Source organism: Virgisporangium aliadipatigenens, from assembly GCF_016863615.1.
GTDB lineage: Bacteria > Actinomycetota > Actinomycetes > Mycobacteriales > Micromonosporaceae > Virgisporangium > Virgisporangium aliadipatigenens.
Map to the genome: position 1 here is coordinate 230687 of NZ_BOPF01000014.1, position 45124 is coordinate 275810.

A 45124-nucleotide genomic window follows, 5' to 3' on the forward strand; every position below is an offset into this window, starting at 1 on the left:
CGACGCGGCTGGCGTTGTCCTTCACCAACGGCAGCCACCGGCCACGGCCGCTGCCGTCGAACTTCGCGACATACAGGTCGCCAGACTCCAGCAGCGTGAGGTTGTGCTGGCGGGCCGACGGCGAGCGGCCGTCGCGCATCTTCTTGTGCGACACGAACTTGTACAGGTAGTCGAAGCGCTCGTCGTCGCCGGTGTACGCGACCACCCGCTTGTCCTTGGCCAGGATGACGTTCGCGCCCTCGTGCTTGAGGCGGCCCAGCGCGGTGTGCTTGCGCGGCGCCGCCTTCGGGTCGAACGGGTCCAGCTCGACGATCCAGCCGAAGCGGTTCGCCTCGTTGGGGTTCTTGGTGAGGTCGAAGCGCTCGTCGGCGGTGTCCCAGTTGGCGGCGCCCCGGTTGGCGATGTCGAACCCGTACCGCTTGAGCCCCGGCTTGGCCGCCTCGGGCGCGCCGTTGGCGCCGACGAAGACGCCGTTGAAGTTCTCCTCGCCGGAGAGCACGGTGCCCCAGGGCGTGACGCCGCCGGCGCAGTTCGCGAACGTGCCGATGACGCTCTTGCCCGTCCTGTCGGCGGCGGTCTTCAGCCACTCGTGCCCGGCGGCCGGCCCGGTGAGGGTGAACCGGGTGTCGGAGGCGGTGACGCGCCGGTTGTACGGCCGGCGCCCGTTGCGAACGAGCTGCCACTCACCGGTGCGCCCGACGCGCTCGATCTCGACGACGGCCATGCCGACGGCGGCCTGGATGATCTTCCACTGCTCGACGGTCAGCGCCGCGGTGGAGGTGAACCCGGGGAACATCAGCTCGGGGTTGGCGTACTCGTGGTTGCACACCAGCAGCGCGCGGTCCCGCCCGTGCAGCGGCAGGACGGCGACGAAGTCGTTGTTGTAGCCGAACTGCTTCTTCTGCTTCTCGGCCGACTGCTGGTACACGTCGAACTTCGGCGCACCGGGCAGGACCTCGTCGCCCCACCGCACGATCACCGAGTGGTCGTACCCGTTGGGCACGATGAACGAGTCCAGCCGGTTCGGCGGGATGGCCTTGAAGCCCAGCGCGGCGGGGGCGCCGCTCTTGCCCAGCTCGGCGGCGTCGGGAACGTCGCGCGCGGCGTCGGCGTCGGGATCCGCGGGTGCGGCGACGGCCGGCGACGCGGCCGCGAGCCCGCCGAGCACCACGGCACCGATCGCGCCGCCGCGCATGACACCGCGCCGGGAGACCTCCGCCTGCACCAGGTCGCCGAAGTACTGGTTGTCGGACTCGTTGGGCTCCGGGTGGTCGCACGCGTTGCCGCACCGGTACCGGCACGTCGAGGCGCTACGCCCGAAGTGTCCCCGTAGTGCCGCGCCGACGATCGGTAACAGCCGCCGGGGTTGGGTCATGTGAAGTCTCCTCGTGTCGCGAACGGTTGGGCCGTCAGGGCCGACTCGTTAGGCTCAGGCTGATCGCTGACGCCCGATCGAATACGTCGACGCAGACCGGTCCAGAGCGGCACGTTATGGGCAGTCAATGGATCGAGAGAGGCACTACCGTGAACCGCGCGTGAACCATCTCGGGCTGAGCTGCGTGAACTAAGACGTAAGGGGTTGTAGGAGAGTGGGCGACGACGACGCCGAGTTGCTACGGGCGCTCCATACCGAGCACGGCGACGCACTGTTCGCCCATGCTCTGCGGCTCACCGGGGGAGACCGTCAGCGCGCGGAGGATCTCGTGCAGGAAACGATGCTGCGAGCCTGGCAGCATCCCGAGGCGCTTGACCCGGCGAGAGGGTCGGTGCGCGCGTGGTTGTTCACGACCACGCGCAATCTGGCCATCGACGCCTGGCGACGGCGGAGTGTGCGGGCGGGTGAGGTGATCACGGACACTCCACCGGAGCGGCCGGGGGCTGACGAGAGCGAGCGTGTCGTCGAGTCATGGGTGATCGCGGAGGCGTTGGCAAGACTGTCCGCCCCGCATCGGGAGGTGCTGGTGGAGTGCTACTACGCCGGCCGTTCGGTGGCTGAGGCGGCGGAGAAGCTCGGCGTGCCTCCGGGCACCGTGAAGTCGCGTTCTTACTACGCGTTGCGGCAGCTGAAGATCGTATTAGAGGAGTTGGGGGTGACACAGTGAAATGCCCACAGGCCATTGACGTCGGCGTCTACGTGCTGGGCGCGCTGTCGCCCGCCGACACCGAGGAGTTCGAGCGGCACCTGGGTCAGTGCGAGTTCTGCCAGGAGGAGGTCGCCGATCTGGCCGGCCTGCCGAGCCTGCTGGGGCAGCTCGACTTCGCCACCGCCGAGGCGATCGCCCGCGAGGGGGCGGTGCCGGCGGACCTGCGACAGCCGTCGCGCGAGGCCGCCTGGGCCGGGCCGACGTCCGTTCCGGTGGTGACGCCGGCCGATCCGGAGGGCGGTCGGGTGGTGTCGTTGCTCGACGCCGCCAAGCACCGCCGGGCGCGGGAGCGTCGTCGGGGACGGGTTTTCGCCGTCGCCGCGACCCTGGCCGCGGCCTGTCTCGCGGTGGTCGTCGGTCTGGGCGTTCCCGCGATATTGAACTCCGGAAGCGAAGCGCCCGACCTGGTCGCGATGACCGCCACGTCGGCCAACGTCCCCATCACGGCCGAGGTCGGGATGGTCCGGGACGGCGACCGCACGAAGGTCGTCATGCACTGCGTCTACAGCGGCGGGTCCAGCACGGACAACCGGTGGATGCTGCGGCTGCGGGCGGTGCCGAAGGGCGGCGGCCAGCCGGTCGAGGTGACCAACTGGAGCGCCGGGCACGGCGACGAGTTCGAGCTGACCGGCTACACCACGCTCAAGCCCGACCAGATGGAACGCATCGAGATGGTCAAGGGGGACGGGACCGTCCTGCTGACCTACGTGCCGTAAGAACCTAGGCCGCGGCCGTCGCGAGGCGGCTGCGGCGGGTGGCGCGGATGCCGTCCCAGCTGAACACGGCGAGCGCGAGCCAGACGAGTGCGAAGCCGGCGAGCCGTGCGGCCGGCATCGGTTCGTGGAAGGCCAGCACGCCGATGGCCAGGTGCAGGATCGGCGCCAGGTACTGCAGCACGCCCAGGATCGTCAGCGGGATCCGGTTGGCCGCGCCGGCGAACAGGAGCAGCGGGATCGCGGTGACCGGTCCGGCGACCACCAGCAGCGCGGTGAGCGTCCAGTTCCCGTGCCCGAACGCCTGGCCGTCCTGCACCGCGAGATACACCAGCGCGACGGGCGCCAGCACCGAGGACTCCACCAGCAGCCCTTCCGCCGCCGGCAGCGCCAGCCGCTTCTTGACCAGCCCGTACAGGCCGAAGCTGACCGCGAGCAACAGCGCGATCCAGGGCAGCCGGCCGTAGTCGACGGTCAGCACGACGACGGCGAGGGTGCTGATCCCGACGGCCACCCACTGCGTGGCACGCAGGCGCTCCTTCAGGGCCACGACGCCCAGCCCCACCGCGACGAGCGGCGTCACGAAGTAGCCGAGGGAGACCTCGACGACCTGTTCGCTGGAAACGCCGTAGATGAACGTGAGCCAATTGACCCCGATCAGCACCGCCGCGAGCGCGACGCCCGCCAGCTTGCGTGGCTGACGGGTCAGGTCCCGGACGGCCTGCCAGCGGCGCCGCGCCGCGAGCAGGATCGCGACGAACACCACGGACCACACGATCCGGTGCGCCAGGATCTCCAGCGGCGTGGCGTCGTCGAGCAGGCGCCAGTAAAGCGGGAAGAAGCCCCAGATGGCGTAGGCGGCGAATCCGAGCAGGAGACCGTGGCGGGAGGCGGGCACCGTTCCACGGTAAGGGGCGTAGCGGTTAGCGATCCTTGCCTGTGGGAGGGGTCACGCGGTATTCCATCCACATTCCTGGATCGACCAGCGGGGTGAAGCCGTGCTTGGCGTACACGCCGTGGGCGTCCTTCGTGGCGAGGAGGATGCGCCGCGGGCCGAGGTCGCGCAGGTGGGCACAGGCCGCGCCGACGAACCACGTACCGAGGCCGGTGCCGCGCGAGCCGCGTTCGACGTAGACGTCGCAGAGCCAGGCGAACGTGGCCGAATCCGTCACCGCCCGGGCGTAGCCGACCTGCGTGCCGGCCGGGTCGTACAGGCCGAAGTTGAGCGAGCCGGCGATCGCGCGTTCGACCGTGTCGCGGCTGCGGCCGAGCGCCCAGTACGCGTCGGTCGACAGCCAGTGGTGGATCCGGTCCAGGTCGAGCCGGCCCGGATCCGTGTCGAGCGTGTACCCGTCAGGGGTCACCGGCGGTAGTCGCGCTGACGCGGGCGACGGTCGTCGTCGTCCCGGTCCTTGCCGGTCTTGACGAAGAAGTTCAGCAGCCAGCTGACGATGCCGATCAGCAGCGTGCCGAGCACCGCCGGGATGAACCCGTCGACGTGGAACCGCAGGTCGAGTTCACCGGCGATCCAGCTGGTCAGCCAGAGGAGCAGGCCGTTGACCAGCACCGCCACGAGGCCCAGCGTCACCGCGTAGATGGCGCAGCCGAACGTCTTGATGATCGGCCGCAGCACGGCGTTGACCACACCGAAGATCACCGCGACGACGAGCAGCGTGCCGATCTTTTCGGTCGGCTCGCCACTGAGCGTGATGCCCTCGATCGCCACCGTGGAGAGCCACAGCGCGAACGCGCTCACGACCAGCCTGATCAGGATGCCCATGCGGTGATCGTCCCACGGCGGTGCCAGCGACGGTGACCCCGGTCGCTACGGCGTCCGGCCGAGGATGCGGGCCTCGATCGGGCCCGGGACCGCCATCGCCCAGCGCACCGCCTCCCGCGGCACGACGGCGCCGATCATGTCGCCGCCGATGCGCACCAGCCAGTCGGCCGTCGTGCCGAGCCCCAGCGCGGCGCCGGCGAGTACCGCCTCCTCGTCCCCGACCCGCGTGAGCAGCGCGAGGTCCGCGCGCGACAACAGATCGACGTCCGCCGCGGTGATCCGGTCGCGGAGCATCACCGTCGTGCGCCATTGCGCCTGTTCCAGTGGAACGTGCGAAGCGGCCGGCCCCGGCGCGTCGACCAGCACCAGCTGCGGGCGTACCGGGGTGGCCGGCGGGGCCTCCGCGGCGCGGCCCGGTGCCAGGACCGTGATCGCGGTGCCGATGCCCCGGAGGAACGCGTCCCACGCCTGCGGTCGCGCCGTCTGGAGATACAGCCGGGCCCCGGTGGCCACCGCGCGCAGCGCCACGAACTGCGCCCGGTGCGGCTCGCCGACCAGCACGACGCGGGTGGGCGAGGACCGGAACAGCGCGATCGTCACCGGGCCGCCGTGCCGGTTGGTGCCGAGCACGACGCCGGCGCCGCCGGTCGGCAGGTCGGCGGGGCCCTCCGCCGGGCCGGCGCGGTCCAGGGGATCGGTGCCGCCGAGCGGCAGGGTGGCGGCCAGGCCGGACGGGTGCGCGCCGTCGAGCCGGCGCAGGCCGACACCGGCCGCCACGAGGCGCTGCCGGACGGCGCTGACGGCCGCGGCCAGTTCCTCCGGGCCGGCGGCGGCGATCCGCAGGGCGGCCTCGTGGCGTTCGTGTTCGACGGCGAGGGCGAGGGTGACCGCGCAGCCGGGCAGGTCGAGCAGGCGTGCGGGGAGGCTCTGTGCGCCCCGCGCGTGGTCCTCGGCGGGCGGGCCGTCGCGCCGGTCCGGCTGGTCGAGGGCGTCGAGGCGGAAGGTCACCTGGCGCAGGCCGCCGACGGTGAGTTCGGGCCAGCGTTCCAGGGTGGGGGCGGTCGGGTCGTGGTGGGCCAGCTCGGCGAGGAGACCGGGGACGGCGCCGGGCGCGACGAGCGTGGCGGTCAGTCCCGCGCGTTCGAGCCTGCGGCGGATCCGGCGCACCGCGCTGACCAGCGAACGCCGCAGCACGTCGTCCCCGGTCCCCACCTCCCGGCGCACCTGAACGGCCACCAGCAGCCGCCGGTACGAGGCGACCCGCCCGCCCGTGAACTGCCGGTAGGCGGCGGCCGCGGGGCCGTCGGCGGCGCCGGGCGGCGGAGCTGACACCGTTCCCACGATCAAACGAAGACGCGTGGCCGGGAGGTCCGGATCTACGTGCGGCAGGAGACTGCCCAAAGCCGGCATCGCCGGGCCGGGATCGCCGAACATGGCGCCGGGGTCGCCGACGGCGATGATCGCGGACGGACCTCCCGCGTCGTCGGTCACCGCGACCGGCTGCCCGTCCAGCTCGACCGTGGACGGTGTCCCGTCGGGCAGGGCGACTACCCGCCGGCGGCCGGCGTACCGCAGCCCGAGCAGCGCCCACTCGAACGCCCACCGGCCCCGCACCCGGACCAGCGCGAGCAGCACCACGGCGAGCGCCACCGGTGTCGTGAACGCGACGGTGGCCGGCCCGAGCTGCCACGCGGCGAGCACCGTGAGCGCGGCGGCCTCGACTGCGATGACCTGGCCGGTCGGGCGTCCGGCCAGAGATTGTGCCGGCGGGCGGCGTGGTCCGGGCGTGGCCTGGAGGGCTGGCGTGCGGGGTCCCGGCGTGGCTCGTGTGGCCATCGTGTTCCCCCCGCGTAGTCGGTCGGGCGCTTATCGTAGGCGGCGTTCGGCTCGCATGGGGAGGCGTCGATGCCGTCTCGCTCGGATCAGCTCCACTCGTACCAGTTCGCGATGCAGCGGGTGGTCTCGGCGCTCATGGCCCGCGAGACGGATCCGGCGCGCCCACCGATGCGTCGCGCCGGGACCGCGCTCTTCGCGGGACTGCTGGTGGCGGCGCTGACGCTGGCCGGGTTCGCGGTGTGGGGGCTGCTCCAGCCGGGCGGCTCGACGAGGTGGCGCGACGGGCGTTCGGTGATCGTCGAGAAGGAGAGCGGCGCCAAGTACGCCTATCTCGACGGGCGGCTGCACCCGGTGGCCAACTACGCGTCGGCGCTGCTCATCGTGGGTGCGCCGGCCACCGTTCAGGTCGCGCGGCGGTCGTTGGCGGGCGTGGCGCGCGGGGCGCCGCTCGGGATCGTGGGCGCGCCGGACGCTGTCCCTCGAAAGAGTGATCTGCTGCGCGGGGCGTGGCAGGTGTGCAGCCGTTCCGAGGGGGCGGGGGTGCGCTCCGTGGTGCGGGTCGGCGCGCCGGCCGGCGGTGGGGAGGCCCTCGGCGACGGCGGATTGCTGGTGTCCACTCCGGACGGCGGCGTTCACCTGGTGTGGCAGGGGCGCCGGAGCAGGCTGCGGGAGCCCGAGGCGCTGCGCGGCATCCTCGTGTGGGGCGCGCCGGTGCCGGTGGCGGCCGCGTTCGTCAACGCGTTGCCGGCCGTCGCCGACCTCGCGCGGGTGCCGTTGTCGGGGCGTGGGCGTTCGTTCGGGTCGGTCGCGGGTGCGCGGGTCGGGCAGGTGTTCCTGGTCGACGGCCGGCAGCACGCGGTGGCGCTGCAGGAGGGGCTGGCGCCGGTGACGGCGTTCCAGGCGGCGCTGCTGCTCGGCGATCCGGCCACCGTGGAACTGGTCGGCCAGAAGGCCGCCACCCCGCTCTCGGCGGGCGAGTACGCCGCCGTGCCCCGCACGAGCCTCCCGGGGAACTGGGCCGGGCTGCCGGTGGCGCCGCCGCGCCTGGCGGAACCGCCGGTCGGTGCGGCGTTGTGCGCGGTGCCGGAGGGGGAGGTGACGGTCGGCGCGTCGGTCGCCGGTGCGTCGGCGGTGCGGTCCTCGGCGGGGGCTTCGTCGGCTGCGGCGCCCTCGGCGGGGGCGTCTTCGGCTGGGGCCGATGAGGTTTTCGTGCCGCCGGGGCGGGGTGTGCTGGTGGCAGCCGTGGCGTCGGCGCAGGCGCCCGGCGGGGCCCTGTACCTGGTGACCGAGTCGGGTGTGCGGCACGCGGTGCCGGCCGAGGCGTTGCCGGCGCTCGGCTACGACGGTGTGACACCCGTGCAGGTCCCGGCCGGGGTGCTGGCGCTCCTCCCGTCCGGCGCCGCGCTCGATCCACAGGCGGCTAGAACGCCTTTGCGGTGATTGGCCCGAAGTTATCCACAGGAACGAACTGGGGCTGGTGACTCCGGTCGATTTCTTACTAGCGTCATCGCATCGACAGCCGGCACATCCATGATTACTTACCGCTGAGGATGAGGGAGGTGGACCGTGGCTGTTTCGCAGACCGATCTTGACTTGATGCAGCTCACCGCGAAGAAGTTCGACGACATCAACGCTTCGCTCGACGGCATGCTGAGGAGCCTGCTGTCCGAGCTGGAGGGGCTGCAGAGCCAGTGGACCGGTGCGGGCGGACGCTCGTTCGGCCAGGTCAAGCAGCAGTGGGCGGCAAGCCAGCGGGAGATCCACCGCAACCTCTCGGAGACCGCCGACGCCGTCCGCACGGCCGGGGTCTCCTACTCGGCGACCGACACCGATGTCGCCGGCCGCATGGGCCCGATCGGCAACAACACTCACGACCTGCCCATCTGACCCGACCGCGGAAGGAGAAGACCATGCCCGATCCGATGCTTAGGGTCGACTTCGGTGCGCTTCAGCACGCCAGCGACTCGATCAACACGGCACTTCGCCGGTTGCGCGGCGACCTCCACCAGATCGAACGCGAGGCGGCTCCGCTGGTGGCCACCTGGGAGGGCGACGCGCAGCAGGCCTACTACGCGCGCCAGCAGGCGTGGACCAAGGCGGCGGACAACCTCGCCGGGATGCTGAGCGACATCAAGGGTGCGCTCGACCAGTCGGCGATCGACTACGCCACCACCGAGCGGGACAACAGGAACCGCTTCATCTAGCCGCGGGACCGGGGGAGCGCCGGCGTTCTGGCCTTGGGCCGGGCGTCGGCGCTTTTGCTGTGTCCGGGGATCGTCGGCGGCCGGGTTGTCGGGCAGCCGGAGGGCCGTGGGGCGGGTCAGCGGAGGCGGGGGATCACCGCGCCGGCGAGCAGGAGGGCGAGGGCCGCTGACAGGGCCAGCGCCGCGAGCTTGTACGCGCGGGTGCGGGCCGCGGACTCCGCGTGGGCTACGGCTGCCGCGGCGGGATCGCGGCCCGCGGGCGGGAGCGGGGCGGCCTTCGGTGGAGGTTCGTTGCGCAGCTGGTCCGTGACGGCGCGGTAGGGGTTCAGGACGCCCGAGCCGTAGCCGGTCCCGGCCGCCGGCGGATCCGTGGTGGCGAGGAGGCGCGCGGCCACCTGGTCGGCGTTCAGGGTGGGGTGGTACTGGCGGATCAGGGCCGCGGTGCCGGCGACGAACGCCGACGCGAAGCTGGTGCCGGTGCGCCGGCCGTACCCGCCGCCGGGCGCCGCGGCCACCACGTCCGCGCCCGGTGCCACCAGATCGACATAGTCGCCGACCTGCGACTGCGGCACGCGGCTGCCGTCCTGTTGGATCCCGCCGACGCCGATCACACCCTCGTACGCCGCCGGGTACGGGCGGGGACTGCCGGCCTCCTGACGGTTGCCCGCGGCGGCCACCAGCACGACATCCCGCGCCCGTGCGAACCGGACGGCCTCCCGCAATGCCGGATCGTCCACCTCCGTCGTGAGCGACAGGTTGATGACGCGGGCGCCCAGTTCGACCGCTTGGCGCAGCGCTCCGGCGATGGCCGCCACGGTGACCGTGCGGGCGTTGGTGGTGTCGGTGCCGTCGAGGCGTTCGGTCACGCGCACCGGCAGGATCGTCGCGGCGGGCGCGACACCTCGCAGCGGCGCACCGGACTGCGGGCGGGCGGCGATGAGGCTGGCGACGGCCGTTCCGTGGCCGACGCAGTCGAGGCGACCGCCGGTGCCGGCGTCCAGCAGATCCAGCCCGGTGCGCACCGCCGGGGCCAACTGCGGATGGGTGGCATCCACCCCGGAGTCCACGACCGCCACTACTATGCCGGTGCCGTCGGCGAGGCCGTTGAGGCGTTCGAGGTCGAACCGGCGCTGTGGCCAGGGCGGATCGGAGGCCACCGGCGGGGCGCTGCCAGCGGCGGGGCAGGCTGGTGCGGCGTTCGACGGAATGGAAAACGAGATCAGGGCGACCGGACCGACAACCAGGAGTCCGGCGGCCATGGCGGTGGCGCGAGCCCAGCGCATGATGCCTCCCCGGCGACATGATATCGATGGGGATGCCGGGTTCGGTGTCCTGCACGGGAGCATCGCAGCGGACGCGCTCCGGAAGGTAGGTTAAGGTGCGCGCACGCACAGAGAGCGGCGAGCCCTGGATGAGCCGGAAGGGGGTGGCCGTGGACGGTTGGGCCCCGGCCACCGAAGCCGAGGCGGTAATGCGCGAGGTGCTGCGCGCCGGAGACCAGGAACAGTACTTCCGGGTGCTCGCGCGCATCGAGCTGTTGCTTCCGATCTCGGCCGATTCCGCAGGTAGACGCTCTCCCGGCTGGGGTACCTGGTCGTCGGACGGGCGCACGCACGTGCTGGCGTTCTCGTCGCCGCAGTCGATGCGCACCTGCCTCGCCGAGCATGCGGGCAGCTATCGGACCATCGCTTTTCGTGATCTTGCCATCCAGTGGCCCAATTCAGAGTGGTGGCTCGCGGTCAACCCAGGTCTCCCGATCGAGGGATATCTGCCGGCCTGGTTCGTTTCGCAGATCGGCCGCGGGGACGTGCGGCTGCCGGGGCGCGGGATGGGTTCCCGGGCGCGGATGGAGCACGCCAGCAACCTGCGGGCGCGGGGAGCGGCTCAGGTGCCGCGCCGGCCAAGTCAGGCCAGTCCGGTGCACCTCGGGCCGCGGCCCGAACGGCAGGGTGGCGCGGCTGCGGCGCTCGGGCCGGGGCGGGGAGCGCCTGGTGGGCCCGGTGTTCCGGGTCCCGGTGTCCCTGGTTCCGGCGGTCCTGGGGGTCCGGGGTCCGGCGGACCCGGCGCACCTGGTGTGCCGGCGGGTCCCGTGGTGCCGGGTGTTCCCGCACGGCCTGCCGTGGTGGACGGGACCGTTGTCGGGCGGCCCGCGGTGGAGGCTCCCGGTGCGCCGGTCGGTCCCGGGGTCCCGGTCGGGTTGGCCGGTGTCGAAGGGCCCGGTAGTCCTGGTGGGCCGGGGCGTGCTGGTGGATCTGGGACATCCGGTGGGGCCGGAATTTCCGGTGCCGGGGTGTCCGGTCCGGCGCCCGTCGGTGGGTCCGGCGGCGGCAATGGGCCCGGATTCGGTGGTCCTGCGGCCCGGCCCGGCTCCGGTGCAAGTGGTGGGGCCGCCGGTGGAGTTGGGGGCTCCGGGAGCGGTGCGCCCACTGGTGGCCGTGAGGGCTTTGCGCCGCCAGGTGTCGGCGGAGGTTTCGGTGGCTCCGGGGGCGGTGCTTCCACCTCTGGTGGTCCTGCCGGGCCGGCGCGGCCCGGTGATGCAGGTGCTTCCGGCGGGCTCGGTGCTTCCGCCGGTGGCCACGGGGGCTTTGCGCGGCCGGGTGCCGGTGGTGCTCCTGGTGTTGGTGCTGCTTCCGGTGGAGCCGAGGGGTTTGCGCGGCCCGGTGTCGGCGGTGCTTCGAGTGGGCCGGGTGGGCTGCCGAAGCGTCCCGCCGGGCCGGGAGTCGGCGGTGCCGGCCGCATGCCCGGCGGCGAGGGCGCGCCGGGCGGGCCGGGCTTCGGTGCCGGTCAGGGACTTGCCGGTGCCGGCGCGAGCGGTGGCGCCGGTGGCTTGACGGGACCCGGTGGGCACAGCGGGTTCGCCGGATCCGAGACCGGTGGTCAGAGCGGGTCCGGAGGACCTGCCGGCGGTCAGGGCGGGGCCGGATTCGGGCGGCCCGGTGGTACCGAGGGCATCGGTGGTGCCGGTGTGCCCGGCGGGCCCGGTGTCGGTGGTCGGCCGGGGATGCCCGGTGCGCCGTTCGGGCGGGGGGCGGATATCGCTGCCGGACCCGGCGGGTTGCCGCGTCGGCCGAGCGACTCCGGTGGTCGTCCGGGAGCGGGCGATCCCGGCTTCGGCCGTCCCGGGGAGCCCGGGGGGAGCCGGCCGGACGCGGGTGCGCCCGGCGACGCCGGTTTCCGTGGGCGTCCCGGTGCCGGTGGCGAGCCCGGGTCCGGTGAGGCGCCGGGGCCCGGCGATCGTTCCGGGCTGCTGCCGAACGGACGACCCGAGGGACTGCCCGGCCGGCGGCCCGGCGATCGGCTCGGCACGCGCCCGAGCACACTCCCGCCGGCGCGGCCCGAAGGCGGGCCGCTCGGACGGCGTGAAGGCCTGATCGGCGGCCGGCCGCCGGGTCAGGAACAGGCGCCACCCGGCGTTCCGATGTCTCCCGCCGCATCGGCGGCTGCCGCGGCGCCGGCACCCGAACGGGACGCACCCGGCCGGTTCGATCGTCCCGACGATCCCGGTCGAGAGCGCCGCATCTTCGATCGCCCGGAGTCCGCTCCGCCCGCCCCGGAACGCTCGGGTCGGCTGCTGTTCGACCCCGCCGACCAGTTGCAACCGCCGCCCGAGCGGCCACTCTTCGAACGGTCGATCTTCGGGCCGCCGTCCGGTACCGCGCGCCCCGGGGGCACTCGCGATCATCACGAGCAGACCGGTTCGCGTCCCACGTCGCCGGCCGTCGGACGGGGCGTCGCGCCGGTGTCGCCCGGTGGCACGTCGGCGTTGCCGGATCGGCCGGTCTCACCGGCGCGGCCGCCCGCAGACGAGCACATGCCCGAGGACGCGCCGGTCACCGGTAGCGGGCTGGGGCTCGGTGCGCGGCTCGCGGAGTTGCAGGCGCTCGGTGGGCAGTTCGCCGTGCAGCCGGTCGACGCGCCGGAGACCTCGCCGTCGGCCGCCAGGTCCGGTGAGAGTTCGTCGCGGGGGATGTGGGAGCCGAAGGTGCCGGCCGTCGTCCCGGACTACTCCGAGGACGAGCCGCCGTCGCCCGCGCCGGACGCCGAGAGCGTTCCGCCTTCCGCCGCGCGGGGTGGTTCCTTCTTGAACGCCGCCGCGGCCCCGCCGGCCGAACGCGCCGGCGCCGATCCGGGTGGACCCGACCGGCCGCGGCTCTACTCAGGGCCCGGCGGGCTGGTGGCCGGTGAGGACTACGACGTTCCGCTGCGAAGGCCGCAGGAGGGCGAGCCGGTCGAGGACGCGGCGGCTCTTGCGCCCAACGGGTTCGACCAACTGCTGGACGACGAGTGGCGCGCCGGACGCACGCTGCGATCGGCGGAGTCCGGCGGATACGCGCCGGTCCGGATCGAGGGTGAGCCGCTCCCGACGCGGACGCCGCGGCCGGGCGGCGCCGAGGACAAGTCCGGGGGCGCCCCGGCGAGCACCCCGGCGCCGGACCCGCGGCGGGCGACCGCCCCCGGCTGGGCCCCCGACCAGCGGCGGACGCTCGCACCGTCGGGCCTGCCGCCGATCGAGCCGGACGACCCCACGCTGCCGCCGCTGCGGCCGCCGTACATCGCCGACGAGCCGGACCCGGAGACGTCCGATTCGCCGACCGGCTCGAGCGACATCATCGACGATGCCCCGGGCGGGACGGGCGCCGCGAGCGGTGCGCCGTCCGGCGGCTCGACCGGGTCGACGCTCGGCGGCCTCGCCGGACCGGTGTCCGGTGGTGCGAGCGGGGCGACGTTCGGTGGCGCGGCGGGGTCGGTGTCCGGCGGGAACGTCGCGTCGACCTCCGGCGGGCCGGCCGGGCCGGTCTCCGGGGGCGGGACCGGGGCGACCTTCGGCGGTGTCGCCGGGGCGGCGCTCGACGGTCCGAGCTGGTCGGCCTTCAGCGGGGCGACCGGTTCCCGCGACGGCGAGGCGGCCGGATCGGTGGGCACGGGCGCCGGCTCCTCGGGGTCGGGGGCGTCGGGACCGTCCACGTCGGACGATGCGGAGCGGGCCTCGGGGGCGCTGCCGACCCGGCCGGTCAGCGGTGCGGGTACGGGCGGGGAGCTTCCGCGGCGCCCCGTGAGTGCCGATAGCCAGCCGCCCGCCGAACGGGTGGCAAGCGCGCTGGACGAGCTCGAGGCGGCACGGTCGACGGCCGGCGACGGTACTGACGCCGGGTCGACGGGCGCCTCCGGGGTGGACGAAGCGGTGCGGCCGTCCGCGGCAACGAGCGCCTCCGTCGACGGTGAGCCGATGGGGCCATCCGTGGAGCCGGGTGCTTCCGTGGGCGGTGAGCCGGTGGGGTCCTCGACCGCCATGGGTGCTTCCGTCGGCGGTGAGCCGGTGGGGCCTTCCATCGCCATGGGTGCTTCGGCGAGCGGTGAGCCTCCGCGGTCCTCCACCGCCGACCTGGGCGGTGCGGCCGGGCGGCCGAGCGATGTGTTCGGGGGCGAGGAGCCGATCCGGTCCGCCGATGCGCCCACCCTCGGTGAGCCGGCACGGTCGACGGGCGGGCTCCTCGCTGACCGGCCGGCGGAGTCGCCCGGTGCCTCCGGAGAGGATGTCGCGGCGCGGTCGGGGACCTATGCCGGTGACGTTCCCGGATGGTCCTCTGCCGACGGCGGGGACGTCGCGGCGCGGTCGGCGACCTACAGCGGTGATGCTCCCGGGCGGTCGTCCGCCTTCGGCGATGCGGACTCCTTGACCGGCGACGCGTCCGGCGGCGGTGGTTCGACGCGGCCGATGGATGCCTCCGTCGGAGACGATCCGGTGCGCTCCACGGCTGCGTCCGGTGCCCTCTCCGGTGACGCCGCGGGGCTGTCGACGGGTGCGTCCGTCGATGACGGTTCCGCCGGTGATGGTCCGGTGCGTCCGGCGGCCGGGTCGGAAAGCCCGGCGGTCGAAGCCGGTGATACCGCTGCGCGCGGCGGCGGTCCGGCGGCCGGGTCCGGGAGCCCGGCGGACCGGTTGAGCGGCCTTGTCGACAGGGCCGGTGGCCAGTCGGTGGCGCCGGTAAGCCCCGCCGCCGAGCGGCCGCTTCCGCCGGCCATCGAGCTCGAGTTGCCGTTCGGGCCGACGGCCGCGCCGGTGGTGAAGGCGCCGGAGGAGACGACGGGTGCGACACTCGAGCCGCTTCCCGAGCTGGACCCGGCGATCGACATGTCCCGCTTCGCGGCCGCCAACGCCACCGAGGAGGACCTGCTCGCCGCCACCCGCGAAGGCAACACGGACGGGTTCCTCTCCACGCTGCTGCTGGCGAAGGTGCTGGTCCCGGGCTCCACGGCCGAACCGTCGAACTGGCCCACCCGTTCGATCAACGGCGGCGAGTACCTGGTGACCTATACGACCCGCAAGCGTCTCGAGGAACGCCACGGCGTCGGCGCGGAGGCGACCGAGGTGCGCTTCACGTCGCTGATCTCGCAGTGGCCGGGCGACGAACTCGGCTTCGCCGTCAACCCGGGCACACCCGTGGGCGCCACGCTCAGCGGCGCCGAGATCCGCACCCTCGCCGGTTGGGCCACCGAGGTCGGCCTCATCGGCGAGCCGGATCCCGAGCCGGAGCAGCCCAAGGCGACCGCCCCGGTGCGGCGGGCGGCGCCGGCCGAGGTGCCGGGCCAGCTGCTCATGATGCAGAAGACGGTGCCCGCGGCGCAGCTGCCGTTCTACCTGGATCGCGGATACGACCGGGTCTCGGGCTTCGTGCACCGGGCCGCCGAGGTGGCACACCTGACGACGCCGGAGCAGCTGTACCGGGCGCTCGGGCTCAACCACCGGGGTTCGCCGTTCTTCGTCGATGATCTCGAGGTGTACGTGCTCCGCTGGGTGGCGCACTGCCCCAGCCTGTACCGGATCCCGTTCGGTGGGCAGAACGAGGGCGGCATGCAGGCGATGCGCGGCTGGGTGATCGAGCGGGCGCCGTTCCGGGGCAACGGCTTCGCGCCGAGCGAGACCGCCGACGTGGTGGCGGAGTTCAAGGTGGACAGCACGCGGTTGCCGCACGGCGCGCAGCTGTGGCGGGTCTCCAGCGATGCGGAGGAGACGCTGATCGCGCTCTTCGACGCGGACACGTCGCGCTGGCAGCGGGTCGAGACGAGCGACGATGCGTGACGGTTACATCGCCCGTTGGCGGGGCGAGGAGTACGAGGCCTCCCCGGACGGGGAGGAGGTCAGGCTCTACCGGCCGGACGCCGCAGACGGGTTCGAGGAGATCCGGCCCGGCCGTCATCGCAAGATTGTCTCGGCGAACGAGGTTCAGCTCGACTACATCCGCACCGGCTGTGTGTGGCGCGGCGAGCCGTTCCTGGTGCTGGCCGAACATGAGGGCTGGCTGCGCGTCGAGTACACGGGCGGGCTGGCTCCGGTGGCGCAGCGGCTGGGCCTGGAGGAGTTCGAGTTCGGGGTGTACCAGGGGTGGGCCCCGGTCTCCGAGGTGCTGGACGTGCGGGAGTACCGGGTCTAGGAGCCGCCGACCTTGGCCCAGCGCAGGATCTCGCCGGAGACCACGTCGGCCGCTTCGCGGTGCGGGAAGTGGCCCACGCCGTCGAGGATCCGCCACTCGTAGTCGGCGAGAACGTAGCGGCCGGAGCCCTGTGCCGTTCGCGGGAGAACGGCCGGGTCGAGGGAGCCGTGCAACTGGAGCGTGGGGCTGACGATCGGCTGCTGCAGCTGCTTGACGAACCGGTAACCCTGCAGCCGCAGCACCGAACGGACCGACCAGCGGTACGCCTCCATCGCGCAGAACGCCGTCTGCGGGATCTGGAACGCCTGCCGGCACTTGGCCTCGTAGTCGTCGAAGTCGCTGGAGTCGAGCCACGCCGCTCCGCCCCAGCGGCGCAGGTACTCGCCGACCATCGCGGCGTTGTCTCTGGTCATGGCGTGTTCGAAGCGCGGGATCTGGAACTTCGCCAGGGACAGCGACGCGGCCAGCTGTCCCCTGGGGTCGGCCAGCAGCGATGCGCGCAGGCGCAACGGGTGGGCGGCTCCGGTCACCACGAGCCGGCGGACCAGCTTCGGATGGAAGCACGCCGTCGCCCAGGCGATCATGCCGCCGTAGCCGGCACCGACGACGACGGCACGGCGTTCGCCCAGGGCACGAATGAGGCCGGCGACGTCGCCGGCCATCGTGTACCCGTCGTAGCCGCGGGGTGGCTTGTCGCTGGCGCCGTAGCCGCGCAGGTCCACGGCGACCGCGCGGAACCCGGAGTCGCCGACGGTGATGAGCTGCTTTTCCCAGGCGAGCCAGCACTCGGGGAAGCCGTGCAGGAACAGCACGAGCGGCCCGCTGCCGTACTCGACGGTGTGGAACCGCGTGCCGTTGGCACTGACGAACCGGTGGGTCCACGGGCCGTCGGCCCGCACCACTGACTCGTCCACGGCTGGTTTCATCGACACAGCGTAAAGGTTGCCCGGTCGCACAGCCGTGTGCGACCGGGGAAACCCCTGACATGTGAATTTGTGTACGCGGACGTGGAGCGCAGCGACCCGGCGGGAGCGACGGTCCGCACCACGGCGGACCGTCGCAATAAAGCCCTAGTCCTCGTCCTTGCCGGTCTTGAGCCCGCTGGAGATCAGGTCCATGACCGACGAGTCCTGGAGCGTGGTGACGTCGCCCAGCGAACGGTTTTCGGCCACGTCCTTGAGCAGGCGGCGCATGATCTTGCCGGAACGGGTCTTGGGCAGCTCCGGCACCACCATGATCTGGCGCGGCTTGGCGATCGGGCCGAGCGTCTTCGCCACGTGGTTGCGCAGCTCCTGGGCCAGCGCGTCGCCCTGGGCCTCGTCCTCGGGCACGTCCCCGCGCAGGATCGTGAACGCCACGATCGCCTGCCCGGTGGTCGGGTCCGTGGCGCCCACGACGGCGGCCTCGGCGACCTTGGGGTGCGACACCAGCGCGGACTCGACCTCGGTGGTGGAGATGTTGTGCCCGGACACGAGCATGACGTCGTCTACGCGGCCGAGCAGCCACAGGTGACCGTCGTCGTCGCGCTTGGCGCCGTCACCGGCGAAGTAGATCCATTCGTCGCCTGCCTCGGCACCGGCGCCGAACCGCGACCAGTACGTCTCGATGAACCGCTTGTCGTCGCCCCAGATGGTGCGCAGCATGCTCGGCCACGGCTCGCGCAGCACCAGGAACCCGCCACCGCCCGGCGGCACCGAATTGCCCCCGTCGTCGATCACGTCGGCCGCGATGCCCGGCAGCGGACCCATCGCCGAACCCGGCTTCGCGGCCGTGACGCCCGGCAGCGGCGAGATCATCTGCGCGCCGGTCTCGGTCTGCCACCAGGTGTCGACGACCGGGGCGTTGTTGTGGCCGATGTGCTCGCGGTACCACATCCACGCCTCGGGGTTGATCGGCTCGCCCACGCTGCCGATGATGCGCAGCGACGACAGGTCGAACTTCGCCGGGATGTCGTCGCCCCACTTCATGAACGTGCGGATCGCCGTCGGCGCGGTGTAGAGGATCGAGACCTTGTACTTCTCGATGATCTCCCAGAACCGGCCGCGGTGCGGCGTGTCCGGCGTGCCCTCGTACATGACCTGGGTGGCGCCGTTGGAGAGCGGCCCGTAGACGATGTAGCTGTGCCCGGTGACCCAGCCGATGTCGGCGGTGCACCAGTAGACGTCGGTGTCCGGCTTGAGGTCGAACACGGCGTGCGTCGTCCAGCTGGCCTGCGTCAGGTAGCCGCCGGTGGTGTGCAGGATGCCCTTGGGCTTGGCGGTCGTCCCGCTCGTGTACAGGATGAACAGCGGGTGCTCCGCGTCGAACGGCTGCGCCTCGTGCTCCGGCGACGCGGAGTCGACCACGTCGTGCCACCACACGTCGCGGCCATCGGTCCAGTCGACCTCCTGCTCGGTGCGGCGCACTACGAGCACCTTCTCGATCGACGGGCAGCGGCTCACGGCCTCGTCGACGGTCGGCTTGAGGGCGCTCGGCTTGCCCCGGCGGTAGCCGCCGTCGGCGGTGATCACGACCTTGGCGTCGGCGTCCTGGATCCGGCCGGAGAGCGCGTCCGCGCTGAACCCGCCGAAGACCACGCTGTGCGTCGCCCCGATCCGGGCGCAGGCCAGCATGGCGACGGCCGCCTCCGGGATCATCGGCATGTAGATCGCGACCCGGTCGCCGGCGGTGACGCCGAGATCGGTCAGCGCGTTGGCCGCCTGGCTGACCGTGCGGTGCAGGTCGGCGTAGGTGATGGTGCGGGTGTCGCCCGGCTCGCCCTCCCAGTGGATGGCGACCTTGCTGCCGCGGCCGGCCTCGATGTGGCGGTCGAGGCAGTTGTACGCGACGTTGAGCTGCCCGTCGGCGAACCACTTCGCGAACGGCGGGTTGGACCAGTCGAGGATCTCCGCGAACGGCCGGTGCCAGTGCAGCCGCCGGGCCTGCGCGGCCCAGAACTCCAGCCGGTCAGCCTTCGCCTCCTCGAACGCGGCGTCGGTGACGTTGGCCGCGGCTGCCAGCTCGGCCGGCGGCGGGAACTGCCTGGTCTCGGAGAGCAGGTTGGCCAACGTGTCGCTCATGAGCCTGCCTTTCAAAGGGGTGTTTGTGATGCGGGTCTCTCGGTGAGCAGGCTAGTCCGGGGGTCCGACAAGAGCGAGGCCGAGGCCGGCTGTGCGCTGAGCGTGCGGTAACCCGCGCCGAACGTACCCGTGACATCATCCGGCGGTGACCCACGACCGCCTGGCGCAGCTGTTGACCCTGGCCGACGTTACGGAAGCGCTGGACAGCGCGGGTGCGGCGGTCGACAAGGCGTTCAAGCACCGGGCGTTGCGCCGGGGCGGGGGCACGGTCGCCGCCGAGGTCGGCCTGCGTTCGGCCGTCGCCAGCGCCGCACTCGAGGGATCTTCCTATGATCTCGCGGACGTCCGCGCGGGGACGATCACCGATCCGGTGGTCCAGGGCGCGTTACGAGTTTCGGCGGAACTGGACCGGCTGGCGCCGCAGTGGCTGAAGGCGCCGCCGCAGGTGCTCACCAGGCTGCACATCCTCGCCGCGCGCGGCGTCGTCGCCGACCTCGGCCGGCCTGCGCCGCACGGCGGGGCGGCCCGGCTGCTGGCCCTGCACGACGTGCTGCACTCGTCGGCGCCGGCGCTGCTGCGGGCGGCCGTGGTGCACGGCGAGCTGTTGGCGCTGCGGGCGTTCGAGGGGCCCAACGGCGTCGTGGCCAGGGCCGCCGCCCGACTCACCCTGATCGCCGTCGGGCTCGACCCCCGTGGGTTGCTACCCGTCGATCTCGGCCATCTTTCGCGGGAACCGGAGTACGTCGGCGCCGCCGGTGCCTACGCGACCGGGACGCCGGACGGGCTGCGTTCCTGGCTGCGCCACTGCGGTGCGGCGGTGGAGGTCGCCGCGGATCAGCTCACCGCGGTGTGTGACGCGGTCTGACACCGCTGCCGGTGAAGCACCGGACGTATAGGCGGCGCCCCAAGGTGGAGCGCCGCCGAGGACGTCCGACCGGGTTACCAGGCGTGCATTGTGTATCGCTCTCAGCAGTCCCAGCTGGGTCCCGCTGGAGCGAGCCTCACGTGGCCGATCGCTCGTGGGTGCCCGGTGGCCGTTACCAACCGTTGTACTCCCGTACCGGCGGGTAGTCCAGGGTCAGGTGGCGGCTCGTGCGCGGCGCGCCTTGCCGTACAGGATCAACCCGACGGCCACGCCGGCCACGGCCGCCAGCACCGCCGCCGTCAACGGCACCGCCGGCCGCTCCCGCCAGCGCCGCGACAGCGGGACCGGATACCGGAACTCCAGCGTCGGCCAGCCGCGTTCGGCCGCGACCCGGCGCAGCCCACGGTCGGGATTGACCGCCGTGGGGAAACCGACGCACGACAGCAGCGGCACATCGGTCACCGAGTCCGAGTACGCGAACGACGTCGACAGGTCGTAGCCCCGCTCCGCGGCGAGCTTCTGCACCTCGACGACCTTGTTCTCCCCGGCCGCGTAGAACTCCACCTCGCCGGTGTACCGCCCGTCCCGCACCACCATGCGGGACGCGATCACGTCCGTGATGCCGAGCGCCTCCGCGATCGGGCGCACCATCTCGTCCCCCGAACCGGACACCATCACCACGTCGCGCCCGGCCGCCTGGTGACCCTGGATCAGGGCGGCCGCCTCGGCGTAGACGTACGGGTTGATCAGCTCGTCGAGCGTCTCCCGCACGATCTGCTGAACCTGCTCGACCGACCACCCCTGGCACAACTCCGCGAGGTAGTCCCGGGTGCGCGCCATGCCCTGCTCGTCGCTCCCGCCCATGCGCAGCAACAGCTTGGAGTAGGCGCCTTTGATCACATCACGGCGGTTGATCAGCCCGTCGCGATAGAACGGCTTGCCGAACGCCAGCGCACTGGACTTGGCAATCACCGTCTTGTCGAGGTCGAAGAACGCGGCACTGCGGCCCACGGCGGGAGTCTAACCGGAGTGGGACACCTGATCGGGTACCCGAACGACCTGTCGCCGGTTCTGTACTCGACGTAGGGGCTCAGGCTCGTGCATGCTTGTGTTTGCGACACCGGCTCACGTCTGGTAGGTGTTGCCCGGATTGGACGCTCGGCGGTTGCATCCCCCCGCGATCGCCGGGTGAGTTCGGCTCACACCCCCCGGAGCCGGACTCTTTCGGCAAGCCCCGCCGCCCCCCGGCGGGGCTTGTCCGTTGCGCCCTCACCTCTCCCGTGACTACGTATCGGCTGGTAGCGGCGTTGCGTCCGGCGGCTCCTCGTTGCCCTTGGGTACCTCGTCAGGGCCGAAAGTCAGCAGATTGTCAGCAGCGGCGTCCAGGGCCTCCCTGACCCGCTCGTCATAGTCGGCCGGGGCGTGGGTGTAGCGGTTGAGCGTGGTGGACGCCTGCTGGTGACCCATGACCCGCTGGACGACGTTCACCGGGAGACCGTCGCTGACGAGCCAAACGCCAGCTCGAAGAACGAGTGCTCCGCGTTTTCAAATTGCGGCTGGGTTCTTCCATGGACTGAGCGTTGCCGCCAAGGCTGCGATGTTGAACGTTCCCACGGTACCGATGGTTTGCAGCACGTCAGTGCGGTCGTGCTTCGCCATCTGTGGCTAGTTCATGGGCGTTGGAGGGCTGCGTTGCAATTCGCTATAAGCGTCAAGATCTCACCATCAGTTAGATCGATAAAAACGGCGGTGGTGAGGTTGTACTGCCTTCCGAACGAGTACTCTGCTGCGGCGCCTCCACGAGACTCGTCAAGTTGACCGGCCTTGTTGTAAACCTGCGAGTTGCAATAGTTGTTGGGCTTTCCCCTGAGTTTGGACACAGAAGACTTTCCCGTATTTTGTATTGTCCACCTACCTGCGTCGATTTCATCGAATGATTCACAAGAGTCTAGTTTGGCGAGCGACCCCTTGAATGCGGCCTTCCCGCCAACGTAGTAGCAGCCTATCTCCAATAATCCGCCTGTTGGATTTTCCACAATAGGTTTGAACTTGGGTTTAAACGCAGGACTACTAGTGTTCGTGGCGGGGCTGGGGCTGGGGCTGGGTCTAGGACTGGGGGTGAAGCTGGGGCTGTAAAAGGCTGAAGTGTGCACGGGGCCCTCGCGGGCGGCGGAATCCTGGCTGCTCCCGCACCCTCCTAGGAGTACGGAGATGCAAGCCAACCGCAAATATCGAGTCACGTGAGACCGATAAATCATCGAAGGTCCTCCTTCGATCGGGGCGATGCTCCTCACATTCCATCGTAGGTAGGACAGTGCCGTCTGGGTCATAAGACAGCAAATCTGAGTGAGGATGCGGCTCGCCGGGGAACAGGATCGAATTGGTCTGGTGGTGCGAATTCGGTCACGAGCCGCTCGGAACGCATCGCCCAACACGGCTCGATGCCGCTGCTCCGCCAGCGGTATTCGCATCAACGCCAATGCCGGCCATAATCACACGATGCTCAAAAACATCAGGTGACTAACAAGTCGAACCACCGCCACTGCCAAGCATCGGCCGAACCGGGGCACAACAGGGCATGGCTGCCGAATTGGCCTTACTAGATCAAGGCGCCGCGCACGCGCGGCGCGGACCGGTCCGCGCTCGGCCTGCTGGCGACGCAAGCGCCGGCATCGGCCGGCACGACCGGCCCACTGTGTGGCTGGCGCCGTGACGATTGCCTGCTTCGGAGCTGCCCGCCGAGGTTGGGCAATCGGCTGCCGCACCGCTTCGCGCCTTGCCCTCGATTCAGTGGCCGGCGCCCGTCGAGGTCGACCAGGACCACGCGCTGAACGTCTTCCCCGACGCCTGATCGTCCACGCCGCCCGACGGCCGTCAAGGGCGCTGCGCGTCGGCAAGCCAATGGCCGGCGGCCACCCTTGACTCCGGCCGGCCGCTGGTGCCCGCACCTATCGGGTGTTGCGTTCGGTGAGGTCTATCCGAAGGCGGGCGGATTGGGGGACCCAGGACCCGCGGCACGGTCATCGTTGCTTTGCGTGTTCTCCATCAACGTCATTACGTTAAGCGTGGCGATGTTCTCGGCCTGGATTGCTCCCTCGACTCGCTCTACCAATGCCCGATAGGCGGCCGCGTCATCGAGAGCCTGGTACAGGCCAGTTCTTGTAAGGAAGTGAATTCGTTCGTGCCCAAGTATTTGCTCGGTCGAGCGATAATTCTTCCACTGGTCGCGATAGCGGTAGACGCTCTCAAGCGCGACGGCTACTGCAACCAACAAGCTGGTCGCGGTAGCTAGGACACGTGCCCAGTTTCCATCAATGTTCAGAATAACCGGCACGAGAACGCCGCCCACAACAGAGACCGTCCGCATCCACAAGTACATACGCTTGGTCTTGACGGCCTTCGTGTCGTACCAGCCCTGGTATTGCTCCAGACGCTTCGCGATGTACCAGGTAGGACCGTGTTGCTCATCCTCGGATCGGCTGGAGTCGCCCATCATGCCCTCCTTGTCTCCGCCTGAATGCTAATCACCGGGCGTTTCTAGGAGTGACCAGGCGGAGTCTTGTTGTACACCGCGCTTCAGGACGAGGGAACCTCGGCCCACGCACGAGTGCGATCCTCTGTGCGTTGTCGCTGAGAGGCTGCCACCCGAAGCGGCAGGAGTCAGCAGAAAGTCAGCGAACGCCCTGTTCACGGCTGCCGACGAACAGCAGCGAACAGGGCGTAGCTGGAACAACGCGCAACGGACGACAACGGGTGCCAAAGATCACCACATCCGGAGCGCTGCCCCCCGGCGGGGCTTGTCCGTTGCGCCGGCGGCTGCTCAGCGGGGCTGCAGCGTCAGGAACTTCCCGTCCAGCGTCTCGTCGGCCACGTCGCGGCGCACATACAGTCGGACCTTCGGTGGCTCGTCGGTGGTCGCCAGGCAGGGGAAGCGGCCGATCGTCGTCAGGCGTGCCACGTCGATCGCGGGGACCCAGGTCCAGTAGCGGTGCCGGGCGAGGAAGCCGGTCGGCAGTTCGAGCTCGATCTCCAGATCCAGGCGCCCGGTGCCGTCCCGCCGGGAGAGCGGGCCGATCTGTGCGTAGTCGCAGACGCGGGCCACGCCGCGCACGGCGTTCTGTGCGAAGTGCCGGTCCAGCTCGCGGGTGTTCTCCCGCATCGCCAGCCCGAACAGCACGAGGCTGACCACCAGGCAGATCCCGCACAGCGTCAGACCGGTGGACAGGTCGACGGCGCCGCCCAGGGCGAGGGCACCGCTGAGCACTCCCATGAGGAGGAACCCCAGCGGGAGCGTAGCCGCCACGTTCGGTGGCAACCCCTTCAAACTGAGCACGCGCAGACGATACAGCGCACGCCGCTCCGTCAGGGGTGCCCGATTGCCACATAGCTGATCGTCGAGGTTACCGCTACCCCGTCCACAAGCACCCCCGCTGTCCACAGGGCGGGGCGTTCGCGACGGTGCGTGCCGGCGGGATCCGCCACGGTGTGCGGCATGGCTGTGCGAACCCTTACGCCGTCCCGGATCCGGCCGCTGCTGGTCACCGACGACGCGGCGTTGCTCGATGAGGTCCTGCAGGTGGCCGCCTCGGCGGGTGCGGATGTCGAGGTGGCCGTCGACCCGGCCGGTGCCCGCCCGCACTACGGGCTGGCGCCGATCGTGCTCGTCGGCGTCGATCAGGCGGAGGCCTGCGGGCGCGCCGCGCTGCCGCCCCGGGCCGGCGTGGTGCTGGTGGGCCTGGTCGCCGATCCGCCGTGGCCGCTGGCCCAGGCGATCGGGGCCGAGCACATCGCGTTGCTGCCGTCGGCGTCGTCGTGGCTCGCCGAGAGGTTCGCCGTCGCTGCCGGGCGGCCGCCGGTGCCGATGCCGTCCCGGGTGGTCGCGACGGTCGGCGGAAAGGGCGGCGCGGGAGCCAGTGTGCTCGCCGCCGGGCTGTCGGTCACCGCGGCGCGTTCGGGGCTGCGGGTGCTGCTGATCGACGCCGACCCGCTCGGTGGCGGGCTCGACCTGGTACTCGGCTGGGAGGAACTGGACGGGTTGCGCTGGCCCGGGTTGGCCTCGCAGACGATGGGCCCGGTGAGCCCGCCGGCGCTGGTGGACGCCCTGCCCAAGCGCGGCGACCTCGCGGTGCTGTCCTGCGATCGCGACGCCGAGTGGGAGTTGCCCGCCGACGCCATCGACGCGGCCATCACCGCCGGTCGGCAGAGCCGGGACCTCGTGGTGATCGACCTTCCCCGGCACTTCGACGACGTGTCGGCGATCGCGCTCGCCCAGGCCGATCGGGTGCTGCTGGTCGTTCCGGCCGAGTTGCGCGGGTGTGCCGCCGCCGCCCGGGTCGCCGCGGGCGCACAGCGCTTCACCAAGACGTTGCGGCTGGTGGTCAGGGGATCGACCAAGCTCAGACCCAGGGAGATCGAACGAGCGTTGGGCATCCCGGTCGCGGGCATCTTCCGCAACGACCCCGCTCTGGCTCAGCTTCTGGAACGGGGTGAGCCCCCGGCCGGCTCCGGCAACGGCCCGCTCGCGGGTCTCTGCCGGGAACTGCTCGCCGGCCTGGGGCTCGACACCTTCGGTCGTGCGGCATGACGGCCGACCTCGCCGGCAAGGTGCGCAGGCGGTTGGCCGTCTCCGGCGAGGCGCCCACCCCGGCCCGCGTCATCGCCACCGTGCAGTCCGAACAGGGCGCCGAACTGCTGGGCCCGGCCGCATTGGCGCGCCTCGCCGGGCGGATCAGCGACGACCTCTGCGGTGCCGGTCCGCTGGCGGGCGTTCTGGCTGACGAGACGGTCACCGACGTCCTGGTCAACGGCTCCACGGTGTGGGTCGACCGGGGACACGGCCTCGAACGCGCACCCGTGCGGGTCGGCGGTCCCGATGAGGTGCGACGGCTCGCGCAGCGGCTCGCGGCGGCCGGCGGGCGGCGGCTCGACGACGGGAGCCCCTGCGTCGACGTTCGGCTCGCCGACGGCACACGGCTGCACGCGGTGCTCCCGCCGGTGGCCGTCGACGGGCCGTATCTGTCGCTGAGAACGTTCCGGCGTAAGGCGTTCACCCTGGAGGAACTGGTGGCGTCAGGGGCGGTGGCGCGCGTCGCGGCCCGGCTGCTGACCGCGGTCGTCGCGGCTCGTCTGCCCTATCTCGTGGCGGGCGGGACGGGCACCGGCAAGACCACGCTGTTGAACAGCCTGCTCTCGCTCGTGCCGGCGCACGAACGGCTCGTCATCGTCGAGGACGCGGCCGAGTTGCGCCCCGAACACCCGCACGTGGTGGCCCTCCAGGCCCGAACGTCCAATGTGGAGGGTGCCGGCGCGGTCTCCCTGCGGGACCTGGTGCGGCAGGCGCTGCGGATGCGGCCCGACCGGCTGGTCGTCGGCGAGTGCCGCGGCGCCGAGGTGGTCGACCTGCTCGGTGCGCTGAACACCGGCCACGAGGGCGGCGCGGCGACGCTGCACGCCAACACGCCGGCGGACGTGCCGGCGCGGCTGGAGGCGTTGGGGCTGCTCGGGCGGGTGCCGCGGGAGGCGCTGCACGCGCAGGTGGCGGCGGCGCTACGGGTCGTCGTGCAGGTGCGCCGGGTGGGCGCGCTGCGGGTCGTCGACGAGGTGTGCCTGCTGCGTGCCGCCGAGCCGGACCGGCTGGTGCGGGTGGTTTCGGTGTGGCGGCGGGAGGACGGTTACGGGCCGGGCGTCGGTGCGCTGTCGGAGCTGCTCGGACGTGGGGGCGTCGAGTGGTGGCCGGCATGAGCGGGCAGACGTGCCGCGCGGCGGGTGATTCGGCGGCGTTGCGCCGGTGGGGTCGGGGGCTGGCGGCGCGCGGGCAGACGTGCCGCGTGGCGGGTGATTCGGCGGCCTCGCGCCGGCGGGATTGGGGGCTGGCGTGAGGGCCGGACGTGGCGGTGCGGCGGTGACGCGCGTCGGCGGGGCGGTGCGGCCCAAGGCGGCCTCGTTGTCGGCGGGACGGCGGCGGCGGCGCGGGCTCGGGCGGGTCGTGGGGCCGGCGGGGCGGCGGTCGTTCCGGTGGCGGGCAGTGGCGGCGGTGCCGCTGCGGTATCCGGTGACCGCGGGTGTGCTCTGCGGCAGCGGGCTGGCCGTCGGGGCGTGGTGGCAGGGCGGACCCGTGGCGGCCGCGCTCACCGCGGCGTACGGGACCCTCGGCGTGATCCTCGCCGTCCGGCGGCAGCGCTCGGCGGCGCGCCTGCGCAGCGAGGCGCGGGCGCTCGACGCCGTCTCCGACCTCGCCGCCGACCTGCGGGCCGGTGCGGGGCACGAGGCGGCGCTGGCGAGTTGCGGACCGGCCGTAGCGGAGAGCGCGGCGGCGGCCGGGATGGTGCGGGCGGCGTGGCTCGTCAGCGAACGCACCGGTGCGCCGTTGGCGGACGTGCTCGACCGGGTGGATGTTCAGCTGCGGCAGGCGCACCGGCGCACCGTCGAGGCGCGGGCGCACAGCGCGGGCAGCCGGGCCACCACGATGCTGCTGACCGTCATGCCGGCCGTGGGCATCGCGATCGGCTACGGCATGGGCGCGGATCCGTTGCACACGCTGTTCCGGACCGGGCTGGGTGCGGTGTGCGTCGGGGTGGCGTGCGCGTTCCATCTCGCGGGGCTCGGGCTGACGCTCCGGTTGTCCACAGTGGACACGTCTTGACGCGGCGGGTCGTTGCGCTCGCCGTGCTCATCGGCGCCGGGATCGCCGTTTCCATCGGCGGTTGGGCCGGGGCGGCGGTCGGGGTCGTGGTCGCCGTGGTGCTGGTGCGCCGGCTGCCGCGCTGGCTCTCCGGGCGGGTCACCGTCGAGCAGCGGCAGGCCGCCGCCGCGCTGCCGTTGGCGGCCGACCTCATGGCGGCGACGCTGCGTTCCGGTGCGCCGCCGGACCAGGCCGCCCGCACCGTGGGCGAGGCGCTGGGCGGCCCCACCGGCGTTCGGCTGGTGCGGGTGGCCAACGCCCTGCGCCTCGGCGCGCCGGCCGGGCAGGCGTGGGAGCACGTGGTGGACGTTCCCGGCGGCGAACGCCTCGCCCGCACGGCCACCCGCAGCGCGGACAGCGGAGCGGCGCTCGCCGCGGCCCTCGACCGGCTGGCCGACGAACTGCGTGCCGCGCGGGCCGCCGCCGCGGATGCGGCCGCACGTCGGGCCGCCGTGCTCGTGATGCTGCCGCTCGGGCTGTGCTTCCTGCCGGCGTTCCTGCTCACGGGCGTGGTGCCGGTCGTCATCTCCCTGCTGTCCGGCGTGCTCGGGTGAGTGCGCCGGGGTGTCCATTCATCGAATCGTTCATCGATTCGTCTATCGAGAGGAGCGCCAGTGCGTCGAGTCAGGCAGTTCGTCGGCCGGTTGAGGAAACGGATGCGGGGCGACGACGGGATGAACACCGCCGAGTACGCGGTGGGAACGCTGGCGGCCGTCGCGTTCGCGGCCGTTCTGTACAAGGTGGTGACGAGCGGTGCGGTGTTCGGGGCGCTGACGTCGATCATTCAGAAGGCGCTGGCGTGAACGTGTGCCTCGCGCGGTTGCGCCGGTCGTTCGACAAGGACGGCCGGCGGGACCGGGGCTCGGTGACGGCCGAACTCGCGGCCGCACTGCCGGCGCTGCTGCTGTTGATGGCGTTCGGGGTCGCCGGGGTGACGGCCGCGTCGACCAAGATGCGGTGCCTCGCCGCGGCACGGGACGCCGCGATCGCAGCGGCGCGCGGGGAGGACGGCGGTGCTGCCGCCGCACGAATGCTTCCCGCCGGTGCGCGGGTCGGCGTCACGCGGGACGGCGACCTCGTCCGGGTGTCGGTGACGGCCGAGGTCAGGCCGCTCGGCCGGAACATGCCGGGGTTCACCGTGTCGGCGCAGGCCGTCGCGGCGGCCGAACCGGGTGCCCCGTGAGCCCGCTCGGGACGCCACGGTCGGCTTCGGTGGCTTCGGGGGTCTCGGGTGCATCGCCGGCCCTTTCGGCCCTTTCGGCCTCTCCGGCCCTTTCGGCCCCTTCGGCTCCGTCGGCTCCGTTGGCCTCGCTGGGCGAGCGGGGGTCGTCGGCCTCGTTGGCCTCGCTGGGCGAGCGAGGGTCGTCGGCCTTGTCGGGCGAGCGGGGGTCGGCGTCGTTGTGGGTGCTCGGGATCGGGCTGGTGGTGCTGCTGCTCGGCCTCGGTTTCACCGCCGTCGGGACGGCCTCCTACGGGCACCAGCGCGCACAGGCCGCCGCTGATCTCGGGGCGCTCGCCGGTGCGCAGCGCGTTCTGGCCGGGGCGGATCCCGCGTGCGCGCGGGCGGGCGAGGTGGTGGCCGCCAACGGGGCCGTGCTGAGCGGATGCGCCGTCGAGGGGCTCGAGATCGTCGTCGAGGCCGCGGTGGCGGTGCCGCCGTTCGGCACGGCGCGGGAGGCCGCCCGAGCCGGACCGGTCACCGCCCACCCGCCGATCACTGCAGGTCCGCAACCGGTCACCGCGGACCCGCCGCCGGGCGGCATCGCCCGCGTCGCCGACGCGGGGCCGTCACCCGGGCAGGTTCCGCAGCACCAGGTCGAGCACCCGGACCGCCCCGGCCTTGTCGAGCGGCGAGTTGCCGTTGCCGCACTTCGGCGACTGAACGCAGGACGGGCACCCCGCCTCGCACCCACACTCCACGATCACGGCGCGGGTCGCGTCGAGCCAGCGCGCGGCGGCCGCGTAGGCGCGTTCGGCGAACCCGGCCCCGCCCGGATGGCCGTCGTAGACGAACACGCTCGGCGCCTCCGTGTCGGGATGCTCGGCGGTGGAGATGCCGCCGATGTCCCACCGGTCGCAGCTGGCGACGAGGGGCAGCAGCCCGATGGCGGCGTGTTCGGCGGCGTGCAGCGCGCCCGGCACGTCGGCGGCGTCGACGCCGGCCAGCGTCAGCGAACGCGGCGACACGGTCCACCAGACCGCGACCGTGTGCAGGCGGCGCTGCGGCAGGTCCAACGGCCTGGTGTCGATGACCTCGCCGGTCAGCTTGCGCCGCTGATACGCGGTGACCTGGGCGGTGACCTCCACGTCACCGAGGTAGAGGCCCACCGGCCCGGCGTCCACGTACGAGCGCACGGAACGCACCGCGAGGGAGGTGACGTCGCGCGGATGCGTCGTCCACTGTGGATCCTCCTCGTGCACGAACGCCACCGCGTCGTCAAGATCGAGTTCGTCCACCACGAACGACACGCCCTGGTGCTGGTACACGGCGCCCGGGTGCACCAGGAAGTGCGACGACCCGTGGTCCACCGTGCCGAGCAGCCGTCCCGTCGCGGCCTCGACGACGGCCACGGGCGCACCGCCGGCGCCGCGCAGGTCGACCTCGGGACGGCCCTCCTTGGTCCAGTACCACCCGGTGGGCCGCTTGCGCAGGGAGCCGTTCGCCACGAGGCGGTCGACCATGGCGCGCGCCGGCGCACCACCGAACATCTCCAGGTCGGCCGCGGTGAGCGGCTTGTCGCAGGCGGCCGCGGCGAGCTGCGGGCCGAGCACGTACGGGTTCAGGGGGTCGAGCACGCACGCCTCGACGGGCCGGCCGAACAGCGCCTCCGGGTGGTGCACCAGGTAGGTGTCGAGCGGGTCGTCGCGGGCGACGAGCACGCACAGCGCGTCGCGGGTCGTGCGGCCGGCGCGGCCCGCCTGCTGCCACAGCGACGCGAGCCGTCCCGGATAGCCGGCGAGGACGACGGCGTCGAGGCCGACCAGGTCCACGCCGAGTTCGAGCGCGCTGGTGCTGGCGAGGCCGGTCAGCGAACCGTCGAGCAGGGCCCGTTCGAGGGCGCGGCGTTCCTCTCGGAGGTAGCCGGAGCGGTAGGCGGCGACCTGTTCGCCGAGGCCGGGGGAGGCCTCGTCGAGCGCGCGCCGGGCCATGGCGGCCACCGCCTCGGCGCCTCGCCGGGAGCGCACGAAAGCGAGGGTCCGGATGCCGGAGGAGACCGCGTCGGCGAGAAGGTCTGCGGTCTCCCGCAGCGCCGACCGCCGCACGGGTGGCGCATCCCGCCCGCCGCCGGGGAGCGGGACGTCGGATGCGGTGCCGGGCGGGTGGCGGTCCGGGGCGCTGTCCTCGTGCGGGCCGCCCATGGAGGCGTCGGGTCCGCCGCGGTGGGAGGTGCCGCCTGCCACCGGGCCGTCCGAAGAGGCACCCGGCGCGTGGCGGCCAAGAGTGCTGCCGGCGCGTGGGCGGGACACACCGGTGTCGCCACCCGCGGAGCCGACGCCGGCTGCGCCCGCGCCGACGATGCCGCCGTCGTCGATGCCGCCCCCGACGATGCCGCCGTCGTCGATCCCGCCCCGCGGGCCGGGAAGCTGTCCCGAGCCGCGGCCGTCCCGCACGCTGTCCCCGTCGAAGTCGGGCAGTAGCGGCGGTTCCCACAGAGCGAACGCCAGCGCGCCACGCGGCGACCCGTCCGTGACCACCTCGACCACGTCGGCGCCCATCAACTGCGCGGCGGTCGCTCCCGGCGACCCGGCCGTCGCCGACGCGAACACGAACACCGGCGAACTCCCGTACCGCGCCGCGATCCTCCGCAACCGCCGCAGGACGTGCGCGACATGCGACCCGAACACCCCGCGGTAGCCGTGGCACTCGTCCACCACGACGAACGCCAGCCGCCGCAGCTGCGTGGCCCACGCGCCGTGCCGGGGCAGCACCCCGTGGTGGATCATGTCCGGATTCGTCAGCACGAACCGGGAGTGCTGGCGGATCCAGTCCCGTTCCTCGCGCGGGGTGTCGCCGTCGTAGCAGGCGGGCCGGAGGTCGGGCAGCCCGAGCGCGGTCACCGAACGCAACTGGTCGGCGGCGAGGGCCTTGGTCGGCGACAGGTAGATCGCCGTGGCGCGTGGATCTTTCAGAAGCGCGCTCAGCGTCGGCAACTGGTAGGCGAGGGACTTGCCGGAGGCCGTTCCGGTGGCGACCACCACGTGGCGGCCGGCGTGCGCGTGCTCGGCGGCCTCGGCCTGGTGGCGCCACGGGTGGGTGATGCCGCGCCGGCGCAACGTGTCGCGCAGGGCGTCCGGGACCCACTCCGGCCAGGGCACAGGATCTCCGGCGCGAGCCGGAATGATCTCCAGGTGGGTGAGCGGGGCGGATGATCGGCCGGCCAGGAGCCTTTCCAGCAGGCGGCTGGGCGTGGCCTCCACCGTCGTCACGCCCTGCACTGTGACACTTGTGCGGGCGTGACGTCCACGCACGAACCGGGCCTGTACGTCGCCGGACTGTGCGAGCGATGGTTAGATGGCCCTTGGTTCCTCGTAGTCGCGCAAAGGAGGTCGCATGGAACTGTCGCTGTCGACCCACGACTTCGGCGACCACACGGTGCTCGAGGTCGGCGGCGAGGTGGACGTCTACACCGCCCCTCGACTGCGCGAGCGGCTCATCGAGCTGGTCGAGGCGGGTGCCCGGCATGTAGTGGTCGACCTGAGCCGCGTGGAGTTCCTGGACTCCACCGGGCTGGGTGTGTTGGTCGGTGCACTGAAGCGTCTGCGCGCGGTCAATGGCACGCTGAAGCTCGTCTGCGCACATGAGCGCCTGCTCAAGATCTTCCGGATTACCGCGTTGGACCGGGTCTTCGCGCTGTACGACTCGGTCGACGCGGCCGTCGCCGGAGGCGTCGCAACCCCGGACCAGACCACGTAGTCGATGGCTACGGTACGGCTGTCGTTCTCGCCGGCGCCGGCCCACGTGCGCACCGCTCGGCTCGTTGCCGTGGCAGTCGCACGCCGGGCCGGCGTTCCGGACGAACTGCTTGAGGAAATCCGTCTCGCGACCGGCGAGGCGTGCTCCCGCGCGGTCGCGTTGCACCGTTCGCACGGGGTGTCTGAGCTGGTACACGTCTCGCTGAAGGACGGCGAGCGGTTCACGGTCGAGGTGGTCGACCGGGCCAGCAACGGTTCGGCGCTGGTGGGCTCGCCGGAGGACCCGGGGATGTTCCTGGTGGAGCCGGTCGTGCCGTTGACGGTCACGCCGGACACGCTCACCGAGGAGGACGTCGCCGAGCGGATGGGTCTGGCGCTGCTCGCCGGCCTGGTCGACGACATCGCCGTGGTGCCGGTGAAGGGCGGTGGCGGCACGGAGGTGCGGATGTCGTGGCCGCTACCGAAGCCGGGCAGCCGCACTTAGGCCCTGCCTAGCACACCGATCTTCGTCGATCTTGCAGTTGTGGCGGGGCCTTATCGCCGCAAATCCGGACAGGTTGGGCACCGCAACTGCAAGATCGACGCGAACAATGCCCGTCCGGGTGAACGCGGCGCGCCGGTCGTAGATCACGACTTGACTACCTCCGCTAAGATCCACTTCTTCCTCGACCCTCCGCATATAAGCGCAGGTCAGCGGCCTTAATTCGCACCTAAGAAACGGTGCACACAACCCCTGGCGCATCGGGGTCGGCCGTTGCCGGTGTGAGGATCAACACGGCCGTTCGTTAAAGTACGCAGGTTGTGCGCCACATCCCCCCAGTTGGATGCCACGCGCATGCGGAAAGTTTTTGACAACCGCTGGCGCGGGCCGGCGGTCCTGTGCGGTCGGTTCAGGAGGACATAGGGATGCCCGGGGCTACCCTCGCCGTTGGCGGCGAGCTGTCCCTTACCGGAACTAATCTCAGATTCGTCATCATCGCGGCCGTCATCGCGCTGGTGGCGTTGAGTTTCGCGTTCGCGCTCACCCGAGCGGTGCTCGCGACCGGTAGGGGTACCAACAAGATGCAGGAGATCGCCGGCGCCGTTCAGGAGGGCGCCACGGCATATCTCGTGCGACAGTTCAAGACACTCGGCATCTTCGTCGTGATCGCCGTCGTGCTGTTGTTCCTGTTGCCGGTCACCGAGGCCGGCGACGACGAGACGTCGGTGAAGATCGGCCGTTCGCTGTTCTTCATCGTCGGCGCCGTTTTCTCGGCGGTGATCGGTGGTGCCGGTATGGCGCTCGCGACCCGCGCCAACCTTCGCGTGGCGGCCGCCGCCCGTGAGGACGGCGGGCGGGAGCGCGCCATGCAGATCGCGTTCCGCACCGGTGGCGTGGTCGGGTTCATGACCGTGGGTCTGGGACTCGTCGGCGCCTCCGTGGTGGTAATGATCTACGGCGGCAACGCGCCCACGGTGCTGGAGGGCTTCGGCTTCGGTGCCGCGCTGCTCGCGATGTTCATGCGGGTCGGCGGCGGCATCTTCACCAAGGCCGCGGACGTCGGCGCCGACCTGGTCGGCAAGGTCGAGCAGAACATCCCCGAGGACGACCCGCGCAACGCCGCGACCATCGCCGACAACGTCGGTGACAACGTGGGCGACTGCGCCGGGATGGCCGCGGACCTGTTCGAGTCGTACGCGGTGACGCTCGTTGCCGCGCTGATCCTCGGCCGGGTGGCGTTCGGCGAGGACGGGCTGGTGTTCCCGCTGATCGTGTCGACGATCGGCGTCGTGACCGCGATCATCGGGGTCTTCATCACGCGGCTGCGGGTTAGCGACCGCAGCGGGATGACCGCGATCAACCGTGCGTTCTACATCTCGGCGCTGCTCTCGGCCGTCGTGGTGTCCCTCGCCGCGTGGTTCTACCTGGAGCCGACGTGGGGCGACCTGCTCGGCGAGACGGAGGCACTGGCGGCGCTGGACGTGGCGAGCACCGACGACATCCCGGTCGGCCCGCAGGTCTTCGCGATCGGCGCGGTCGTGATCGGCATCCTGCTGGCGGCGATCATCCAGGCGCTGACCGGGTACTTCACGGAGACGCATCGTCGTCCCGTGCAGGACATCGGCAAGAGCTCGCTGACCGGTCCCGCGACGGTGGTGCTGGCCGGCATCAGCGTCGGGCTGGAGTCGGCGGTGTACACGGCGATCGTCATCGGCGCCGGCGTGTACGGGGCCTTCCTGCTCGGCGGTTCGTCGATCGTGCTGTCGCTGTTCGCGGTGGCGCTGGCCGGCACCGGCCTGCTCACCACGGTCGGCGTGATCGTCGCGATGGACACGTTCGGCCCGATCAGCGACAACGCGCAGGGCATCGCCGAGATGTCGGGCGACATCGACGAGCGCGGCGCACGCACGCTGACCGACCTGGACGCGGTGGGCAACACCACCAAGGCGATCACCAAGGGCATCGCGATCGCGACGGCGGTGCTCGCCGCGACCGCGCTCTTCGGGTCGTACACGGCGGGGCTGCGCGCGGCGTTCACGGAGGCGTACGGCGAGACCAAGGCGGCGGACGTCATCAAGGACGAGATCACCAACCTGCTGAACGTCTCGGACCCGAGCAACCTGGTCGGACTCCTGCTCGGCGCGGCGGTGGTGTTCCTCTTCTCCGGTCTCGCGATCAACGCGGTGTCGCGGTCGGCGGGCGCCGTCGTGTTCGAGGTGCGGCGTCAGTTCCGCGAGCTGCCGGGCATCATGGACGGCTCGCAGCGGCCGGAGTACGGCAAGGTCGTCGACATCTGCACCCGGGACGCGCAGCGCGAGTTGGTCACCCCGGGTCTGCTCGCCATCATGGCGCCGATCGCCGTGGGCTTCGGCCTGGGCGTCGGCCCGCTCGCCGCGTACCTCGCCGGTGCGATCGGGGCGGGCACGCTGATGGCGGTCTTCCTGGCGAACTCGGGCGGTGCCTGGGACAACGCCAAGAAGATGGTCGAGGACGGCGCGTTCGGCGGGAAGGGCTCGCCGTCGCACGCCGCGACGGTCATCGGTGACACCGTCGGTGACCCGTTCAAGGACACGGCCGGTCCGGCGATCAACCCGCTGATCAAGGTGATGAATCTGGTCGCGCTGCTGATCGCCCCCGCGATCGTGATGCTGAGCGCGGGCGCGGACAAGAATGTCCCGGCGCGCGTGGGCATCGCTGTCGCCGCCGCGGCGGTCATCGTCGGGGCCGTCGTCTGGAGCAAGCGGAAGCCGATCTCGGTCGACGCGGGCGACAACGACGCGTCGCCGACGCCCGCCACGGAGACGGTGAGCGCGTAACACCCCACGATGCGGGCCCCGGTGCGTGCGCGCCGGGGCCCGCGTCGTATCCACCGCCGACGAGGTCCACTCGCTACCCTTGCGCCATGGTCCACCGTCGCTTCCTCGCCGGCCTTCTCGTCCTGGTCGCGCTGGTCACGGCGTGCGGCGAGGCGAAGGACGACGGGCGCGGCGACAAGGAGCCCGAGGCCTGGGCCGGCGCCGTGTGCGCGGCGCTGACGCCGTGGCGGACCCGGATCACCGACCTCACCTCCCAGGCGCAGCAGCAGATGAACGCCGCCCGCACCGCCGAGCAGGCGAAAACCGGCCTGGTAGGGCTGCTCGGCGGAGCCGAGTCGGCGAGCGAGGAGGCCCGCGGCAAGATCGTCGCGGCGGGCGTTCCGGACGCCTCCAACGGCCGGCAGGTCGCGACGGAGTTCGCGGACGCGCTGCGGCGCACCCGGGACGCCTACGCCAACGCCAAGGGGTCGGTGACGGCCCTGCCGACGGCCGACGCGAAGGGCTTCTACGCCGAGGTGCAGAAGGCGTTCGGGCAGCTCGACAAGGAGTACAAGGCGGCCGCCGTCGATCCCACGAAGGTCGACTCGGCGGAGTTGAAGAAGGCCTTCGACGCGGTGCCCGCATGCCGGTAAGCGGTCAGCTCAACCTCTTCGGTGTCGAGGCGCGGCCGCCCTCCGCGTTCGACCTGGAGGGGCTGCTGGCCGGGGCCGGGCAGGTGGTCCGGCTCGGCGGTACCGCCCGGGTGTCCGTCGTGGTCGACGCCGCGTGGCGGGTCCGGGTCCTCGCCGCCGAGTTTTCTTCGCGGGAACTGGCAACCAGCTGGAAACCCGTGCCCGTGACCCCCGCGACGGACGAGCCGCCCGACCCGGAGCCCACCCCCGCCGGGGCCCCCTACCTGGTGCGAACGGCGTACAGCTCCGTACTGGCGCCGCTGGCCGGCCGGTGGCTGAAAGGTGCGGACAAGCGCACCCCGCGCGGGCTCACCCTGGACGGGCGCAAGCTGCGGCTGTGGCTGGTCGCGGGCGGCGCGCCGGACGATCAAGGCGGCTTCACGCTGGAGTTGGGCCCGGGCGACGAGGCCGAACACGAGCCGGTCGGCGAGGCGCTCAAAGGCCTCGGTCTCACTCCGGTGTTGCTGGGATCACGGGCAGGAGCGCCGGCATACCGTATCGTGGGCCGCCGACGGTTGTCCCGCCTGGCGGAACTGGTCGGAGAGCCGCCGAAGGACAGCCCACCAGGCGGATGGCCCTTGATCAAATAGGACAGGTGAGGACGATCCGCTGACGCACGGTGTACGGTGGCGCCGGTCAGCGTGCTGAAGGAGAGCAGGAGCAGGGAGAACCGTGGCGCAGAGTGCCAACACCACACGACTGGTCATCGTCGAGTCCCCGGCGAAGGCCAAGACGATCTCGGGCTACCTCGGCCCGGGGTACGTCGTGGAGGCGAGCTTCGGACACATCCGTGATCTCCCGCGCAACGCGGCAGACGTTCCCGCCAGATATAAGGAACAGGCGTGGGCGAAGCTCGGCGTGGACGTCGACAACGACTTCGCGGCGCTGTACGTCATCTCCAGTGATCGCAAGCAGCAGATCACCAAGCTGAAGGATCTGGCGAAGCGCGCCGACGAGATCCTGCTCGCGACGGACGAGGACCGCGAGGGCGAGGCCATCGCGTGGCACCTGGTCGAGACGCTGCAGCCGAAGGTGCCGGTCAAGCGCATGGTGTTCCACGAGATCACCAAGCCGGCGATCCAGGCGGCGGTGAGCAACCCGCGCGAGATCGACCGCTCCCTGGTCGACGCGCAGGAGGCCCGCCGGATCCTGGACCGCCTCTACGGCTACGAGGTCTCCCCGGTCCTGTGGCGCAAGGTCACGCAGCCGGTGGACAGCCCCAAGCTGTCCGCGGGTCGGGTCCAGTCCGTCGCCACCCGGATCGTGGTCGAACGGGAACGCCAGCGGATGAAGTTCCGCTCGGCGGACTACTGGGACGTGGCCGCCACACTGGCCGTGCAGGGGCAGGTCGAGGGGCCGCGCACGTTCGGCGCGACGCTGATCGCGATCGACGGCGACCGGATCGCCACGGGCAAGGACTTCGACCCGGAGACCGGGCAGGTCAAGCCCAATCTCGGCGTGGTCCACCTGGACGGCGACGGCGCGCGCGGCGTGGCCGCCCGGCTCGAAGACCAGCCGTTCAAGGTCATCAAGGTCGAGGAGAAGCCGTACCGGCGCCGGCCCTACCCGCCGTTCATCACTTCCACGCTGCAGCAGGAGGCGGCGCGCAAGCTGCGGTTCTCCTCCGAGGCGACGATGCGGGTCGCGCAGCGGCTGTACGAGAACGGCTACATCACCTACATGCGTACCGACTCGGTGAACCTCTCCGAGTCGGCCATCACGGCGGCCCGTCAGCAGGTGCGCGACCTGTTCGGGGACCGTTTCGTGCCGGCGCAGCCGCGCCGCTACACCGGCAAGGTCAAGAACGCCCAGGAGGCGCACGAGGCGATCCGGCCGGCCGGTGACTCGTTCCGCACGCCGGGCGACGTGGCCAAGGAGCTGTCGGCCGAGGAGTACCGGCTGTACGAGCTCATCTGGCGGCGCACGATCGCCAGCCAGATGACGGACGCCGTGGGCAACTCGACCTCGGTGCGCATCCGCGCGGTCTCCACGACCGGCGAGGAGTGCGACTTCGGCGCCTCCGGCAAGACGATCACGGACCCGGGCTTCCTGCGGGCGTACGTCGAGTCGTCGGACGACGAGGAGGCGGAGGCCGAGGATGCCGAGCGCCGCCTGCCCACCCTGGTCAAGGACCAGCCGCTGACGGCGGAGGAGCTGCGCGCCGTCGGGCACACCACGCAGCCGCCGGCCCGGTACACCGAGGCGTCGCTGATCAAGGCGCTCGAAGAGCTGGGGATCGGCCGCCCGTCGACCTACACGTCGATCATGAAGACCATCAAGGATCGCGGCTACGTCGACAAGCGCGGCCAGGCGCTGGTGCCGACCTTCGTGGCGTTCGCCGTGATCAACCTGCTGGAGGGGCACTTCCCGCAGCTCGTCGACTACGCGTTCACCGCGTCCATGGAGAACGACCTCGACGATATCGCCGGCGGCGAGGCGGCCGCGGTGGACTTCCTCCGGTCGTTCTACTTCGGCCAGGTCAACGGCAAGGCGAGCCTGGTGGCCGGCTCCGGCGGCCTGAAGAGCATGGTGACCGACCAGCTCGGTGACATCGACGCCCGGGGCATCAACTCGATCCCGCTCTTCGAGGACATCGTGGTGCGGGTCGGCCGCTACGGCCCCTACCTGCAGCGCGGCGGCGACGAGGGCGAACGTGCCTCCGTGCCGGGCGACCTGGCGCCGGACGAGCTCACCCTGCAGAAGGTCACCGAGCTGCTCGCGGCGCCGAGTGGCGACCGGCAACTCGGCGAGGAACCGGGCACGGGCGAGGCGATCCTGCTCAAGTCCGGCCGGTTCGGCCCCTACATCGAGGCCGGCGAACGGCGTGCGTCGCTGCTCAAGAGCCAGTCCCCGGAGACGCTCACGCTCGAGGACGCGCTGCGCCTGCTGACGCTGCCCCGCACGGTCGGCGTGGACGCCGAGGGCAACGAGATCCAGGCGATGAACGGCAAGTACGGCCCGTACATCAAGCGGGGCACCGACTCGCGTTCGCTTCCCGACGAGGAGGCGATGTTCACGGTGACCCTGGAGGAGGCGCTGGCGCTGCTGGCGGCGCCGAAGACCAGGGGCCGGCGGGAGCCGAAGCCGCCGCTGCGCGACCTCGGGCCGGATCCGCTGACCGAGAAGCCGCTGGTCATCAAGGAGGGCCGGTTCGGGCCCTACGTGACCGACGGCGAGTTCAACGCCTCGCTGCGCCGTTCGCAGACGCCGGAGTCGCTGACGCCCGAAGAGGCCAGCGAGATGCTCGCCGAGAAGCGGGCGAAGGGGCCGGCGCCGAAGAAGGCGAAGAAGGCCGTGAAGAAGGCCACCGGGGACGCGGAGTCGCCGGCGAAGAAGACGGCCGCGAAGAAGGCCCCGGCGAAGAAGGCGACGCCCGCCAAGAAGACGACGGCGGCCGCGAAGAAGGCCACGCCGGCGAAGAAGACGACGGCCCGCAAGACGGCGACCGCCACCAAGGCCGCGCCGGCCGAGGCGAACGACTGAGGTCGTGACGACGGCCGGGGAGCCGCACCGGGGCGCCGACTCCGGTGCCCCGGCCCGGGACGACGGGCTGGTGCGGCGTGCGGGCAGCGTGCCGGGCCTGACCTGGAGCCTGGCGCGGCGTGCGCCGGATCCGCGGCTCGGCGGGCTCGTGGCGGCGATCTACGGGTACACCGAGCAGAGCGCCGGGCCGGTGCTGCGCAGGCAGCTGCCGTTCGGGGGGAATCCGGTGATCCTCGGGCTGGGGCCGCCGATCGACGTGGACGGCGCGCCGCAGCGCTCCTTCGTGGCCGGGCTGGCCGACCGGGCGACGTTCACGCGGTTCAGCGGCGCGCAGCGCGGGGTGGAGATCCGGCTGACGCCGCAGGGCGTGCACACGCTGTTCGGGGTGCCGCCGGGGGAGTTCGCCAACGCGGTGGTGACCCCGCCGTGGCTGGCGGCCCTGGCCGACCGGGTCGCCGAGTGCGGGTGGGCGGAGGCGCTCGACCTCGTCGAGGCGACCCTCCTGCGCAGAGCCGGCGACGGGCCCACCCCGGACACCGCCGTGACCTGGGCCTGGAACGCCCTGCGCCGCAGTGGGGGCAGGACACCCGTGGCCGCGCTCGCGAACGAGATCGGGTGGAGCCACCGGCACTTCGCGGCGCGCTTCCGGGCCGGGATCGGGCTGGCGCCGAAGACGGCCGCCCGGGTGGTGCGCCTGGAACGTGCCGCCGGCCGGCTGTCCCGGGGGGAATCCGCGGCGGTCGTGGCGGCGGCGACCGGTTACGTCGACCAGAGCCACCTGACGCGGGAGTTCCGGGCGTTGGGCGGGTGCACGCCGGGTCGGTTCCTCGCCGAGCGGGACGCGGAGCAGGTCAGTTTTGTCCAAGACGGGCAGGCCGCCGCCGCTTAACTTGGCGGCATGAGCGAACGCTTGCGGAAGCGAATCATTGAGCAGGGCGCACTTGTGTCTGAGGGCGCCGGTGAGCGAAGCGAGGCGGCATGAGCATCTACCCGACGTTTCGTTACCGGGATCCGAAGGCGGCGATCGCGTTCCTGACGGGCGCGTTCGGCTTCACCGAGAAGTCCGTGATGACGAACGACGACGGCACCGTCGGCCACGCCGAGCTGGCCTGGCCCGAGGGTGGCGTGATCATGCTGGGCACCCGCTCCTCCTCCGGGGACAGCCCGTACGACACCGAGAAGTGCTGTACCTACCTGGCGCTGGAGGACCCCGACGGGCACCACGACCGCGCGAAGGGCGCCGGCGCGGAGATCGTCATGGAGCTGACCGACCAGCCGTACGGCTCGCGCGAGTACGCCGCCCGCGACCCCGAGGGAAACACCTGGTGCTTCGGCACGTATCGCCCCTGAGGCGGACGGGCGGCGCGCGGGAGGCTGCGCGCCGCACGTCACGTCGTCAGATCCGGACCGAGGTCAGCCGGTCGTTGAAGGTTCCGCCGACGTAGGAGATCCGTCCGTTGGGGGCCAGCGTGAAGCTCGCGCCCTGGCAGTCGGCGTCGACGTACCAGATCAGATTGCGCGGGGTGTTGTTGACGATGGAGGAGATCCGGTCGTTGAAGTCGGAGTTGATCGCGGCGCACACCCCCGACGGGAACCCGTCGTCCAGGACGGAGTAGACCGCGACGCCCTCGTAGTCGGCGTGCTCGTACATGCACACGGCGTTGGCGGGACACGACGAGGGATCGGCGGCGGAGGCCGGTGCGGCGGCGGTCAGCTCCAGGCCGGTGAAGGCCAGGGCGGCTGCCGCGGCGCTCGCCGCGACTCTGCGGGAGATGCGCGAAAAGGTCATGAATCGACCTTGCGCGGAACGGCCGGGATCGAACAACGTCTCTGAAAGGTGTATGACGTCCACAAAAGGGATTAAGTGAATCCCTAGCCCAGCATCCGGTCCAGAAAGGGCGACCGGAAGACGCCGTCCGGGTCGGCCGCGTCACGCATCGCGACCCACTCGTCCCACCTCGGGTAGGCGGCCCGCAGCCGCGCCGGGTCGGCGTAGTGCATCTTGCCCCAGTGCGGCCGCCCGCCGAGGTCCAGGCACACCTTCTCGAACTCGTCGAAGTACTGCCGGTACGGCATGCCCACGAACTGCTGGGCCGCGATGTACGCGTTGTCCCGCCCGTAGCCGTGCGACATCCAGAGCTGGTCGGCGGCGGTGAACCGCACCTCGACCGGGAACGCGATCCGGAACGGCAGCCGGTCGACGATGCCCCGCAGCGCCGCGAACGCCTCGGGCAGCGCCTCGCGCGGCACGCTGTACTCCATCTCCGTGAACCGCACCCGCCGGGGCGTGCAGAACACGTCGTACGAGGCGGCTGTGTAGGTGCGGGCGGTGAGGGCGCGGGCCGCCACCTTCATCAGCGGCGGGGCGGTGACCGGTGCCCGCCGGGCGACCCGCAGGACGACCCCGTAGAGGGAGTTGGAGAGGAACTCGTCGTCGAGCCAGCGGCGCCAGGAGGCCAGCGGCGCGTCGTCGGTCGCGACCCGATCGTTGATCTTGAGTTGCCCCATCGACGTGTGCGGGAACCAGAAGAACTCGGTGTGGTCGTGCGCGGCGATCAGCTCCGGCAGGGCGGGCAGGATGCTGGTCAGCGGCTGCGGCTTCTCCACCGCCCGCAGCACGAACGCCGGCACGCACTCGAGCGTCACCGAGACGATCGCGCCGAACCCGCCCAGCCCGACGGCCGCGGCGGCCAGCTCCCGCGGGGTGTTCTCCCGGTCCCAGGTGACCTCGCGGCCGTCGCCGGTGACCACGCTCATCGCGGTCACGAACGTCGACAGGCAGCCGTACGCCGCGCCGGTCCCGTGCGTTCCGGTCTGCACGGCGCCGGCCACGGTCTGGGCGTCGATGTCGCCGAGGTTGGGCAGGGCGAGGCCGTTGGCGGCGAGGAGGGCGTTGAGCGCCCGCAGGGTCATCCCGGCGGGCACGGTCACCGACGTACCCGAAATGTGTACAGGTACATCGAGTCGGGACAACGACACTCGCACTCCGTCGGCGCGCGCGATCTCGGAGAACGAGTGCCCGCTGCCGGCCACGCGCACCCGGCGACCCTGCGAGGCGGCTTCACGTACGACGCTGACCAGGTCCGATACGGATTCGGGAACGGCGACGGGGGCGGCATCGCCGACGTTGCCGGTCCAGTTGTGCCATGACCGTTCGACTAAGGAAACCCCCATCAGATGTGAGTACCGTTCACTTCGCGGCGAGTCAACTCCTCAGTCGTTACAGATACGAAGAGGGAGTTACACGGGAAGGAACGGATGTGACCGCACAGCCACTCGCCGGACCGCTGCGCCGCGTGCCGGTGCAGGGCCGAAGCGTCGCCCGGGTGAATCGCATGCTCGATGCGTGTGCCCAATTGGTCGACGAGGTCGGGTACGACGGGCTGACCACCACGCTGCTCGCGGAGCGGGCGGGCGTCGCGATCGGCTCGGTGTACCAGTTCTTCCCCGACAAACGGGCCATCGTGCAGGCGTTGACCCTGCGCAATCTGGAGGCCTACCTGCACCGGCTGGTCGACCGGATGGAGCAGGAGGAGGCCGCCGACTGGTGGGGCGCGGTGGACGCCGCGATCGACGAGTACATCGCGATGCACCGCAGCGTGCCCGGGTTCCGCACGCTGCACTTCGGTGACATCGTCGACGTTCACCTGCTCGACGACGAACGCGACAACAACGCCGTCATCGCCGGACGGCTGGCGGCCCTGCTCCGTGAGCGCTACGAGATCAACGGCGAGCGCGTCGACTTCGTGCTCGGCATCGCCGTCGAGGCCGCCGACAGTCTGATCAAGATGGCGTTCCGGCGGCAGTCCGACGGGGATCCGGAGATCCTGGCGGAGGCGAAGACACTGATCCGCGACTACCTCCACCGACACGTAACGGTGGGGCAATAGCGGTGTAATTTCTCACTGCCACGGGTCGCTGCGGGGCGGCGGCGCAATACTGATGATCGACCGGTACCTCCCTTGTAAGGACTGGATCATCATGAGCGCTCCGCCACGCGTTCCATCGATCGGTGTCATCGGCGCCGGTCGGGTAGGGGCCGTTCTGGCCACCGCCCTGTCCCGCGCGGGCCATCCCGTCGCCGGCATCGCCACCGTCTCTCCCGCCAATCAGGCCCGGGTGCGTCGACTGCTGCCCGGTGCGCCGTTCCGTACACCGCACGAGGTGGCCGAGGCCGCCGACCTGCTGCTGCTCACCGTTCCGGACGACGCGCTCGGTGCGCTGGTCGACGGGTTGTGCGCGGCGGGGGCGATCCGGCCGGGGCAGGTCGTCGCGCACACGTCGGGCGCACACGGGCTCGCGGTGCTCGCGCCGGTCGTCGCGGCGGGTGCGCTTCCGCTGGCCGTTCACCCGGCGATGACCTTCACGGGAACGGCGGCCGACCTCGACCGGCTCGCCGACGGTGCGACGTTCGGGGTGACCGCGCCCGCTTCGCTGCGTGCATTCGCGACGCGGCTGGTGGCCGATCTCGGCGGGGTGCCGGAGTGGATCGCCGAGGAGGCCCGCCCGCTGTACCACGCGGCGCTGGCGCACGGGGCGAACCACCTGGTGACCCTGGTCAACGAGGCCGCCGACCGGCTGCGCGACGCCGGGCTGCGCGACCCCGGCCGCGCGCTCGCCCCGCTCCTGCACGCGGCGCTGGACAACGCGCTGAGGCTGGGCGACGCGGCGCTGACCGGGCCGGTGTCGCGCGGGGACGCCGGCACGATCGCCGGGCACCTGGACGTGCTGGGCCGCACGGCACCCGAGTCGGTGCCGCCGTACCTGGCGCTGGCCCGCCGCACCGCCGACCGCGCCATCGCGACCGGCCGCCTGCTTCCCGTCGACGCGGAGCCGCTGCTCGCGGTGCTCGCCGACGCGGAGCCGGGCGTCGTGTCGCCCGAGCCGACGCGCTTCGCCCGAGCCGACGCGCACCAGGCCGCGCCGGCGGGCGTTGCGCGCGCCGCCGCGCACGCCACCGCCGGGCCGCACGCCACCGCCGGGCCGCACGCCACCGCCGGGCCGGGAGGTCGGGGAGCCGTCCCGCCGGCGGGTGAGCCGCGGG

Annotated in this window: 38 protein-coding genes and 3 pseudogenes (1 of these 41 only partly in view); 26 read left to right on the forward strand and 15 right to left on the reverse strand. The window is 71.9% G+C overall.

The features are described 5' to 3' along the window. Positions 1–1375 carry the 5' portion of a PhoX family protein gene (locus tag Val02_RS21135; RefSeq protein ID WP_203900848.1) on the reverse strand. Its footprint begins 680 nt before the window's first position, so only the first 1375 of its 2055 coding nucleotides appear in the window; it begins with the start codon at positions 1373–1375; its stop codon lies beyond the left edge, outside the window. Between the two features lie 214 nt (positions 1376–1589). Here Val02_RS21135 and Val02_RS21140 point away from each other — a divergent pair, with 214 nt between their 5' ends. Next, entirely contained in the window at positions 1590–2102 is a 513-nt protein-coding gene (locus Val02_RS21140) for a sigma-70 family RNA polymerase sigma factor (RefSeq protein WP_203900849.1), read from the forward strand. Further along, the gene (locus Val02_RS21145) at positions 2099–2860 is read left to right on the forward strand and encodes an anti-sigma factor family protein (protein WP_203900850.1); all 762 of its coding nucleotides are present in this window, start codon (positions 2099–2101) and stop codon (positions 2858–2860) included. Before Val02_RS21140 ends, Val02_RS21145 begins: the two co-directional genes overlap by 4 nt. A 4-nt stretch (positions 2861–2864) precedes the next feature. Here Val02_RS21145 and rarD read toward each other — a convergent pair whose 3' ends face one another. The 4 genes from rarD to Val02_RS21165 are packed head-to-tail and all read right to left on the reverse strand — an operon-like array spanning position 2865 to position 6473. Beyond that, the gene (gene rarD / locus Val02_RS21150; RefSeq protein WP_203900851.1) at positions 2865–3755 is read right to left on the reverse strand and encodes an EamA family transporter RarD; all 891 of its coding nucleotides are present in this window, start codon (positions 3753–3755) and stop codon (positions 2865–2867) included. A 25-nt stretch (positions 3756–3780) separates the two neighbouring features. Beyond that, positions 3781–4221, reverse strand: a complete 441-nt coding sequence (locus Val02_RS21155; RefSeq protein WP_203900852.1) for a GNAT family N-acetyltransferase — start codon at positions 4219–4221, stop codon at positions 3781–3783. Beyond that, positions 4218–4637, reverse strand: coding sequence for a phage holin family protein (locus tag Val02_RS21160; RefSeq protein ID WP_203900853.1), 420 nt, complete (start codon positions 4635–4637; stop codon positions 4218–4220). Before Val02_RS21160 ends, Val02_RS21155 begins: the two co-directional genes overlap by 4 nt. 45 nt (positions 4638–4682) lie before the next feature. Beyond that, positions 4683–6473 (reverse strand): type VII secretion protein EccE, encoded by a 1791-nt coding sequence (locus Val02_RS21165; RefSeq protein WP_203900854.1) that lies wholly within the window; start codon positions 6471–6473, stop codon positions 4683–4685. Positions 6474–6542: 69 nt separating this feature from the next. Between Val02_RS21165 and eccB the strand changes: the two genes are divergently transcribed. The 3 genes from eccB (at position 6543) to Val02_RS21180 (ending at position 8677) form a co-directional block, all read left to right on the forward strand. After that, positions 6543–7913, forward strand: coding sequence for a type VII secretion protein EccB (gene eccB / locus Val02_RS21170; RefSeq protein WP_203900855.1), 1371 nt, complete (start codon positions 6543–6545; stop codon positions 7911–7913). Positions 7914–8039: 126 nt separating this feature from the next. Then, the gene (locus tag Val02_RS21175; RefSeq protein WP_203900856.1) at positions 8040–8360 is read left to right on the forward strand and encodes a WXG100 family type VII secretion target; all 321 of its coding nucleotides are present in this window, start codon (positions 8040–8042) and stop codon (positions 8358–8360) included. A gap of 23 nt (positions 8361–8383) precedes the next feature. Continuing rightward, positions 8384–8677 carry a WXG100 family type VII secretion target gene (locus Val02_RS21180; protein ID WP_203900857.1) on the forward strand — a complete coding sequence of 98 codons (294 nt, stop codon included), beginning with the start codon at positions 8384–8386 and terminating at the stop codon, positions 8675–8677. Between the two features lie 116 nt (positions 8678–8793). Here Val02_RS21180 and mycP read toward each other — a convergent pair whose 3' ends face one another. Further along, the gene (mycP, locus tag Val02_RS21185) at positions 8794–9960 is read right to left on the reverse strand and encodes a type VII secretion-associated serine protease mycosin (protein WP_203900858.1); all 1167 of its coding nucleotides are present in this window, start codon (positions 9958–9960) and stop codon (positions 8794–8796) included. Between the two features lie 188 nt (positions 9961–10148). Between mycP and Val02_RS48940 the strand changes: the two are divergent. The 3 genes and pseudogenes from Val02_RS48940 to Val02_RS21195 form a co-directional block, all read left to right on the forward strand. Further along, positions 10149–10442, forward strand: a pseudogene (locus Val02_RS48940) (SseB family protein); the annotation flags it as partial. 4368 nt (positions 10443–14810) lie between these two features. Beyond that, on the forward strand, positions 14811–15758 hold the full coding sequence (locus tag Val02_RS48875; protein ID WP_444546000.1) for an SseB family protein: 948 nt from the start codon (positions 14811–14813) through the stop codon (positions 15756–15758). After that, entirely contained in the window at positions 15751–16110 is a 360-nt protein-coding gene (locus Val02_RS21195) for a UCP033725 family protein (protein WP_203900860.1), read from the forward strand. Before Val02_RS48875 ends, Val02_RS21195 begins: the two co-directional genes overlap by 8 nt. Here Val02_RS21195 and Val02_RS21200 read toward each other — a convergent pair. Beyond that, complete coding sequence (locus Val02_RS21200) at positions 16107–17036, reverse strand: alpha/beta fold hydrolase (RefSeq protein ID WP_203900861.1); 930 nt, start codon at positions 17034–17036, stop codon at positions 16107–16109. The two genes, Val02_RS21195 and Val02_RS21200, sit on opposite strands and share 4 nt — an antisense overlap. Positions 17037–17180: 144 nt before the next feature. Continuing rightward, positions 17181–19169, reverse strand: a complete 1989-nt coding sequence (gene acs / locus Val02_RS21205; RefSeq protein WP_203900862.1) for an acetate--CoA ligase — start codon at positions 19167–19169, stop codon at positions 17181–17183. Positions 19170–19314: 145 nt separating this feature from the next. Here acs and Val02_RS21210 point away from each other — a divergent pair, with 145 nt between their 5' ends. After that, positions 19315–20034: a Fic family protein gene (locus Val02_RS21210; protein WP_203900863.1), complete on the forward strand. Its 720-nt coding sequence runs from the start codon at positions 19315–19317 to the stop codon at positions 20032–20034. 213 nt (positions 20035–20247) lie between these two features. On the opposite strand, the gene Val02_RS21215 is transcribed toward Val02_RS21210, so the two are convergent. The 4 genes from Val02_RS21215 to Val02_RS21230 form a co-directional block, all read right to left on the reverse strand. Beyond that, positions 20248–21045, reverse strand: coding sequence for an HAD family hydrolase (locus Val02_RS21215; RefSeq protein ID WP_203900864.1), 798 nt, complete (start codon positions 21043–21045; stop codon positions 20248–20250). A gap of 273 nt (positions 21046–21318) precedes the next feature. Beyond that, positions 21319–21522 (reverse strand): hypothetical protein, encoded by a 204-nt coding sequence (locus Val02_RS21220; protein WP_203900865.1) that lies wholly within the window; start codon positions 21520–21522, stop codon positions 21319–21321. A gap of 1486 nt (positions 21523–23008) precedes the next feature. Continuing rightward, positions 23009–23527: a DUF4231 domain-containing protein gene (locus Val02_RS21225; RefSeq protein WP_203900866.1), complete on the reverse strand. Its 519-nt coding sequence runs from the start codon at positions 23525–23527 to the stop codon at positions 23009–23011. A 327-nt stretch (positions 23528–23854) separates the two neighbouring features. Further along, on the reverse strand, positions 23855–24367 hold the full coding sequence (locus Val02_RS21230) for a hypothetical protein (RefSeq protein WP_203900867.1): 513 nt from the start codon (positions 24365–24367) through the stop codon (positions 23855–23857). 159 nt (positions 24368–24526) lie between these two features. Between Val02_RS21230 and ssd the strand changes: the two genes are divergently transcribed. From ssd to Val02_RS48255, 7 genes and pseudogenes are all read left to right on the forward strand, one after another. Beyond that, entirely contained in the window at positions 24527–25618 is a 1092-nt protein-coding gene (gene ssd / locus Val02_RS21235; RefSeq protein ID WP_203900868.1) for a septum site-determining protein Ssd, read from the forward strand. Then, positions 25615–26775 carry a TadA family conjugal transfer-associated ATPase gene (locus Val02_RS21240; RefSeq protein WP_203900869.1) on the forward strand — a complete coding sequence of 387 codons (1161 nt, stop codon included), beginning with the start codon at positions 25615–25617 and terminating at the stop codon, positions 26773–26775. Before ssd ends, Val02_RS21240 begins: the two co-directional genes overlap by 4 nt. Before the next feature lie 133 nt (positions 26776–26908). Then, positions 26909–27676, forward strand: coding sequence for a type II secretion system F family protein (locus Val02_RS21245; RefSeq protein WP_203900870.1), 768 nt, complete (start codon positions 26909–26911; stop codon positions 27674–27676). Continuing rightward, positions 27673–28269: a type II secretion system F family protein gene (locus tag Val02_RS21250; protein WP_239153214.1), complete on the forward strand. Its 597-nt coding sequence runs from the start codon at positions 27673–27675 to the stop codon at positions 28267–28269. Before Val02_RS21245 ends, Val02_RS21250 begins: the two co-directional genes overlap by 4 nt. 60 nt (positions 28270–28329) lie before the next feature. Continuing rightward, a complete protein-coding gene (locus Val02_RS21255; RefSeq protein WP_275415594.1) occupies positions 28330–28518 on the forward strand; it encodes a DUF4244 domain-containing protein in 189 nt (62 codons plus the stop codon). Next, positions 28515–28898, forward strand: coding sequence for a TadE family type IV pilus minor pilin (locus Val02_RS21260; RefSeq protein ID WP_239153215.1), 384 nt, complete (start codon positions 28515–28517; stop codon positions 28896–28898). The genes Val02_RS21255 and Val02_RS21260 overlap by 4 nt, the downstream gene beginning before the upstream one ends. A 29-nt stretch (positions 28899–28927) precedes the next feature. After that, positions 28928–29350 (forward strand): annotated as a pseudogene (locus Val02_RS48255) (Rv3654c family TadE-like protein); the annotation flags it as partial. Positions 29351–29503: 153 nt separating this feature from the next. Here Val02_RS48255 and Val02_RS47505 read toward each other — a convergent pair. Next, a complete protein-coding gene (locus Val02_RS47505; protein ID WP_373317922.1) occupies positions 29504–32152 on the reverse strand; it encodes a DEAD/DEAH box helicase in 2649 nt (882 codons plus the stop codon). A 115-nt stretch (positions 32153–32267) separates the two neighbouring features. On the opposite strand from Val02_RS47505, the gene Val02_RS21280 reads away from it, so the two are divergent. The 8 genes from Val02_RS21280 to Val02_RS21315 all read left to right on the forward strand — a co-directional run bounded on the left by Val02_RS21280 (position 32268) and on the right by Val02_RS21315 (position 41430). Next, complete coding sequence (locus Val02_RS21280) at positions 32268–32630, forward strand: STAS domain-containing protein (protein ID WP_203900871.1); 363 nt, start codon at positions 32268–32270, stop codon at positions 32628–32630. A gap of 3 nt (positions 32631–32633) precedes the next feature. After that, positions 32634–33113: an ATP-binding protein gene (locus Val02_RS21285; RefSeq protein WP_203900872.1), complete on the forward strand. Its 480-nt coding sequence runs from the start codon at positions 32634–32636 to the stop codon at positions 33111–33113. Positions 33114–33535: 422 nt separating this feature from the next. Then, positions 33536–35926, forward strand: a complete 2391-nt coding sequence (locus tag Val02_RS21290) for a sodium-translocating pyrophosphatase (protein ID WP_203900873.1) — start codon at positions 33536–33538, stop codon at positions 35924–35926. Between the two features lie 86 nt (positions 35927–36012). After that, positions 36013–36558, forward strand: coding sequence for a hypothetical protein (locus tag Val02_RS21295; RefSeq protein ID WP_203900874.1), 546 nt, complete (start codon positions 36013–36015; stop codon positions 36556–36558). After that, the gene (locus tag Val02_RS21300) at positions 36549–37187 is read left to right on the forward strand and encodes a hypothetical protein (protein ID WP_203900875.1); all 639 of its coding nucleotides are present in this window, start codon (positions 36549–36551) and stop codon (positions 37185–37187) included. Before Val02_RS21295 ends, Val02_RS21300 begins: the two co-directional genes overlap by 10 nt. Positions 37188–37269: 82 nt before the next feature. Continuing rightward, positions 37270–40080 (forward strand): type I DNA topoisomerase, encoded by a 2811-nt coding sequence (gene topA / locus Val02_RS21305; protein ID WP_203900876.1) that lies wholly within the window; start codon positions 37270–37272, stop codon positions 40078–40080. A 4-nt stretch (positions 40081–40084) separates the two neighbouring features. After that, complete coding sequence (locus Val02_RS21310; protein ID WP_203900877.1) at positions 40085–40969, forward strand: helix-turn-helix domain-containing protein; 885 nt, start codon at positions 40085–40087, stop codon at positions 40967–40969. A gap of 89 nt (positions 40970–41058) precedes the next feature. After that, a complete protein-coding gene (locus Val02_RS21315) occupies positions 41059–41430 on the forward strand; it encodes a VOC family protein (protein WP_203900878.1) in 372 nt (123 codons plus the stop codon). A 46-nt stretch (positions 41431–41476) separates the two neighbouring features. On the opposite strand, the gene Val02_RS21320 is transcribed toward Val02_RS21315, so the two are convergent. Together Val02_RS21320 and Val02_RS21325 are read right to left on the reverse strand one after the other, a co-directional pair. After that, entirely contained in the window at positions 41477–41869 is a 393-nt protein-coding gene (locus Val02_RS21320; RefSeq protein ID WP_203900879.1) for a peptidase inhibitor family I36 protein, read from the reverse strand. An 83-nt stretch (positions 41870–41952) separates the two neighbouring features. Then, positions 41953–43254, reverse strand: a complete 1302-nt coding sequence (locus Val02_RS21325) for a D-arabinono-1,4-lactone oxidase (protein WP_203900880.1) — start codon at positions 43252–43254, stop codon at positions 41953–41955. Between the two features lie 161 nt (positions 43255–43415). Here Val02_RS21325 and Val02_RS21330 point away from each other — a divergent pair, with 161 nt between their 5' ends. Next, positions 43416–43970: a TetR/AcrR family transcriptional regulator gene (locus tag Val02_RS21330; RefSeq protein ID WP_203900916.1), complete on the forward strand. Its 555-nt coding sequence runs from the start codon at positions 43416–43418 to the stop codon at positions 43968–43970. A gap of 91 nt (positions 43971–44061) precedes the next feature. Then, positions 44062–44934 (forward strand): annotated as a pseudogene (locus Val02_RS21335) (Rossmann-like and DUF2520 domain-containing protein); the annotation flags it as partial. Positions 44935–45124 lie beyond the last annotated feature (190 nt).

Coding starts and splice junctions, on each gene's coding strand:
- Val02_RS21160 (WP_203900853.1), bottom strand. CDS start 4,637: ATGGGCATCCTGATCAGGCTGGTCGTGAGCGCGTTCGCGCTGTGGCTC.
- Val02_RS21165 (WP_203900854.1), bottom strand. CDS start 6,473: ATGGCCACACGAGCCACGCCGGGACCCCGCACGCCAGCCCTCCAGGCC.
- eccB (WP_203900855.1), top strand. CDS start 6,543: ATGCCGTCTCGCTCGGATCAGCTCCACTCGTACCAGTTCGCGATGCAG.
- Val02_RS21180 (WP_203900857.1), top strand. CDS start 8,384: ATGCCCGATCCGATGCTTAGGGTCGACTTCGGTGCGCTTCAGCACGCC.
- mycP (WP_203900858.1), bottom strand. CDS start 9,960: ATGCGCTGGGCTCGCGCCACCGCCATGGCCGCCGGACTCCTGGTTGTC.
- Val02_RS48875 (WP_444546000.1), top strand. CDS start 14,811: ATGTCCCGCTTCGCGGCCGCCAACGCCACCGAGGAGGACCTGCTCGCC.
- Val02_RS21195 (WP_203900860.1), top strand. CDS start 15,751: ATGCGTGACGGTTACATCGCCCGTTGGCGGGGCGAGGAGTACGAGGCC.
- Val02_RS21200 (WP_203900861.1), bottom strand. CDS start 17,036: ATGAAACCAGCCGTGGACGAGTCAGTGGTGCGGGCCGACGGCCCGTGG.
- acs (WP_203900862.1), bottom strand. CDS start 19,169: ATGAGCGACACGTTGGCCAACCTGCTCTCCGAGACCAGGCAGTTCCCG.
- Val02_RS21225 (WP_203900866.1), bottom strand. CDS start 23,527: ATGGGCGACTCCAGCCGATCCGAGGATGAGCAACACGGTCCTACCTGG.
- ssd (WP_203900868.1), top strand. CDS start 24,527: ATGGCTGTGCGAACCCTTACGCCGTCCCGGATCCGGCCGCTGCTGGTC.
- Val02_RS21240 (WP_203900869.1), top strand. CDS start 25,615: ATGACGGCCGACCTCGCCGGCAAGGTGCGCAGGCGGTTGGCCGTCTCC.
- Val02_RS21280 (WP_203900871.1), top strand. CDS start 32,268: ATGGAACTGTCGCTGTCGACCCACGACTTCGGCGACCACACGGTGCTC.
- Val02_RS21285 (WP_203900872.1), top strand. CDS start 32,634: ATGGCTACGGTACGGCTGTCGTTCTCGCCGGCGCCGGCCCACGTGCGC.
- Val02_RS21290 (WP_203900873.1), top strand. CDS start 33,536: ATGCCCGGGGCTACCCTCGCCGTTGGCGGCGAGCTGTCCCTTACCGGA.
- Val02_RS21295 (WP_203900874.1), top strand. CDS start 36,013: ATGGTCCACCGTCGCTTCCTCGCCGGCCTTCTCGTCCTGGTCGCGCTG.
- Val02_RS21300 (WP_203900875.1), top strand. CDS start 36,549: ATGCCGGTAAGCGGTCAGCTCAACCTCTTCGGTGTCGAGGCGCGGCCG.
- Val02_RS21315 (WP_203900878.1), top strand. CDS start 41,059: ATGAGCATCTACCCGACGTTTCGTTACCGGGATCCGAAGGCGGCGATC.
- Val02_RS21320 (WP_203900879.1), bottom strand. CDS start 41,869: ATGACCTTTTCGCGCATCTCCCGCAGAGTCGCGGCGAGCGCCGCGGCA.
- Val02_RS21325 (WP_203900880.1), bottom strand. CDS start 43,254: ATGGGGGTTTCCTTAGTCGAACGGTCATGGCACAACTGGACCGGCAAC.
- Val02_RS21330 (WP_203900916.1), top strand. CDS start 43,416: ATGCTCGATGCGTGTGCCCAATTGGTCGACGAGGTCGGGTACGACGGG.